General features: G+C 66.5%; 56 protein-coding genes (2 of these 56 running past the window's edge). 21 read left to right on the top strand and 35 right to left on the bottom strand.

Annotation, left to right across the window (positions count from 1 at the left end; translation table 11 throughout):
* On the top strand, positions 1–1,187 hold the 3' portion of the coding sequence (locus GGR13_RS14400; RefSeq protein WP_183214283.1) for a UbiH/UbiF/VisC/COQ6 family ubiquinone biosynthesis hydroxylase. It extends 67 nt beyond the left edge of the window; only the last 1,187 of its 1,254 coding nucleotides appear in the window; the start codon falls outside the window, past its left edge; its stop codon occupies positions 1,185–1,187.
* On the opposite strand, the gene GGR13_RS14395 is transcribed toward GGR13_RS14400, so the two are convergent.
* Genes GGR13_RS14395 through trxA form a run of 3 tightly spaced genes read right to left on the bottom strand, consistent with a single transcriptional unit; the run spans position 1,184 to position 2,956 of the window.
* On the bottom strand, positions 1,184–1,378 hold the full coding sequence (locus GGR13_RS14395) for a Trm112 family protein (protein WP_183214282.1): 195 nt from the start codon (positions 1,376–1,378) through the stop codon (positions 1,184–1,186). The two genes, GGR13_RS14400 and GGR13_RS14395, sit on opposite strands and share 4 nt — an antisense overlap.
* 10 nt (positions 1,379–1,388) lie before the next feature.
* A complete protein-coding gene (locus GGR13_RS14390; protein WP_183214281.1) occupies positions 1,389–2,045 on the bottom strand; it encodes an LON peptidase substrate-binding domain-containing protein in 657 nt (218 codons plus the stop codon).
* A 14-nt stretch (positions 2,046–2,059) separates the two neighbouring features.
* Entirely contained in the window at positions 2,060–2,956 is an 897-nt protein-coding gene (gene trxA, locus GGR13_RS14385) for a thioredoxin (protein ID WP_183214280.1), read from the bottom strand.
* Positions 2,957–3,233: 277 nt separating this feature from the next.
* Here trxA and GGR13_RS14380 point away from each other — a divergent pair, with 277 nt between their 5' ends.
* The gene (locus GGR13_RS14380; protein ID WP_183214279.1) at positions 3,234–4,523 is read left to right on the top strand and encodes a hypothetical protein; all 1,290 of its coding nucleotides are present in this window, start codon (positions 3,234–3,236) and stop codon (positions 4,521–4,523) included.
* A gap of 22 nt (positions 4,524–4,545) precedes the next feature.
* Here GGR13_RS14380 and pyrF read toward each other — a convergent pair whose 3' ends face one another.
* On the bottom strand, positions 4,546–5,262 hold the full coding sequence (gene pyrF, locus GGR13_RS14375) for an orotidine-5'-phosphate decarboxylase (RefSeq protein ID WP_246347910.1): 717 nt from the start codon (positions 5,260–5,262) through the stop codon (positions 4,546–4,548).
* Positions 5,263–5,358: 96 nt separating this feature from the next.
* Between pyrF and GGR13_RS14370 the strand changes: the two genes are divergently transcribed.
* Positions 5,359–6,057 carry a MarC family protein gene (locus tag GGR13_RS14370; RefSeq protein WP_183214277.1) on the top strand — a complete coding sequence of 233 codons (699 nt, stop codon included), beginning with the start codon at positions 5,359–5,361 and terminating at the stop codon, positions 6,055–6,057.
* A 9-nt stretch (positions 6,058–6,066) separates the two neighbouring features.
* Here GGR13_RS14370 and GGR13_RS14365 read toward each other — a convergent pair whose 3' ends face one another.
* Both GGR13_RS14365 and GGR13_RS14360 read right to left on the bottom strand, forming a co-directional pair.
* The gene (locus tag GGR13_RS14365) at positions 6,067–6,864 is read right to left on the bottom strand and encodes an SDR family NAD(P)-dependent oxidoreductase (RefSeq protein ID WP_183214276.1); all 798 of its coding nucleotides are present in this window, start codon (positions 6,862–6,864) and stop codon (positions 6,067–6,069) included.
* A complete protein-coding gene (locus GGR13_RS14360; RefSeq protein ID WP_183214275.1) occupies positions 6,861–7,355 on the bottom strand; it encodes an Rrf2 family transcriptional regulator in 495 nt (164 codons plus the stop codon). Before GGR13_RS14360 ends, GGR13_RS14365 begins: the two co-directional genes overlap by 4 nt.
* Positions 7,356–7,545: 190 nt before the next feature.
* Here GGR13_RS14360 and GGR13_RS14355 point away from each other — a divergent pair, with 190 nt between their 5' ends.
* Together GGR13_RS14355 and GGR13_RS14350 are read left to right on the top strand one after the other, a co-directional pair.
* Positions 7,546–9,495: a potassium transporter Kup gene (locus GGR13_RS14355; RefSeq protein ID WP_183214274.1), complete on the top strand. Its 1,950-nt coding sequence runs from the start codon at positions 7,546–7,548 to the stop codon at positions 9,493–9,495.
* A 71-nt stretch (positions 9,496–9,566) separates the two neighbouring features.
* The gene (locus tag GGR13_RS14350) at positions 9,567–10,913 is read left to right on the top strand and encodes an RsmB/NOP family class I SAM-dependent RNA methyltransferase (protein ID WP_183214273.1); all 1,347 of its coding nucleotides are present in this window, start codon (positions 9,567–9,569) and stop codon (positions 10,911–10,913) included.
* A 98-nt stretch (positions 10,914–11,011) separates the two neighbouring features.
* On the opposite strand, the gene GGR13_RS14345 is transcribed toward GGR13_RS14350, so the two are convergent.
* Entirely contained in the window at positions 11,012–14,194 is a 3,183-nt protein-coding gene (locus GGR13_RS14345; RefSeq protein WP_183214272.1) for a DUF4214 domain-containing protein, read from the bottom strand.
* A 234-nt stretch (positions 14,195–14,428) separates the two neighbouring features.
* Positions 14,429–15,202 carry a YebC/PmpR family DNA-binding transcriptional regulator gene (locus GGR13_RS14340; RefSeq protein ID WP_183214271.1) on the bottom strand — a complete coding sequence of 258 codons (774 nt, stop codon included), beginning with the start codon at positions 15,200–15,202 and terminating at the stop codon, positions 14,429–14,431.
* Positions 15,203–15,334: 132 nt separating this feature from the next.
* On the opposite strand from GGR13_RS14340, the gene GGR13_RS14335 reads away from it, so the two are divergent.
* The gene (locus tag GGR13_RS14335; RefSeq protein WP_183214270.1) at positions 15,335–15,520 is read left to right on the top strand and encodes a hypothetical protein; all 186 of its coding nucleotides are present in this window, start codon (positions 15,335–15,337) and stop codon (positions 15,518–15,520) included.
* Here the strand turns inward: GGR13_RS14335 and GGR13_RS14330 are convergent.
* Positions 15,517–15,957, bottom strand: coding sequence for an acyl-CoA thioesterase (locus GGR13_RS14330; protein ID WP_183214269.1), 441 nt, complete (start codon positions 15,955–15,957; stop codon positions 15,517–15,519). The two genes, GGR13_RS14335 and GGR13_RS14330, sit on opposite strands and share 4 nt — an antisense overlap.
* 89 nt (positions 15,958–16,046) lie before the next feature.
* Between GGR13_RS14330 and GGR13_RS14325 the strand changes: the two genes are divergently transcribed.
* Entirely contained in the window at positions 16,047–17,177 is a 1,131-nt protein-coding gene (locus GGR13_RS14325) for a zinc-dependent alcohol dehydrogenase family protein (protein ID WP_183214268.1), read from the top strand.
* Here the strand turns inward: GGR13_RS14325 and GGR13_RS14320 are convergent.
* The 4 genes from GGR13_RS14320 to GGR13_RS16890 form a co-directional block, all read right to left on the bottom strand.
* Entirely contained in the window at positions 17,116–18,507 is a 1,392-nt protein-coding gene (locus GGR13_RS14320; RefSeq protein WP_183214267.1) for an FAD/NAD(P)-binding protein, read from the bottom strand. The genes GGR13_RS14325 and GGR13_RS14320 overlap by 62 nt on opposite strands.
* 123 nt (positions 18,508–18,630) lie before the next feature.
* Entirely contained in the window at positions 18,631–19,458 is an 828-nt protein-coding gene (locus GGR13_RS14315; RefSeq protein ID WP_183214266.1) for a TIGR02186 family protein, read from the bottom strand.
* Positions 19,455–20,381: a sulfite exporter TauE/SafE family protein gene (locus GGR13_RS14310; RefSeq protein ID WP_183214265.1), complete on the bottom strand. Its 927-nt coding sequence runs from the start codon at positions 20,379–20,381 to the stop codon at positions 19,455–19,457. The genes GGR13_RS14315 and GGR13_RS14310 overlap by 4 nt, the downstream gene beginning before the upstream one ends.
* Positions 20,382–20,525: 144 nt before the next feature.
* Entirely contained in the window at positions 20,526–23,396 is a 2,871-nt protein-coding gene (locus tag GGR13_RS16890; RefSeq protein WP_343060426.1) for a hypothetical protein, read from the bottom strand.
* A 235-nt stretch (positions 23,397–23,631) separates the two neighbouring features.
* On the opposite strand from GGR13_RS16890, the gene GGR13_RS14300 reads away from it, so the two are divergent.
* The 5 genes from GGR13_RS14300 (at position 23,632) to GGR13_RS14280 (ending at position 27,111) form a co-directional block, all read left to right on the top strand.
* On the top strand, positions 23,632–23,829 hold the full coding sequence (locus tag GGR13_RS14300; protein ID WP_343060425.1) for a hypothetical protein: 198 nt from the start codon (positions 23,632–23,634) through the stop codon (positions 23,827–23,829).
* Between the two features lie 65 nt (positions 23,830–23,894).
* Positions 23,895–24,395: a pyridoxamine 5'-phosphate oxidase family protein gene (locus GGR13_RS14295; protein WP_183214263.1), complete on the top strand. Its 501-nt coding sequence runs from the start codon at positions 23,895–23,897 to the stop codon at positions 24,393–24,395.
* 125 nt (positions 24,396–24,520) lie between these two features.
* The gene (locus tag GGR13_RS14290; RefSeq protein ID WP_183214262.1) at positions 24,521–25,702 is read left to right on the top strand and encodes an acyl-CoA dehydrogenase family protein; all 1,182 of its coding nucleotides are present in this window, start codon (positions 24,521–24,523) and stop codon (positions 25,700–25,702) included.
* A 3-nt stretch (positions 25,703–25,705) separates the two neighbouring features.
* A complete protein-coding gene (locus tag GGR13_RS14285) occupies positions 25,706–25,990 on the top strand; it encodes a hypothetical protein (RefSeq protein WP_183214261.1) in 285 nt (94 codons plus the stop codon).
* Positions 25,990–27,111 (top strand): acyl-CoA dehydrogenase family protein, encoded by a 1,122-nt coding sequence (locus GGR13_RS14280; RefSeq protein WP_183214260.1) that lies wholly within the window; start codon positions 25,990–25,992, stop codon positions 27,109–27,111. The genes GGR13_RS14285 and GGR13_RS14280 overlap by 1 nt, the downstream gene beginning before the upstream one ends.
* A gap of 154 nt (positions 27,112–27,265) precedes the next feature.
* Here GGR13_RS14280 and GGR13_RS14275 read toward each other — a convergent pair whose 3' ends face one another.
* From GGR13_RS14275 to GGR13_RS14250, 6 genes are all read right to left on the bottom strand, one after another.
* A complete protein-coding gene (locus GGR13_RS14275) occupies positions 27,266–28,156 on the bottom strand; it encodes a M28 family metallopeptidase (protein WP_246347891.1) in 891 nt (296 codons plus the stop codon).
* A gap of 67 nt (positions 28,157–28,223) precedes the next feature.
* The gene (locus GGR13_RS14270; protein ID WP_183214259.1) at positions 28,224–28,874 is read right to left on the bottom strand and encodes a 3-oxoacid CoA-transferase subunit B; all 651 of its coding nucleotides are present in this window, start codon (positions 28,872–28,874) and stop codon (positions 28,224–28,226) included.
* Complete coding sequence (locus tag GGR13_RS14265) at positions 28,874–29,272, bottom strand: VOC family protein (RefSeq protein WP_183214258.1); 399 nt, start codon at positions 29,270–29,272, stop codon at positions 28,874–28,876. The genes GGR13_RS14270 and GGR13_RS14265 overlap by 1 nt, the downstream gene beginning before the upstream one ends.
* A 3-nt stretch (positions 29,273–29,275) precedes the next feature.
* On the bottom strand, positions 29,276–29,986 hold the full coding sequence (locus tag GGR13_RS14260; RefSeq protein ID WP_183214257.1) for a CoA transferase subunit A: 711 nt from the start codon (positions 29,984–29,986) through the stop codon (positions 29,276–29,278).
* A gap of 205 nt (positions 29,987–30,191) precedes the next feature.
* Positions 30,192–30,998 (bottom strand): DUF1365 domain-containing protein, encoded by an 807-nt coding sequence (locus GGR13_RS14255; protein WP_183214256.1) that lies wholly within the window; start codon positions 30,996–30,998, stop codon positions 30,192–30,194.
* Positions 30,995–32,350 (bottom strand): NAD(P)/FAD-dependent oxidoreductase, encoded by a 1,356-nt coding sequence (locus tag GGR13_RS14250; RefSeq protein ID WP_183214255.1) that lies wholly within the window; start codon positions 32,348–32,350, stop codon positions 30,995–30,997. Before GGR13_RS14250 ends, GGR13_RS14255 begins: the two co-directional genes overlap by 4 nt.
* Positions 32,351–32,514: 164 nt before the next feature.
* Between GGR13_RS14250 and GGR13_RS14245 the strand changes: the two genes are divergently transcribed.
* Positions 32,515–33,546, top strand: a complete 1,032-nt coding sequence (locus GGR13_RS14245) for an SAM-dependent methyltransferase (protein WP_183214254.1) — start codon at positions 32,515–32,517, stop codon at positions 33,544–33,546.
* 19 nt (positions 33,547–33,565) lie between these two features.
* The gene (locus tag GGR13_RS14240) at positions 33,566–33,979 is read left to right on the top strand and encodes a DUF2177 family protein (RefSeq protein WP_183214253.1); all 414 of its coding nucleotides are present in this window, start codon (positions 33,566–33,568) and stop codon (positions 33,977–33,979) included.
* Positions 33,980–33,983: 4 nt separating this feature from the next.
* Here the strand turns inward: GGR13_RS14240 and GGR13_RS14235 are convergent, their stop codons facing one another.
* Positions 33,984–34,814, bottom strand: a complete 831-nt coding sequence (locus tag GGR13_RS14235; protein WP_183214450.1) for an ABC transporter permease — start codon at positions 34,812–34,814, stop codon at positions 33,984–33,986.
* Positions 34,815–35,015: 201 nt separating this feature from the next.
* On the opposite strand from GGR13_RS14235, the gene gcrA reads away from it, so the two are divergent.
* Positions 35,016–35,537, top strand: coding sequence for a cell cycle sigma 70 cofactor GcrA (gene gcrA / locus GGR13_RS14230; protein WP_183214252.1), 522 nt, complete (start codon positions 35,016–35,018; stop codon positions 35,535–35,537).
* A 183-nt stretch (positions 35,538–35,720) separates the two neighbouring features.
* Here the strand turns inward: gcrA and apaG are convergent, their stop codons facing one another.
* Entirely contained in the window at positions 35,721–36,128 is a 408-nt protein-coding gene (gene apaG, locus GGR13_RS14225) for a Co2+/Mg2+ efflux protein ApaG (RefSeq protein ID WP_183214251.1), read from the bottom strand.
* A gap of 104 nt (positions 36,129–36,232) precedes the next feature.
* On the opposite strand from apaG, the gene GGR13_RS14220 reads away from it, so the two are divergent.
* Positions 36,233–37,255, top strand: a complete 1,023-nt coding sequence (locus GGR13_RS14220; protein ID WP_183214250.1) for a 2'-deoxycytidine 5'-triphosphate deaminase — start codon at positions 36,233–36,235, stop codon at positions 37,253–37,255.
* A 176-nt stretch (positions 37,256–37,431) separates the two neighbouring features.
* Here GGR13_RS14220 and GGR13_RS14215 read toward each other — a convergent pair whose 3' ends face one another.
* Complete coding sequence (locus GGR13_RS14215) at positions 37,432–38,727, bottom strand: MFS transporter (RefSeq protein WP_183214249.1); 1,296 nt, start codon at positions 38,725–38,727, stop codon at positions 37,432–37,434.
* Between the two features lie 63 nt (positions 38,728–38,790).
* On the opposite strand from GGR13_RS14215, the gene dapE reads away from it, so the two are divergent.
* Entirely contained in the window at positions 38,791–39,978 is a 1,188-nt protein-coding gene (gene dapE / locus GGR13_RS14210) for a succinyl-diaminopimelate desuccinylase (RefSeq protein WP_183214248.1), read from the top strand.
* Between the two features lie 66 nt (positions 39,979–40,044).
* Positions 40,045–40,479 (top strand): SRPBCC domain-containing protein, encoded by a 435-nt coding sequence (locus GGR13_RS14205; RefSeq protein ID WP_183214247.1) that lies wholly within the window; start codon positions 40,045–40,047, stop codon positions 40,477–40,479.
* A 15-nt stretch (positions 40,480–40,494) separates the two neighbouring features.
* Here GGR13_RS14205 and GGR13_RS14200 read toward each other — a convergent pair whose 3' ends face one another.
* The 10 genes from GGR13_RS14200 to GGR13_RS14155 all read right to left on the bottom strand — a co-directional run bounded on the left by GGR13_RS14200 (position 40,495) and on the right by GGR13_RS14155 (position 50,122).
* On the bottom strand, positions 40,495–41,463 hold the full coding sequence (locus GGR13_RS14200; protein WP_183214246.1) for a type II secretion system F family protein: 969 nt from the start codon (positions 41,461–41,463) through the stop codon (positions 40,495–40,497).
* 13 nt (positions 41,464–41,476) lie between these two features.
* Positions 41,477–42,451, bottom strand: coding sequence for a type II secretion system F family protein (locus tag GGR13_RS14195; protein ID WP_183214245.1), 975 nt, complete (start codon positions 42,449–42,451; stop codon positions 41,477–41,479).
* Positions 42,452–42,456: 5 nt separating this feature from the next.
* Positions 42,457–43,956 carry a TadA family conjugal transfer-associated ATPase gene (locus tag GGR13_RS14190; RefSeq protein ID WP_425486104.1) on the bottom strand — a complete coding sequence of 500 codons (1,500 nt, stop codon included), beginning with the start codon at positions 43,954–43,956 and terminating at the stop codon, positions 42,457–42,459.
* Positions 43,957–44,067: 111 nt separating this feature from the next.
* The gene (locus GGR13_RS14185; RefSeq protein ID WP_183214244.1) at positions 44,068–45,669 is read right to left on the bottom strand and encodes a CpaE/TadZ family protein; all 1,602 of its coding nucleotides are present in this window, start codon (positions 45,667–45,669) and stop codon (positions 44,068–44,070) included.
* Between the two features lie 6 nt (positions 45,670–45,675).
* Positions 45,676–46,353: a CpaD family pilus assembly protein gene (locus GGR13_RS14180; protein WP_246347890.1), complete on the bottom strand. Its 678-nt coding sequence runs from the start codon at positions 46,351–46,353 to the stop codon at positions 45,676–45,678.
* A gap of 5 nt (positions 46,354–46,358) precedes the next feature.
* Positions 46,359–47,900 carry a type II and III secretion system protein family protein gene (locus GGR13_RS14175; protein WP_246347889.1) on the bottom strand — a complete coding sequence of 514 codons (1,542 nt, stop codon included), beginning with the start codon at positions 47,898–47,900 and terminating at the stop codon, positions 46,359–46,361.
* Positions 47,901–47,911: 11 nt separating this feature from the next.
* On the bottom strand, positions 47,912–48,847 hold the full coding sequence (cpaB, locus tag GGR13_RS14170) for a Flp pilus assembly protein CpaB (protein WP_183214242.1): 936 nt from the start codon (positions 48,845–48,847) through the stop codon (positions 47,912–47,914).
* A 141-nt stretch (positions 48,848–48,988) separates the two neighbouring features.
* Positions 48,989–49,507: an A24 family peptidase gene (locus GGR13_RS14165; protein ID WP_246347888.1), complete on the bottom strand. Its 519-nt coding sequence runs from the start codon at positions 49,505–49,507 to the stop codon at positions 48,989–48,991.
* Positions 49,508–49,642: 135 nt separating this feature from the next.
* Entirely contained in the window at positions 49,643–49,822 is a 180-nt protein-coding gene (locus GGR13_RS14160) for a Flp family type IVb pilin (RefSeq protein ID WP_183214241.1), read from the bottom strand.
* 120 nt (positions 49,823–49,942) lie between these two features.
* A complete protein-coding gene (locus GGR13_RS14155) occupies positions 49,943–50,122 on the bottom strand; it encodes a Flp family type IVb pilin (protein ID WP_183214240.1) in 180 nt (59 codons plus the stop codon).
* A 285-nt stretch (positions 50,123–50,407) separates the two neighbouring features.
* On the opposite strand from GGR13_RS14155, the gene GGR13_RS14150 reads away from it, so the two are divergent.
* From GGR13_RS14150 to GGR13_RS14140, 3 genes are read left to right on the top strand one after another with little or no spacing between them, the layout of a single operon-like run.
* On the top strand, positions 50,408–50,830 hold the full coding sequence (locus tag GGR13_RS14150) for a pilus assembly protein N-terminal domain-containing protein (RefSeq protein ID WP_183214239.1): 423 nt from the start codon (positions 50,408–50,410) through the stop codon (positions 50,828–50,830).
* A gap of 3 nt (positions 50,831–50,833) precedes the next feature.
* The gene (locus tag GGR13_RS14145) at positions 50,834–51,355 is read left to right on the top strand and encodes a TadE/TadG family type IV pilus assembly protein (protein ID WP_183214238.1); all 522 of its coding nucleotides are present in this window, start codon (positions 50,834–50,836) and stop codon (positions 51,353–51,355) included.
* Entirely contained in the window at positions 51,355–51,906 is a 552-nt protein-coding gene (locus GGR13_RS14140; protein ID WP_183214237.1) for a TadE/TadG family type IV pilus assembly protein, read from the top strand. Before GGR13_RS14145 ends, GGR13_RS14140 begins: the two co-directional genes overlap by 1 nt.
* 20 nt (positions 51,907–51,926) lie before the next feature.
* Here the strand turns inward: GGR13_RS14140 and GGR13_RS14135 are convergent, their stop codons facing one another.
* The 3 genes from GGR13_RS14135 to GGR13_RS14125 form a co-directional block, all read right to left on the bottom strand.
* The gene (locus tag GGR13_RS14135) at positions 51,927–52,778 is read right to left on the bottom strand and encodes a ribokinase (RefSeq protein ID WP_183214236.1); all 852 of its coding nucleotides are present in this window, start codon (positions 52,776–52,778) and stop codon (positions 51,927–51,929) included.
* On the bottom strand, positions 52,775–53,722 hold the full coding sequence (locus GGR13_RS14130; RefSeq protein WP_183214235.1) for a nucleoside hydrolase: 948 nt from the start codon (positions 53,720–53,722) through the stop codon (positions 52,775–52,777). Before GGR13_RS14130 ends, GGR13_RS14135 begins: the two co-directional genes overlap by 4 nt.
* Before the next feature lie 92 nt (positions 53,723–53,814).
* Positions 53,815–55,021, bottom strand: partial view of a PhoX family protein gene (locus GGR13_RS14125; RefSeq protein WP_183214234.1) — the 3' portion only. The gene runs 1,253 nt beyond the window's last position; 1,207 of the gene's 2,460 nt are visible here — the last part of the coding sequence; its start codon lies off the right edge, out of view; the stop codon is at positions 53,815–53,817.

The raw sequence follows: 55,021 nt of genomic DNA, 5'->3' as shown, positions 1-55,021 counted from the left end.
TCGCGGCCGCCCAGGCCGGGCTGAAGGCGGTGCTGATCGATCCCCAGCCTTTTTCCGAACAGCTGGCTCCGACCTTCGACGGGCGTTCGACGGCGGTGGCCTTCTCGACGTTCCGGATGCTGGATGCTCTCGGTGTTGGCGAGGGTCTGCGGGCCCATGCCTGCCGCATGGACCATATCCTCGTTACCGATGGCCGCCGCCCGGGGGCCGCGTCCAAGCCCGCCTCGCCGGCCTATCTCCGGTTCGATGCTGCCGAGATCGGCGACCGGAACGGTGGAGAGCCACTCGGCTACATGGTCGAGAACCGCCACATCCGTGCTGCCCTCGCCCAGGCCGTGACGGCCGCCGGGATCGAGGTCCGGGCCCCGGCCGCCGTGGTCACGGTCACGGCAGACACTGCCGCTGCGTCCGTGACCCTGGCCGATGGTGCCATCCTGACGGCCCCCCTCGTCATCGGGGCCGAGGGACGCGGGTCGACGGTGCGGGATGCCGCCGGCATCGATACCGTGGGCTGGGACTACGGCCAGTCAGGCGTCGTTGCTACCGTGCGTCTCGGCCGGGACCATGGCGGGGTTGCCCACGAGTATTTCCTGCCGCGTGGCCCGTTCGCCATCCTGCCCCTGACCGATCGGCGGGCCAGCCTGGTCTGGACCGAGACCACCCGCGCTGCCGACGCCCTGGGCAAGGCGTCGGACGAGGCTTTCCAGTCGCACCTGATGCGCCGGTTCGGGGACTTCCTGGACGGGGCGACGGTCGAGGGGCCCCGGTTCGTCTATCCGCTGGGGCTGAAGCTGGCGACCCGACTGACGGCTCAGCGCATCGCCCTGATCGGCGATGCCGCCCACGGGGTCCACCCGGTCGCGGGACAGGGGCTGAACATGGGCCTGAAGGACGCAGCAGCCCTTGCCGAAGTTTTGGCCGACGCCGTCCGGCTGGGCGAGGATATCGGCTCGGAGCTGGTGCTCGACCGCTATGCGCGCTGGCGGCGGTTCGACAATGCGGCCCTGGCGGCCGGTTTCGACGGGTTCGTGCGGCTGTTCTCGACCGACCATGCACCGGTTCGGCTGGCGCGCGATCTGGGCATGGCCGTGGTCAATCGCGTCGGGCCCCTGCGTCGGGCCTTCATGCAGGAGGCCGGCGGCGCGACCGGCGACCTGCCGCGTCTTTTGCGGGGCGAGCCGGTCTAGTCGAGGACCCGCGCCTCGTCCGGCAGCATGATCGGCACGCCGTCACGGATCGGATAGGCCAGTTTTGCGCTCTTTGAGACCAGTTCATTGGCCGCCCGGTCATAGTCCAGCCGTCCACGTGTCACGGGACAGACCAGCACTTCCAGCAGGCGAGGGTCGACTGTCGAGGGGGTATTGAAGCTGTCGGTCATGGTGATCCGCTTACTGCATCGCCGTCGGCGTGTCGCCGTCGCCCGTCTCGGCGGCATCGATCCGCATCAGGGCCGTCAGGACGGCTGACCGGTTTTCAAGCGTCACGGCTTCCAGCAGCGCCTGTTTCTCCGGACCTTCGAACGGCAGGGCCATCGACAGGCTGTTGACCAGCGCCTCCTGGGGCGCGGCCTCGGCCGTGTCCCAGTCGATCTCGAGTTGCCGGCGCTCCAGATACGCCCGCAGGGCGTCGAGGAAGGTCTCGCGATCGAAGTCGACCCCGGTCGGGGCGATCAGGTCGCTCTCGAAACTGGCGAAGGCCGCGCGGACCTGACGATAGGGGGTCTGTGACGGCATTTCCGCCGTGACCCGGAACCGGCAGACGCCCGTCAGGGTGATCAGGTATCGGCCGTCCGATGTCTCGGCGAAACTGGTGATCCGCCCGGCACAGCCGACGGCTGCCAGGCTGGGCAGCTGGCGCGGACCGCCCGGCGACTGGATCAGGCCCAGAATCCTGTCCCCGGCCATCGCATCGTCGATCATGTTCAGATAGCGCGGCTCGAAGATGTTGAGCGGCAACTGCCCGCGGGGCAGCAGGATAGTCCCCGAAAGGGGGAACACCGGGATCACCTGGGGCAGGTCCGCTGCCTTTACATACCCTTGCGCCATAGCTGTTGTTCCTATCAGGCGAACAGGATCGAGGACAGGCGACGGCGCCCATCCTTCGCCACGTCGCTGGTGGCCCCGGCCGCTTCGAAGACGACAAGGAGCTGTTTGCGCGCAGCCTGCTCGTTCCACTCCCGATCGGCCTGGACGATGGTCAGAAGGGAGGTGACGGCCCCTTTCAGGTCCCCCGACGCGGCCTGGGCCAGCGACAGGTCATAGCGGGCCCGATGGTCGCCCGGATTGGCGGCAACCTGAGCCTCAAGTTCCGTCGTCCCGCCCGCGGGCGCTGTGGCGGCCAGCGCCAGCTGGGCCCGGACAGACTGCACCGCAGGCTCGGTTGAATCCGCAGGGGCCATGGCGATGGTCTGGGCAGCCTGTTCGGCGTCGCCGTCGGCCAGATAGACCCGCGCCATGCCGGCGATGGCCTTCTGGTTGTCGGGCTCCATCTGCAGGATCTGGGCAAAGGCCTGGGCCGCGCCGCCAAGGTCGTCCAGAGACAGGGATTCCTCGCCCAGCGACAGCAGCTGAACGACGTCCGCATTGACGCCCTCGCCACCGGTCAGCTTGTCGATGAAGGCATTCAGCTGGCTGTCGGGCAGGGCGCCCATGAACCGGTCGACGGGGCGGCCATCGACGAAAGCATAGACCGTCGGGATCGACTGGACCTGAAGCTGCTGCGCATAGGCCGGGTTCTTGTCGACATCAATCTTGACCAGCTTGATCTTGCCGCCCTGCGCCCGCACCGCCTTCTCGAGGGCCGGGGTCAGCTGACGGCAAGGCCCGCACCAGGTCGCCCAGAAATCGACCAGCACAGGAACCGACCGCGACGCCTCGACCACGTCGATCATGAAACTGGCGTCCGAACCGTCCTTGATCAGGTCGTTCGGTGCGGTGGTCGGGTCGGCAAAGGTCATGGTTGGGTCCCTGTAACGCAAATCCTCGTCGAGGAATGGATCAGATGGTCGCGGACGGGCAAGGGGACAAGTCACGCACCCTTCAACATTCGGCTGTCAGGCGAGCGTGTCGCGTCGCCTTGCTCCCCGGGTTAACCATCCGGGTCCTTGCAGAACAACATCCGTGCCTCAGCCGCCCGCCCAGCGCCGGTTCGGAAGCCCCAGATCGGGGTCTTTGGTTTTCCCCAGCGGGTTGCAACCTTAACAAAACCTTTCCGGATGGCGCTATCGGTCTGCCATGGCTGGAGAAATGACTGTGAAACAGGTTCTGATTCTGACGCTCGGCGCGGCTCTGGCCGTCGCCGGAACGGCAACGGCTGGCGAGCACGGTGGCAACCGTGGCGGCGGCGGACATCCCGGTGGCGGATACCAGGGCTGCGGCGGTGGTTGTGGCGGCGGCGGCGGACACCCGGGTGGCGGTGGAAACTATGGCCGCAACGTCAATGTGAACGTCAGCAATCACGTCAACGCCTCGTCCCATGCCTATGCCTCGTCCTCGGCCAGCGCCTACGGATCGGCCAGATCGTTCAGCACGGCCAGCGCCGTCGGCCGGTACGGTGGCGGCGGAACCAGCTACCGCGGCGTCGGCGGCTACTATGGCAACGGCATCAACACCTATGCCGGCGACTATGGTTCGGCCTATGCAGTCGGCGTCCCGGTCCAGTATGCGGGCGGCGGCGTCACGGCCATCGGCTGGAACCGCGCTCCGGTCAGCGCCCCCTTCGGCTATGAGGTCCGTGGGTTCGGTCGCGACTATCACGGCAGCCGCCGCTCGGAAGCGCGCTATGAGGAGCGCTACGAGGCTCCGATCCGCGAAGAACGCTATGAGGAACGCTACATCGAACATGAGGCTCCGGTCGTCGAGCGCCGCGTGGAGCGTCACGTCCAGTACAGCGCCCCGGTGATCGAGGAGCGCTACGAAGAGCATCACGACCGTGGGGGTCGTTACGGCTACAGCGAGCAGCGCTTCTACGAACAGGGTCATGAAGCCGCTCCGGTCCATGCCTATGGCCCGGCTGCCAACATCCACTATGAGGCTGCCCGTCCACAGCCCCGCCCACAGCCGATCGTGGTGCGCGGCGCGCCCGTGCGCGTCTCCCAGGCTCCGGTCTACATCGACAGCCCGCCCGTCTATGTCGACGCGCCGCCGGTCTATGTCGATAGCCCGCCGGTCTATGTCGAGGCACCCCCGGTCTATGTCGATCCGGCCCGCATCCGCGTGCGGCCGTCCGACGTCCACGTTCGCCCGTCGGACGTCCACGTCCGCGCTCCCGAGGTCCACGTCCGGCCGTCACAGGTCCATGTCGCCCCGGCCGAGGTCGAGGTGAGCCAGGCAGAAGTTCATGTGGCCGCACCGAATGTGCACCAGGAAGAATACCGGGCTCCCGCGACGCCGAACGAGTTCTACGGCATCGACGAGGCGACACCCCCGCCGCCGCCGCCGCCCGCGCCGCAGGCCCGCCCGCATCACCCGCGCCCGTCGACCGAGCGTCCCTATGAGCGGGACGCCCACGGGGAACGCGGCTAGCGCCTGTCCCGGTCGCGGTCTGTTACGACCGGACCTCGCTCATCTCGCCCGCGATCCGGCCGGCGGCCATGACGGGGTCGGGATCTCCGATCACGGGGCGAGCCACCACCAGGTGGGTCGCTCCGGCCTGAAGGGCGGCCTGCGGCGTGGCAACACGCTGCTGGTCGCCCTTTTCGCTTCCGACCGGTCGTACGCCCGGGGTCACGATCAGGAAGTCGGGTCGACCGGCCGCAAGGGCGATGGCCCGCACCCGCGCGGCTTCCAGCGGGCTCGAGACCACGCCGTCGATGCCGCAATCCAGCGCCTGCCGGACCCGCTGCGCGACCAGATCCGCCGCCGTCGCGCCATAGCCGATGGCCGCCAGATCCGCCTCCGACAGGCTGGTCAGGACGGTGACGCCCAGAATTTTCGTGTCCGTCCCCGCTGCGTCGCGCCCGCGCACCGCGCCTGACATGACCTGGGGCTCGGCATGCACCGTCAGCAGGTCACAGCCCCCCTCGGCAACCGCCCGGGCAGCCCCTTCCACCTGGGCGCCGATGTCGTGGAGCTTCCAGTCCTGGAACACGGCCTTCCCGCGTGCGCGCAGTTCATGGGCAAGTTCGACCCCGCCCGGCCGCGCCAGCAGCGTCAGCCCGATCTTGTAGAAACTGACCCCCTCGCCGATGCGGTCGACCATCGCCTTCGCGGCCTCGATCGAGGGCAGGTCCAGCCCCACGATCAGTCGCGGGTCATTCAGCAGCGGTGAGGTCATCGACGGGCTCCGGCGAACCGGCTAGAGCGGGACGCGAACACGTCGGCGTCGGGCCGGTAGGGATTTCAGGCTGAGGGGGCTGGCATGGACGCCGTCGATCTGGGGGTCAACCTCTTCGTGGCGCTGTTCGCCCTGGTCGATCCGATCGGCAACATCCCGATCTTTGCCGCCGCCACCGCCGGAGCCAGTGCGCGCCAGCGGATTTCGGTCTCGGCCCTGATCTGCCTGTTCATCGTGGCCTTCCTGGCCTTCTTCTTCTTCACGGGGCTGGGGCTGCTGCAGTTCTTCGGCATCTCGCTGGCCGCCTTCCGGATCGCGGGCGGCATCCTGCTGCTGCTGCTGGGCCTGGACATGACCCGCGAGGACTTCCTGACCATGTTCGCCGATGCCGATGCGGCCAATGACGCCAAGGACGTTCGCGGCTATGCCAGCCGCCGCTTCAAACGTCTGATCGTGCCCTTCGCCATGCCGCTGCTGATCGGGCCGGGAGCCATCTCGACCATCATCATCCAGGCCGGAGAGGCGAGCAAGATCGGCTATGAAGGCACCGTCGCGGGCCTGGTGGCCATTGCCGCCGCCGGGGCCGCCACCTTCGCCTGTTTCGCCCTGACCGGCCCCATCAGCCGGCTTCTGGGCGATGTCGGCATGGCCATCATCGTGCGGGTCCTGGGGCTTATCCTCTGTGCGCTGGCGATCCAGTTCATCCTTGCGGGACTCGGCGAAGCCATTCCCGGGATGTTCGCCGGGGCCGTGACGTCCCCCTACCCTGACAGCGGTCACTAGGCGGATAGGCTAGAGGCGCTTCAGCCGCCGCGCGTGCCCTGCAATGATGCTCAGCGCCACACCATTGGGCAGCAGCTTCGGGATGATCGACAGCAACCGGTTTCGCCAGCCGGGAATGACGCGCGGCCGGTTGGCCTCGACCGCGTCGTAACCCGCGCGCGCCACCGCCTCGGCCGTCATCCACATCCAGGCGGGGTAGGCGGATGTGACGTCCGCACGCGAGCCGTTGATGTCATGGAATTCGGTGAAAGTGTAGCCGGGACACAGGGCCGTGACGTGGACCCCCGTGCCCTGCATTTCCAGGCGAAGCCCCTGTGAGGCCTTGATCAGGAAGCTCTTGATCGGTCCGTACAGCGTATCGCCCCCGGTTGCCGGCATAAGGCCCGCGATCGAGGCGACATTGAGGATCCGTCCGAACCGCCTCCCGACCATGCCCGGCAGCAGCAGCCGGCTCAGTTCGACGGGCGCGGTCAGCATGACCCGGATCGAGCCTGCGTGCTGTTCGGGCTTCGTGGCCAGAAACCCCGTCGTCAGGCTGAATCCGGCATTGTTGACCAGCCCGTCGACGGTCAGTCCCCGCGCCGTGATCTGGGCCACCAGCGCTTCCGGAGCGCCTGGTTCGGCAAGGTCTGCGGTCAGGACAGTGACGTTGGCTCCGATCCTCCGCGTCTCGTCGGCAAGGGCATCCAGCGCCGCCTCGCGCCGGGCCGTCAGGATCAGGTCCCAGCCCTCGGCCGCATAGACCCGCGCCATCGCCGCGCCGATTCCGGCGGAGGCCCCCGTGATCAGGACCGTTCGACGGCTCAAGCGGCCACGGCGCTCGCGCGACGAATGACCTCGGTGCACATCGGGTGCGGCTCAAGTCCCGCCAGAGAGTCCGGCTGACCAGCCAGCAGGTCGGCGATGCTGATCTTCGACAGGGCGGCCGAAGCAGCATTGTCAGCCGCCGTCAGGGCCTTGGCCACCTGGCGCGGGATATGCTGGCCAACGGGACAGCCTTTGGCTCCGGCTGGCGGCGAGCCCAGATGCGCACAGCCATTGACTGCACGCAGGACCACATCCAGCTGGATATCCTCGGGTTTCGCGAGCAACCAGGCCCCGCCCGACGCGCCGGGGCGGGTGGCGATCAGCCCGGCCTTGGCCAGCAGGGCTGTCACGCGACGGATCACCACGGGGTTCGTCGGCACCGACGCGGCCAGGATCGCACTCGGTACGGCCTGGGCAGCGGCAAAGGCACCCTTGTGGGCCAGATAGGCCAGGGCATGGGCGGCGACGGGAAAGCGTTGGCTGTCTGACATTTTTGGTTCGGGTCCGGACTTCAAGGTAGGCGCTCGCGCCCGGATTCACAAATAGCGGGTGCAAGGTGAACGGGGGCCGTCTGCACGACCATTGAATTCGTTTTGGGTGTGCGCGATTGAACCGGAAGCGGAATGAGCCTAAGGCCACGCCGCTTTGATGGGCCGCCGACGCGATGCCCGGAGGATATTCATGGCCGGGGACACACCCCAGGACGACAGCGCTCCCCTCGCCGCGTCCGCTACTGCCCCGTCTCCCGGCCCCGTCGCACATGCGGCGAAGAAGGCCGGATTCTGGGGTTTGACGATTGGCGCCATCGGCGTGGTCTTCGGCGACATCGGCACCAGCCCGCTCTATGCGCTGCGCGAGGCGATCGACCATGCGCGCGACGGCGTGGGTGGCGATCTGGCCGTCATCGGCGTCGTATCCCTGGCCTTCTGGGCGCTGATGATCGTCGTGACGTTCAAATACGTCTTCTTCCTGATGCGTGCGGACAACAAGGGCGAGGGCGGGACCCTGGCGCTCATGGCTCTGGCCCAGAATGCCGTCGGCCGCCGCAGTGCCTGGATCTTCATCCTGGGCGTCTGCGGTGCGGCGCTCTTCTATGGCGACGGCATCATCACCCCGGCGATTTCCGTCCTGTCGGCCGTCGAAGGCGTCAAGGATGCCCCCGGTATCGGTGGCGCACTGGATTCGTTCATCGTGCCGATCTGCGCCGGCATCCTGATCGCCCTGTTTCTTGTCCAGTCCAAGGGCACGGCGGGTCTCGCCAAATTCTTCGGCCCGATCACGGCCGTCTGGTTCCTGTGCCTGGGCGGGCTGGGCGTCTATCACATCTTCGACGACATCAGCGTGCTGCGGGCCCTGTCACCCCACTACGGCGTCCTCCTGCTGATCAACGACGGGTTTCTCGGCTTCATCATTCTGGGGAGCGTGTTCCTCGCCGTCACCGGCGCGGAGGCCCTGTATGCCGACATGGGGCATTTCGGGAAGGCTCCGATCCGCATGGGCTGGCTGACCTTCGTCCTGCCCTGCCTGACGCTGAACTATCTGGGCCAGGGAGCCCTGATCCTGTCCGACCCCTCGACCGCGGCCAATCCGTTCTGGGAAATGGTGCCAGAAGTTGCCTACTGGCCGATGCTGGGACTGGCCACCGCGGCGACGGTCATCGCTTCGCAGGCCGTCATCACCGGAGCCTTCTCGGTCACGCAGCAGGCTGTCCAGCTCGGGCTCCTGCCACGCATCGACATCAAATTCACCTCCGAAACCCAGGCAGGCCAGATCTTCGTCCCGGCCGTGAATACCCTGCTGCTGATCGGTGTCCTCGTGCTGCTGGTGGTCTTCCAGAGCTCGTCCAACCTCACGGCTGCCTATGGCGTGGCGGTGACCGGCACCATGCTGGTGAATACGATGATGGCGTATTTCGTCATCACCAAGAAGTGGAAGTGGCCCCTTTGGGCGGCGCTGGCGACCCTGATCCCGTTCGGCTTCATCGACATCGTGTTCCTGACCTCCAACCTGCTCAAGATCCCGGATGGAGCCTGGATGCCTCTGGTCCTCGGGGCCGGGCTGGTTCTGATCATGTGGACCTGGACCCGGGGCTCGCAGATCCTGACGACCAAGGCCAAGAAGGACAGCCTGCCGCTGACGGACCTGATCGAGATGCTGAGGGCCCGCCCCCCGCATCGCGCGCCCGGCACCGCCGTCTTCCTGACCAGCGATCCCGACGTCGCCCCCGTCGCCCTGATGCACAATCTCAAGCACAACAAGGTGCTGCACGAGAAGAACATCATCCTGACGGTCCGCACGACCGACCGTCCGCGGGTGCCCGACAGCGACCGGATCCTGATGGAAGTCATCAATGACGACTTCAAGAAGATCACCCTCCACTATGGCTTCATGGAAAGTCCGGTGATCCCGCGCGCGCTCGGCCTGTGCCGCAAACAGGGGCTGAAGTTCGACATCATGTCGACCAGCTTCTTCCTGGGTCGCCGCTCGGTCGTGCCGTCGGCGGCGCGGGGTATGCCCCTGTGGCAGGACAAGCTGTATATCTTCCTGATGCGAAACGCCGCCAACCCCACCGACTTTTTCCACATTCCCCCCGGCCGCGTGGTCGAACTCGGCACCCAGGTGGCGGTTTGAAGCCCGGTGGCCGGGCCGGCGGCCCCGGTGGCGGTGGAGGCGGCAAGAGCTCCGATGCCCGGGGTCGGCGCATGGCCGACAAGGCGCGCGGTCCGCGCCGTGAACCCAAGCCGCAGGAAGAGCGGGTCCACGACGAGACTGCCGACATCGGTGTGGAAGCCCGCGTGGCCGCCGGCGTCCTGCTGAATGCCGCGCTGATCCGGCGCGGCGGCCTCGACGAGGCCCTGGCCCTGCCGGCCGTGACGGCTCTGCCCGGACCGGACCGGGCCTTTGCCCGCGCGGTGGCCATGGCTGCGTTGCGTCGTCTCGGCGAGATCGACCAGATCCTGGACCGCCGCCTGCAGAAGCGCCCGCCCGAAGCCATCCGGACCATCATGCGGGTCTCGCTGGCCCAGACCCTGGTGCTCGGCACCCCGGCGTTCGCAGCCGTCTCGACCGCGGTGAAGCTGGCCGAACGCGAGGTCAAGACGCGGCCCTACAAGGCCCTCGTCAATGCCGTGCTGCGCGGGATCGAGCGCGAGGGTCCCGGCCCCACCGACGCCGTCGGCAATCTGCCCGACTGGATCGCTGCCCGCTGGAAACAGACCTATGGCGATGCGGCCCTGCAGGGCCTCGCACAGGCGGCCACAGAGGAACCGGCCACCGACCTCAGCCTGAAGCCGGGAGAAGACCCTGAGGCCCTGGCCGCCCTCGTCGAGGGCGAGGTCCTGCCGGGCGGGACGGTCCGTACCGGCATGCGCGGCGACGTCGCCACCTGGCCTGGCTATGAGGACGGCATCTGGTGGGTCCAGGACGCCGCCGCCGCCGTGCCGGTGCGCCTGCTGGCTCCGCAGGCCGGCGAGACAGCGCTGGATATGTGCGCCGCACCCGGCGGCAAGACGCTTCAGATCGCTGCTTCGGGAGCCTCGGTCGCCGCTCTCGACCGTTCCGATGCCCGGCTGAACCGGTTGCGCCAGAACCTCGGACGCACCGGCCTGGCTGCCGAGATCGCCGTCATGCCGGCCGAGGAGTGGCTGGACAGCCGTACCTTCGACGCCGTGCTGCTGGACGCCCCCTGCACGGCCACCGGCACCTTCCGTCGGAATCCAGAAGTCCTGCGCACCACCAAGCCGGCCGAGGTCGGCAAGCTGGCGGACGTCCAGCATCGCCTGCTGGATGCCGCAGCCGAGCGCGTCGCTCCCGGTGGGCGGCTTGTCTATTGCGTCTGTTCCCTGGAGCGCGAGGAAGGCGAGACCCAGATCATCGCCTTCCTGCGCCGCAACCCCGCCTTCCGCACAGCCCCGGCCGATCCCGGGGCTGTGGGCGCACCGTCGGAAGCCCTGACGCCGGAGGGGTGGCTCCGCATTCTGCCCTCGATGTGGGCCGACAAGGGCGGGGTCGACGGCTTCTTCGCTGCCCGGCTTGATCGGGTCGGCTAGAGACAGACGTCCAGAAAGGCCTTCAGGGACGCCGCGACCGTACCGCCTCGCCTCTGGCCCTCTTTGCGGAAGGACAGAGGCAGGACGCAGGGCCGACCCTAGTGCAGCATCCAGCCGTCCTCGCCGGCGGTGCGGTGCCATGGAAACGGGTCCGACAGGGCACCATCGTTGTTCACCGGAAGGGTCACCATCCAGTCGTCCGTAGGACTGGCAAAACCGCCGAACGGCATCGGCAGCCCGCCCTCGACGTCCGGCAGGACGAGCGGCTCCAGCGCGTCCTGTGCCGGCAGGACAAAGGCGTCATCGTCGATCTTGAAGGCGATCACGACATCGGCCGGATCTTCGCCCGCAGGTCCGGGCTGGACCTGCGGGTCCGGATCCATCCCCGTCTTCCCCTCGAACGGGGTGCCGTCGATACCCGTGTCATCCTCCGCCACCAGAACCAGCGGCTGTCCATCGAGCGCCTTCTGACCAGCGCTCTCCTCGACAGCGCCTGAGAAGGCAGCATCGATCGTGCGGATCCCGCCGGACCAGAGGGGTGCCGTCAAGGCCACATGCTCGGGGCTTTCGGAGAAGGCCAGCAGCAGGGCTGCGCGGCTGGTTCCGGTGTTCAGCGCATTGACCTGGACAGCGATCCCCGCCGCATCGCCTTCGCGGTCGAGGCAGAACCGGTAGAGCTGTTCGACGAAGGCCTGGTTGGACAGGGCACCGTAACGCGCCTGGAATTCCGGCGAGGCGGCAAAATTCGCGGCCAGGGTCAGCAGCGATGTCCCGGCGTTCAGGGCCGCGAGCTGACCGGCCAGTCCAGCGGCATCCGGCAGCCGGTCGAACGTCGCATCATAGAGTCGCGCGATCTGCAGGGCCTTTTCGTCGGGCACCCAGAGGCCGGCGTTCAGGACGGACTGGGTCTGAACCCGGTGTTCGCCGCTTTCGGAGAAATTGACCAGAAGCTGGGCCCGGCTGGTGCCCGTGTTCAGGGCCGCCGCCTGGAAGGTGATCTCCGCTGCGGTCGCGTCGCGATCCAGTGCAAAGCGATAAAGCTGGCCCACGAACTGCTCGTTTGACAGGGTGCCGTAGCGGTCCACGAACTCCGGCGAGGCCGTGAACGCGCTGGCCAGGGCCAGCAGGGTGGTCGAACCGCTGGCGAGAGCCCGGACCTGGACATCCAGACCGGCCTGGTCCGGCTGGCGGTCCAGGATGGTGTCGTACAACCGCATCACCTGGGCCGGGATGCCGTTGACGTCGAAACTCATCACGCCGTCGACAAAGCGGCACTGCTCGACGTCAACGAGCGTGTCCGTACCGCCCTCGGGGCCCCCGCTGACGGTAGACCGGGTCACGAAGGGCGTGACCGGCCCACTGGCGGCCGACACGCCGTACTGGCGCCGAACCCCGCTGTAGAGGGCCGCGTCGACACCGAAATCCCCATCGATCAGATCGGACCCGGCACCCCCGATCAGGGTGTCGATCCCGGCGCCACCTCGCAGGCTGTCATTGCCATCGCCACCATCCAGGGTCGCGCCAAGCGGATTGGTCGTGGGCGCAGCGGTAATCAGGATGTCGTTTCCGCCGCCGCCCCTCAGGATATCGACACCTCCATTGCCCTCGATCCTGTTCGCCTGGTCGTCTCCGATCAGCACGTCATTGAACGCTCCGCCGCGGATGTGCTCGAACCCGGTCAGGGTGTCGCTACCCTCTGCGCCCGTCGCGAGACCGGTCACCAGGCTGACCTGAACGCTGCCGCTCGCCCCGGAATAGTCGGCAACGTCGGATCCCGTACCGCCATCGAGCGTGTCATTGCCCAGCCCGCCGGTGACGATGTCATCGCCATTCCCGCCTGCGATCGTGTCATTGCCGGATCCGCCGTTCAGGCTGTCATTCCCCCCCAGGCCGGTGAGGGTGTCGTTGCCCCCAAGGCCCGACAGCGTGTCGTCGAAACCCGTTCCATCCATCAGATTGTTGAGGATATCGCCGGTAACCATCAGCCCGCCCAGCGTCACCGTCGGGATTGTCTGATCCGAAAAGCGCAGGAACTCGATGTTCCTCAGCGCGTCTGTGCCCTCGGTCGGATGGGAGACCAGCACCATCTGTCCCTCGACCGTGATGGTGTATTCCGACCGCGGGAACCGGAACACGGCCGTATCGGTCCCAAGGCCGCCATCGATTGTGTCCTGTCCCGCATTGCCGGTCAGGACATTGTCGCCGGAGTTGCCGGTGATCCGGTCGTTTCCGGACCCGCCGACGGCGTTCTCGATCGCAGCCCCCAGGGCGATCGCGACATTCCCGGTCAGCCCGCCCACGCTCGAGAAGCTGGTCTGGCGCAGGTCGATGGTCTGCTCGACGGCATAGCCCGAGAAATCGAGCGTATCGACGCCCCCGGCATCCCAGACGGCAAAGATCAGGGGACTGGTGCTGCTGCGGGCCGAGAACCAGGGCTGGCTGGCGGTGGAATTGAACCCGTAGACGGTATCTCCGGTCCGGGTCGTCATGTTCGCGCCGTACAGCCGCTGGATCGCCGCGATGTCGTCCAGCATGGGCGCTGCGCTGTAGCGCGCGCCATAGATGCCGCCGGTTGCGCCCTCGGTGAACGCACTCATCACCGAATATTGCTGGCTGTCCTCGAAATAGGCTGTCTCCGCTCTTTGCAGTCCGAGCGCCTGACCGATCGCAAAGGTGAGGTACCGCTGGCCATTTTCGAGCACGACGGGATTGGCCATGACGCCCCGGGCACTGTTGGTCCAGACATCACCCGCGCCTGACGCACTGTCACGGCTCCCCGGCGAGGCACCAAAGGCATAGACTTCCTGAGGCACGTTCGAGAAATTGCCGAACAGCATGGAGGCATTGTTCGTGTAGGCCTCTTCGCCAGCCGCGCCGCTGACGCGCTGGAAGGTGATGTTGGCCACATCCGACCAGGCGGACAGCGCCAGCAGGGTCGCGGCAATCTGGGCATCCGTGAAGCGGGAGAAGCCGCCGTAGCCATTCGGAATCGAGTCCGGTGCGGTGCTGCGGAAGGCAAAGGTAACGGTGACCGCCTGACCAACGGCTCCCGCGCCGTCCCAGTGCAGATTGCCCCGGGTGAGATGGGCGCCGGCTTCGCTGGTCCCCAGCGAGACCCGGCCATTCGGCCTCAGCCCGCCCCGATCCTCCGTGCTGGCGAAATACTGCGGGTTGGGATCAAGACCGTTGAAGCCCGAAAGAGCGCCGCCCAACCCCGCAAAATGAGCAAAACCGAACTCGGACTGTGTACCAGAACTGTCCAGATACCGGCTAGCAGGCATGATCGTCCCTCTCCTTCGCTCTTAGGCCCCTTGACCACCGTAGCGAGAGATCTGGAAACGGCAACCGCTGTTATATCAATTTCTCGATAAAAGAGCGTTGCTGACATCTTAAGCTATCCCCTAGAGAATAGTTCAATGTTGACAATCTTCTAGTCACTAAGCACTGCCATCTTCGGCAATCAGGGCGTGCGCTGAAACATCGCGGTTTGAGGATGACATTCCCTCAATCGTTGATTAGCCGCCGAAGGCCGCCATGTCCTCGTCGGAGATATCCTCGTTGGAATAGACGTTCTGCACGTCATCCTCGGCATCCAGCGCGTCCAGCAGCTTCATCAGGGTCCCGACAGCCTCGCCGGTCACCGGCACCTCGGACTGCGGCTTCCAGACGATGCCGGTGGACCGGGCGTCGCCCAGGATCTTGGACAGGGCCTCCGCCACCTCGTTCAGATCCTCGAAGGCGGTCCAGATCGTGTGGCCGGGTGCGTCCTCATAGATGTCCGGCTTGACCAGATCGCTCTCGACGTCCTGTGCTCCGGCCTCGATGGCGGCTTCCATGACGGCATCCTCGGACCCGGCTTCTGCGGGATAGCGGATCATGCCGACCCGGTCCCACATGAAGGCGACCGAATTCATCTCGCCCAGGGCCCCGCCATTCTTCTTGAAGGCCGTGCCGATGTTGGAGGCCGCGCGGTTGCGGTTATCGGTCAGGGCCTCGACGATGATGCCGACGCCACCGGGACCCCGCCCCTCGTAGCGGACCTCTTCCATCGTATCGACGTCACCGCCTGCAGCCTTGTTGATGGCGCGGGTGATCACATCCTTGGGCAGGCTTTCGGCCTTGGCGTTGTTGATGGCCAGCCGCAGGCGCGGGTTCAGGGCCGGGTCGGCCATGCCCGACTTGGCCGCGACCGTGATGTCGCGCGACAGTTTCGAGAACAGTTTCGAACGCTGGGCGTCGGCGCGCCCCTTGCGGTGCATGATGTTCTTGAATTTGGAATGGCCAGCCATGGAGTGTTCGGATCTGCTCGCAAAAAGAGAGCCGCGTCTAACCGATCGAAATGCCCCTGTCACGGCCAGGCGATGGCGCGGAACAGGTGGCCATGCCAAGGATTGAACCAAGACACCGATCAGGAGCCGATCATGACCGCCGAAGACACCGCCTATGACGACGACGATCTGGACGAAGCCGACATTGTCGAATGGTACGAGGCCCGACCGATCGCCGTCTCGACGGCCGTCGCCACCGGTTCGATCATCGGGGCGTTTGCCCTGGGCGTGCTGACCGCCGTCGGGGCCCTCGCCCTGCTCGGTTATATGGACGACTAGGCCGCCCGCAGGGTTTCCAGAAACCTGCGTATCGCATCGCCCGTGGGCACAGGCCTCCGGGTGATGCGATCGACCTGGACATGGACGAAATGGCCCTGGGCTGCGGCCTCGTCCTCGTCGTTCCGGAAGAGGCCGATCTCGTAGCGGACGCTGGACGTCCCCAGATGCGCGACCCGTACCCCGGCGGCGATGACATCCGGAAAGGCCGTCGAGGCGAAATACCGGCACCCTGTCTCGACCACCACCCCGATCGTTGCACTATCCGTGATGTCCAGCAGGCCCTCGTGGATCAGCATCCGGTTCACGGCCGTGTCGAACCACGAATAATAGACGACATTGTTCACATGGCCGTAGACGTCGTTGTCCATCCAGCGCGTCTCGATCCGCTCGAAATGCCGGTAATCCGCGCGCCGGGTCCGGTCCGCATCCCTCGCCATTCAGGCCTCCATCCAGACAATCAGGGTTTCGCTTGGCCGACGCGGCGTCAAGCGCCTACCGATAGACGAAGCTGATTGGCGGAGGCCCCATGACGATCACCACACGCGCTGCCATCCTGCGCCGAAGCGGTGCCAGCCACCCTTATGCCGACAGTCGCCCCCTCACGATCGAGACCGTGTCCCTCGATCCGCCGGGTCCCGGCGAGGTGCTGGTCGCGATCAAGGCAGCAGGTCTGTGCCACTCCGACCTCAGCGTCATCAACGGCGATCGCCCGCGACCCCTGCCGATGGCGCTCGGGCACGAGGCGGCCGGAATCGTCGAGGCTCTGGGCGATGGCGTGACCGATCTGGCCATCGGTGATCACGTCGTCATGGTCTTCATGCCGTCGTGCGGCCATTGCGATCCCTGCGCCGGTGGCCGGCCGGCCCTGTGCGAGCCGGGGGCGGCGGCGAATGGAGCGGGCGCGCTTCTGGCCGGGGGACGGCGGATCCATGCCGGTTCCGAGGTCATCAACCACCACCTCGGCTGTTCCGCCTTCGCCGAGCACGCCGTCGTGTCGCGCCGGTCGCTGGTCAGGATCGATCCCGCCCTGTCGTTCGAGGAGGCAGCCCTGTTCGGGTGCGCCGTGCTGACCGGTGTCGGGGCCGTCGTGAACACCGCGGCGGTCAAGGCCGGCCAGAGCGTCGTCGTCATCGGTCTTGGGGGTGTCGGTTTGGCCAGCGTGCTCGGGGCCCTGGCCAGCGGAGCCTCGCCGGTCGTGGCCGTTGATCTGTCGGAGGACAAACTGGCCCTGGCCCGCACCCTGGGTCCCGTGCAGACGGTCAATGCTTCGGACCCCGGCGCCGTCGCCCGGGTCCGGGCCCTGACCGACGGGGGGGCCGATGTGGCCTTCGAGATGGCAGGATCGCTCCGCGCCCTGGAAAGCGCCTGGGCCATGACCCGCCGCGGCGGGTTGACCGTCACCGCCGGACTGCCGCCCGCAGATGCCGCACTGGCGGTGAACGTCGTGTCGCTGGTAGCCGAGGAACGGACCCTGAAAGGCTCCTACATCGGAACCTGCGTCCCCAGTCGAGACGTCCCCCGCTACGTCGCCCTGTATCGCGACGGTCGTCTGCCGGTCGATCGTCTGATGAGCGGGACCATTGCCCTCGACGACATCAACGCCGGCTTTGACCGTCTGCACTCGAGTGAAGTTGTGCGGCTGGTGGTAAGGCTCTGAGGGCCAGTCCGGCCTGGAGTGCGCTCCCGTCCAGGACCGCCCTTGCGACACCCAGCGCCTGTTCCCGGATGTCGGGCACCGAGGTGATTTCCCAGAAGGCCCCGCGCGTCAGGGGGCCGACAGCATGCACGCCCGTGAGCGGCTGGTTGCGCCAGTCCACGAGGCGACATCGGTCGTCGATCCGCGCCCCCAGCCCGGAAGGGTCGGGGGTCAGCAGCCCACGCCGCCTCAGGCTCGAAATCAGCGGGTTCGCTGCGTGATCGACCGCTCCGTTCGGACCGGTGCAGTTGACCACCGCATCGACGCGAAACTGCCGGGCACGCCGCTCGCCGCGTCTGCGCCACGTCACGACAATGCCGCGCGCGTCGCGCTTCAGCGACACCGTCCGCCCCGCCACCACGCTGACCTCGCCCAGGTCGATCAGGGCGTCCAGCCGCTCCTTCACGGCGGGAGCCAGCCGGTGGCGATGGACATCCCACCAGGGACGCAGGTGACGCAGGAACTGTCGGCGCTGGACCGGGGTCCAGTCTCGCCAGAGGGTACTGGCCTGACTGCGCAGACCGTCCATCACCATCCGCCAGTCGCGCGCCTTCGCCTGATCGCGGACAGCCCGCAGCAGGGCAACCGGCGACAGACTGTCGGGGGCCTCCCAGATCGCCGGGCCGACCAGGCCATGCCCGCGGGGCGTCAACCCGCGCCGCGACAGGGCGGTGAACCGTCGACCCGGTCGTGCCAGACCGATCGCCACATCCACCATCGTCAGACCGCTGCCGACCAGCAGGACATGCTCGGCCGCATCCGACAGTCCGCCCGATTGGCCCCAGGGGTTCGCGAGATAGGCGGACGAAGCCAGCAGATCGGACGCGATCCCGACCGGCGGCGTCGGCTCCATGACGCCCAGAGCCAGCACCACCGCATCGGCCAGCATCGGGCGCTGGTCCGACAGCCTGAGGCGCCAACGGACCCCGACCCGTTCGATATCCTCGACCTCCGCGGCAAGCTGGGTCAGACGCCCACACGTGCGTGCGCCGTCCAGGATCGAGCGCAGATAGCGGCCATACAGACCCCGGGTGATGAACTGGCTGGTGGCGCTCCAGCCGCTCTGCTCGGTCAGCCACTCGGCCAGATGATGCGGCTCGTCCGAAAAGGCGCTCATGTTGGTCAGACGCACGTTCAGCACATGGTCCGGATTGGTCGTGGCATAGGCTGTACCGGGACCGAACACGCCACTCCGTTCGATCAGCACCACCCGGGCCTCGGGCGACAATCTGAGCACATGCACAGCGGTCAGAAGTCCGCTGAACCCAGCACCGACGACAGCGACCTTCATGCCGGTATCCCGTGTTGCGCCGGACCGATCGGTCGCTGGCCTCCGGACAGGCTAACCCCGACGACGGAGGTTCCCCGACTCACATTTTCTGGAAGAGTCGTTGAGGGACTCTCGGCCTTCAGATCAGAAACGCCGGAACAGCCGCGACGCCAGATAGCCGGTCATGGCGGCCAGCAGCACGCACATCAGGCCGTAAAGCCACGGCTGGCGATGGGCGAACTCGTACACATTCCGTTCGAAGCCGACCTTCTCGACCGTCAGGGTCAGGTTCGAGACCGAGACCGGATCCCCGTCCTGGAACAGCCAGACTTCGGCATTGTAGATGCCCGTCGGGGCGGTGGTGGGCAGTTCGACCTCGGCGCGGAACAGGCCCCGGTCGACGAAACTGACGCCCGCCGGATCGGTGTTATACAGGGCCGCGGCCTCGCGCAGCCGGATCACGGCCCGGCGCCAGTCCAGATAGTCCTCGCCCAGCCGGCTGACCACGACGTCGCGCACGCCGTAGCGGGTCACGGTCCGGGTCTCTTCCGGTGCATCGATCCGCAGATGGTCGACGCCGACGCCCAGCCGGCGCAACTGGCCGAAATCCGCGATGTCGCTCAGCGGCCGGGTCGAGGCCGTCATGTAGAAGCCGGGAGCCCCTTCGAACAGCACGGGACGACTGTTCAGCCATACGCCCATGTTGCGGGTCTTCTTGACCAGTCGGACGGGCGCATCGGGCCCCCGCACCACGACCACCACATCAGTTGGCTGGTCGCCCGGATTGAACACCGCGCCGTACAGGACGATCGTTGCCCCGCTGAACCCGGAATCGACCCGCACCCGCGCATCGGTCAGCGCCGCCGCGATCCGCAGATCCGAGGCCGTGTCGACCGAGCGTTCAGGCGCAGCGACCCGGGGCTCGACCGCGGGCGCGATGATGGCGGGCGGAGGGGGCGGGATCGGGATCATCCGTCGGATATCCCGGGCGCGAACAGGAACAGATCCGAAGGCCGCACGAACAGGTCCAGCCCCATCTGCATGCCCACCAGCAGGACAATCAGTCCCAGCGCAGCACGAAGCTCCTCGGCCCGGAATTTGCCGGCGAACCGCGCGCCGATCTGGGCCCCGACCACGCCCCCGACGACCAGGATCATGGACAGGACGATGTCGACGGTCTGGTTCCGGCCGGCCTGGAGAACTGTGGTGATCGCCGTGGTGATGATGATCTGAAACAGGCTGGTCCCGACCACGACCCCGGCCTTCATCCTGAGGACGTACAGCATGGCGGGCACAAGGATGAAGCCACCCCCCACCCCCATGATGGCAGACAGAACGCCCACCAGGATACCAAGCCCGATCGGTGGAATGACGCTGATGTAGAGGCCGGATCGGGGGAACCGCAGCTTGAACGGCAGGCCGTACAGCCACATCGGCCGTCGCCGGTCCTTGCGGGTCTGGGGTTCGCCACGCCGCTGCCGCAGGATCTCCGTCAGGCTCTCGTACAGCATCAGACAGCCGATCGAGCCGAGGAACAGCAGATAGCTGAGGGCCACCACAAGGTCGGCCTGGCCGAGCAGCCTCAGCCAGCGGAACACCTCGACCCCGGCGAAGGCGCCGATGGCCCCGCCTACCGCCATGATGCCGCCCATGCGATAGTCGACCGCGCCCTGACCGGAATAGCGGATGACGCCGGACGTGGAAGAGGCAACGACATGGCTGGCCTGACTGGCAACAGCGACCGTCGGGGGAATGCCCAGAAACACCAGGACCGGTGCCATCAGGAAACCGCCGCCGATCCCGAACAGGCCGGACACGAATCCGACCAGCGCCCCCAGCATCACCAGGACCGCCCAGTTCACCGAAACCTCGGCGATCGGGAGATAGATATCCAAAGGACGCGCCTTCGGCTGAAGGAAAAAGTCAGGCGCCGGACAGGCGTCGTCGCGGTCTTAGCGAGACAGGAGGCCCCCGGCCACCCGCCCCGCCGGAAAGTCACGGGCCGTCACCAAAACGCCTCAGCGCCGAATGGCAGGCCCCTAGCCGAGCGCCTCGGCGCTGAAGGCATCAGCCTCGGTGCGGGCTCTAGCGAGATCCTCGGCGGACACGGTCGAAGCCAGCCGGTCCACCGCCACCTCGGCCTGGGCGTCCCCCCCCCGGGCAGCAATCATGTACCAGGTCAGGGCCTTGGCCGGATCAGCGGCAATGCCCTCGTCGCCAGCCTCATAGATCTTAGCGGCATTGAACTGGCTGTCGATCAGACCGCGATCGGCGGCTCGGATGAGCCAGGTCAGGGCTTCGGACCGGCTCTGGTCGCCACCGACGCCATCGTACAGATACATTCCATAGGCGTGCATGCCCCGGGGATCGCCGCCTTCAGCGGCCTTGCGGGCCCACAGGCGGCTCTCGGCCTCGTCCTGAGGCACGCCGGCCTCGCCGGTCTGGTAGAGACCGACCAGTTTCAGCTGCGCCGGCGCATAGCCAAGATTGCCAGCCTCGATCAGGGGGGCGAGGCCGGCCGCGTCACCCGCGTCCAGCAGTTCCAGCCCTGTCTCGTAAAGCTCGATCGTCTCGGGCGAAGTCACGGCCGGGGTCGAGCCGAGCGTCGGGCTCAGGGCCATGGCCGCCATCGGCAGGGGACTGTCTTCCCCCGTCAGGCTGTCCAGCGAGAATTCCAGGCCCGTCAGCCGCATGGTGGAGATACCTGCCGCCACCAGGGCTGCGCTGGTGACCGAGGCCAGCAAGGCCTTGCGCACCGTCGAATTGCTGCGCGACGCCTGCTTGTCGAGGCGTTCCTGCAGCTTGGACTTGCCGCCTCGCATGAGGCTGCGCTTGGCTGCCGGGGACGCTTCGGGCGCGGCATTCATCGCCGCGCGCGCAGCCTCGATCGTCGTGCGTGTCGAAGCGGCCCGGCCCGCAGCTGCGGCGCTGGCCATCGACGCCCGCAGGATGCGCTCATCCACGAACTCGGTATCGGCCCCGAACATGTCATCGGGGTCCTGGAGCAGGGCATCGGAGACGTCGGCTCCCCCAAAGCCGCCAAAGGCATTGGCCTTGCCGAAGGTCGGCGCAGCCTCGCGCGGCTCGCGGGACTTCATCTGAGGCACGACGACTTCCGGGGCCGGCTCGATCGCCTGAAAAGCCTCGACCTCAGCGTCTGCCGAAGGTCCGTCTTCAATCGAGTCCGGCTCGGAAGGCGCATCCGCCTCGACGAAAGGGGGCGAGGGCAGCGGGGCCTGGGTCCAGCCATCATCCTCCTGGCCGAAGCTTTCGGACGGGAAGGCTGCCGCACGCCAGTCGCTCTCGACCGCAGCAGGGAAGGCCGCCACCGGAGCCGCAGCAACGACGATGGGATCGGCTGCGGGCGTGACCACAGGCGCAGACTCCGCCTCACGCCTGGCCTGACGCTCACGCGCCTCGCCCAGCAGCCGGGCCGTACGCTCCTCGCTGAGGCGCATCCGCTCGGCCATCTCGCCCGACGCCCGCTCGAACCGCTGGTCGGAGCGCTCTGCACTCTCTTCCAGACGACGGGCGATATCGTCGACCGCCTGGGCCGAACGTCGCTCGGACTGGATGATCCGATCCGCGAGACGATCCGAGATCCGGGTGATCTCCCCGCCCAGCTTCTCGAGGGCCAGGGCATTCTGATCGTCGGACCGGGTCAGCCGCTGTTCGATGACCTGGGCAAAGCGGGTCATGTCGCGGTCGACCCGCGTGGTGATGTCGCGTGTGATCGCTTCGGAGTCGAAGGTCGCACTGATCCGCTCGACCGAGCCGATCCGACCGTTCAGGTTCTGCGCGATCCGGACGATCTCGCGGCCCATGGTGTCCACGGCCTCGACCGAGCGCCGCTCGACCCCGTCTGCCCGGGCATCGATGGCGGCCACGGCGCGCTCGATGCGGGCCAGGCGACCATCGGCATCGACGGCATCCATGCGGCGAACGTGATCGGCCTGCTTCTCGTCGACCCGGCTCAGCACCGCATCGCGGCCCTCGCTGACCTGGCGCATGATCTCCTTGCGGCCGTCCTCGACCTGGCGCGTCAGGGTCTCGGCCAGCTTCTCGAACCGGCCCCCTTCCATGGAAATCTGCGCCTCGGCCGTATGCAGACGGTGATCCAGCCCGGCAAAGGTGCGTTCCAGGCCCTTCAGGGCCTCGGTCGTCGAGGCCTGGGCAATATCGAGACGCGCCGAGATCTGCGCCATGGCATCGGCGGACAGCGCGCCGTTCGGCACCTGACCGGCCGCCTTTTCGACGGCATCCATGCGCTGGCGAAGCTCGAGGGCCGCAACCCGCTGGCGCTCCTCGATATCGTAGAGACGGCTGGTGACGGCAGCGATGGATGTCTCGGTCTTGCCGAAGGCCTCGGCCGTACGCGGTCCGACTTCCTTTTCGAAGGCGCGCAGCCGTCGGGTCCCTTCGCGAAGCTCGTCGACGATATCGTCGATTCGCCCGGCCTGGGTGGCGGCATCCTGGTCCTGGGTGTCGATCCGGCGCAGCAGGCCGGCGACGGCCTGATCCACGCCCTGGATCGCCATGGTCGAGCGACGCTCGGCCGCCTCCAGACGGGCTGCGATCGCATCGACGGACGCCGCGACGCGATGCAGGACCTCGTCACGGGCGGGATCCCGGGCCGGCTCTCGATAGGCGGGGCGCTCCGCAGCGCGAGCATAGCGGCCCTCGTCGGCGTCATAGGCGTCGTCGAGACGGCGGGCCCGACCCCGGCGGTCGATGGCTTCGGCAGCATGGGCGCGACGTGGCAGGGGCGTGACGCCGTCATCCTCGTCATCGAGGATCATCGTGTTCAGCCATTCGCCCAGGGTCATCCCCGACCGGCGCGCCAGATCCTTGGCGATCTCGCGGGCCTTGGGCTCAATCCCCTTCACGCTCCATGGCGCCGCTGCGGTCACTGATTCGCCTCCCGAAACACATGCGGACGCTAGCTGTCCATATTCGGGGTGTAAATCTTTGGTTAACCCCCAGATATAGCGGGCAGCTCCGCTTTCTGTGGACATCGCCGCCCGACGCAACCCCGGCGATTCCCTCTTCGCGCCGACGTAGTTAACGGCACATTAAGATTAACCTCCCGGAAAGGAGGTTTGCCTTGCGCCCGACGCCCCTCCCCGCCACCTGCACGCCATGAGCATGACACTGACCCTCGCGCTGTTGGCGCTGGCGATTGGCCTGATGATCTTCGCGGGATGGCGGGGAGGCCGTCCACTGGACCTGACGAAAGGGCCACGCATGATGCCCTGGCGGTTCATCATGCTTCTGTCCGGAGCCCTTGCAGCCCTGCTGCTGATCCATGTCGGTACCTTGCTGGGTGTGATCAGGCCGCAGTAGCGCGCCGGAACCCTCGGCCCGACAAGGGGTTGTTGTGTCCTCCCATGCCCACAAGCGAGGCCACCATGTCCGATACCGTCCTGTCGCCCGAAAAGGCCGAGCAAGAGTTCTGGAAGCATCTGAAGTCATCCCAGACCGGGATGCTCGGTCTGGACCGGCCCGGCTACCACGCCCAGCCCATGACCGCCTTCGGCGAGCCCGAGACCGGAACCCTCTGGATCTTCACGCGCAATGACACGGACCTGGCGGCCGATGTCGCCACGCCGCAGGAGTCGATGTTCACCTACACCTCGAAGGACCAGGAAGTGTTCGCCTGCATCCAGGGCCAGTTGTCGATCGACAATGACCGCGCCCGGATCGAGGAATACTGGAACCCGGTCGTCGCCGCCTGGTATCCCGAGGGCAAGGACGATCCGCACCTGACCCTGCTGCGCTTCGACGGCGGCGACGGCCGGATCTGGGTTTCGAAGAAGGGACCGGTCGGCTTCTTCTACGAAATCGCCAAGGCCAATCTGACGAAGACGACGCCGGACGCGGGCGGGGTCGTGGACGTCAATCTCGGCTGACCCGCCGACACCTTACCTATCCCAGCGCCCGCGTCGGTTCGTCCGGCGCGGGCGTTCGCATTTCCGGTTCCGTTGCCAAACAGGACTGGCTAGTGTTTCCCAAAAGTCGAAATCAGGGAAACGCCATGGACGATCTGGAAGCCTTCCGCGCCGACACCCGCCAGTGGCTCGAGGCGAACTGCCCGTCCGAGTGCCGCGGCCCGATGGAAAACGACGAGGACCGCGTCTGGGGCGGCCGCAACGCCACCTTCCGAACGCCCGCCCACCAACAGTGGATGGAGGTCATGGGCGCGCGTGGCTGGACCGCACCGGAGTGGCCGACAGAATATGGCGGCGGCGGCCTGTCGCGCGAACAGGCCAAGGTGCTGGCGTCCGAGATGCGCCGCATCGATGCCCAGATGCCCCTGTCCAGCTTCGGCATCTGGATGCTGGGCCCGGCCCTGCTGAAATTCGGCACCGAGGCCCAGAAGAAGCGCTTCCTGCCCGAGATCGTCCGCGGCGAGATCCGCTGGTGCCAGGGCTATTCCGAGCCGGGCGCAGGCTCCGACCTCGCCGGCCTCCAGACCCGCGCCGTCGATCATGGCGACCACTGGATCGTCAACGGCCAGAAGGTCTGGACCTCCTATGCCGACAAGGCCGACTGGATCTTCTGCCTGGTGCGCACCGACCCGGATGCCCCCAAACATCTGGGCATCAGCTTTGTCCTGTTCGACATGGCCACGCCGGGTGTCTCCACCCGGCCCATCGAGCTGATCAGCGGCAAGTCGGCCTTCTGCGAGACCTTCTTCGACGATGTCCGGGTCGAGAAGGAAAACCTGATCGGCGAGCTGAACCGGGGCTGGGACGTGGCCAAGAACCTGCTGGCCCACGAACGCACCATGATCGGCGGCATGGGCGAGATCGCCGGCCGTCCGGTGGGCCAGATCGCCGCCGACACGATCGGCACCGATGATCAGGGCCGGCTGGCCGACACCGCCCTGCGGGCCCGACTGTCGGACCTCGAGATCGACGCCGCGGCCTTCCGCCTGTCGATGGAACGGGTCGGCGATCAGGTAAAGGCCCGCCAGGTCAATCCGGCCATCGCCTCGATGCTGAAATACTACGGGTCCGAGCTGAACAAGCGTCGGATGGAACTGGTCATGACCGCCGGCGGGTCTGACGCGCTGGAGTGGGAAAGCGACCGGTCCCAGCACGGCCAGGACGCCCGCGACTGGCTGCGCACCAAGGCCAATTCGATCGAGGGCGGGACCTCCGAGGTCCAGCTCAACATCATCGCCAAACACCTGCTGCAGCTGCCGGGCGCCTAGGTCGTGACACTCCGCATCATGGCACTCTGTCTGATCGTGGCCAGCGTGGTCGTGTCTGTCTTCGTCCTGCTGGCGGTCGCGATGTCCGTTCCGGGCGGCATAACCCGGGTCGTCGATCATCCGGTCGCGAAGATCATGCTCGCCCTTCCGTTCATCGGGGTGTGTGCGCTCGCCGTTTGCGCCTGGCGAGACGCCCGACCGCGAACGATGGCCGCGATTGGCACCCTTCCCCTGCTGGCTCAGGGCCTGACCCTTCTCACCTTCGTTCGCATGGGAACGTTCGCCTGATGCCCCTGATCCTGACCGATGAGCAGACCATGCTCAAGGACGCTGCCGACGGCTTCCTGACCGAGAACGCCCCTATCGCCCACCTGCGCCACCTGCGCGACAGCCGCGACGCCGACGGCCTCTCCCGCGACCTGTGGCGGAGCTTTGGCGAGATGGGTCTGGCGGGCGTGATCATCCCCGAGGCCCATGGCGGTTCGGGCCTCGGCGCGGTCGAGGCCGGCGTCGTGGCCGAGAGCCTCGGCCGCACCCTGACCCCCTCGCCCTTCCTCGGCTCCAGTGTCCTGTCCGCCCGGGTGCTGATCGACGCCGGGTCCGACGCCCAGCAGACCGCCTGGCTGCCCCGGATCGCGGCCGGAGAGGCCATCCTGTCACTGGCGGTCGATGAGGGGGCCAAACACGCCCCGTCGCGCATGACGACCACGGCCGAACGTTCCGGCAACGGCTTCCGGCTGAATGGCGAAAAGGGCTTCGTGCTCGACGGCCACATCGCCGATGCCCTGATCGTGGCCGCGAAGACGGATGGCGGCACCACCCTGTTCCTGATCGATCCCGCCACCGCGGGGATCGAGATCGAGCGCACCGTCATGGTCGATGCTCACAATGCCGCCCGCATCACCCTGAGGGATGTCCAGGTCGACGCCGACTCCGTCATCGACGCGGTCGACGGTGGCGAGGAGACGCTGAACGCCGCCCTGAACCTCGGCCGCGCCTGCGCCGCCGCCTCCCTGACCGGGGCGGGGGATCAGGCCTTCCAGATCACCCTCGACTACATCAAGACCCGCAAACAGTTCGGGAAACTGATCGGCGAGTTCCAGGCCCTGCAGCACCGCTCGGCGCATCTGTTCACCGAGATCGAACTGGCGCGCGCCGCCACCCTGGCCGCACTTCAGGCGCTCGACGCCGGCCGCGCGGATGCCCCCTTTGCGGTCTCTGTCGCCAAGGCCAAGGCCGGCCGGGTCGCCGAACTGGCGGTGCAGGAAGGCGTCCAGATGCACGGCGGGGTCGGCATGACCGATGCCTATGACATCGGCCTGTTCATGAAGCGCGTCCGGGTGCTGAACGAATGGCTCGGCGACCCCGGATTCCATGCCGAGAGCGTGGCCCGCGCGCGCGGGTTCTGACTTCAAAACAGCCGCTCATCCCGGCGAAAGCCGGGACCCAGTGCTTTGGGGCGGGGATGTGAATGGATCTGAGGCGATGGCAATCCTGCGCACTGGATATGCGAAAGAACTGGGTCCCGGCCTTCGCCGGGATGAGCGGAGCTGAATAGGACGGTTACTCCGTCAACTGACGATCCAGCTTCTCGACCAGCGCCGCATAGACCTCGCCGGCCATCCGCACCGTGGCCGGGTCGATCTGGTCCATGTTGTCATTGGCCGTGTGAATCGTCGCGAACACCTTGGGCACGAAGCCCTCGGCCAGGCCGTTCGTCTGCCCGCCATTGAAGGCCAGCCACATCTGGTGGGCCCCGATGTGATCCTGGAAACCCAGTGACACAACCGGCGCAGCGGCCGCCGAGAAGGCCCGGTCGTCCGAGGGCGGATAGACCGGATAGCCGACGCAGTTCATCGCCCGCTCGGCACAGAGCTCGCGCACGGCCCGGGTGATCCCGGCGGACTGGTCGCCATTGTTCTGGCCATACATCAGGGTGTCGCCATAGCCCGCGACGTCGGAGTTCACGACGGCCGCCACATTTGTGAGGCCATGCGCCTCGATCCATTTGCGCGCGCCGATCAGGCCCAGCTCTTCCTGATCCAGCAGGATCAGCCGCACCCGGTGCGTCAGCGTCTTCGTCTTCAGGATCTTGGCCGCCTCGATCATGCCGACGACCGAGGCCGCATTGTCGACCACGCCCGCCGCCATCGTCCCGTCGCGCAGCTTCACGGCGTCATAGTGGGCGGTCATCAGGATCTCGCGGGGCCCGTCGCCGATGGTCACGACCACATTACGGCCCTCCATCGGGCCACTGCGGGCGGTCCCGCCGGTAAAGGTCTCGACGGTCGGCTCGAACCCGGCGGCCCGCAGCTGCTCGACCACGACGGCAGTCCGCGCCTCGTTGGAGGGCTGCACATAGGCCGCGACCTGAGCCTTCAGATCAACGTCCTGGGCCAGGACGGATGGCGCGACCAGCAGGGCCGAGACGACAGCGAGCGAACGAAACAGCATAGGCATCCCCTGAGAGCGATGTGCCATGGCTAGCGCGGGATCACGCCGCGTGCACATTGCTTTTTTGTCAGGCCAGTCCGGGCGCGACAGTATAGGCGGCTTCGGTCTTGGAGGCGACCTCCTCCAGCGTCACCCCGTCCGCCAGTTCGATCAGCTCCAGTCCCGCGCCGTCCGGCTTGACGTCGAACACGGCCAGGTCGGTGATGATCCGGCTGACGACGCCGGTACCGGTCAGCGGCAGGGTGCAGGCCTTCAGGACCTTGGACTGGCCGTGCTTGTTGGCGTGCTCCATGACCACGACGACGCGCTTGACGCCGGCCACCAAATCCATCGCCCCGCCCATCCCCTTCACCAGCTTTCCGGGGATCATCCAGTTGGCAATGTCGCCATTCTCGGCGACCTCCATGGCCCCCAGGATCGACAGGTTGATATGGCCGCCGCGGATCATGGCAAAGCTGTCGGCCGAGCTGAAATAGGCGCTCTCCGGGATCTGGGTGATCGTCTGCTTTCCGGCATTGATCAGATCGGCATCGACGTCCTCGTCGAACGGGAAGGGCCCCATGCCCAGCATGCCGTTCTCGGACTGGAGCGTGACCTCCATGCCGGGTGGAATATGGTTGGCCACCAGGGTCGGGATCCCGATGCCCAGGTTCACATAGAAGCCGTCCTTGAGCTCAAGGGCAGCGCGTTCGGCCAGTTGGTCACGGGTGCGGGGCATCAGATCGGTTCCTTCATGGCCGCAGGGGCGGGCTGGTGGAGGGCCAGTCGGTTGCCCTCGCTATCCTCGATCTCGGCCACGCAGCCGAGGTCTCCAAGGTCTTTCACGGGAAATAGGATGGCGGCCCCCCGATCCGTGGCGACCGCGAGCGCCCGCTGGATATCCGGGACATGATGATAGACGACCGCGCCGTCCCGGGTGGGGCGATAGATATCGCCCATGACCAGAGCGGCCGAGGCCCCTGGATGGCCCTCGTGCGTCGGAAACAGCGCCATGGGATAGCCGTCGACCTCGACGCGCTCGAAATCGTGTCCGAACAGCGCGGCATAGAAGTCGACAGCCCGGTCCAGATCGGTGACCGGGATCTCGACATGGCGGATCGGGTTACCCGGCGTCATGCCTCACGCCTCGGCGGGCTCGCGGGCCGTCACCGTCCGCTGCTCGATCCGCTTCTCGAACGAGCCGACAAACAGGCGGTCGACGTAGATTCCGGGGGTGTGGATGTTGTCCGGGTCCAGCGAGCCTGTCGGCACGAGTTCCTCGACCTCGACGATCGTCAGCTTGCCGGCCGTAGCCATCATGGGATTGAAGTTCCGGGCGGTCTTGCGGAACACCAGATTGCCGCGCTCGTCCGCCTTCCAGGCCTTGACGATCGACAGGTCGGCGACCAGGCCGGTCTCCATCACATACTGGCGGCCGTCGAAGGTGCGGACCTCCTTGCCCTCGGCGACCAGGGTGCCGACGCCGGTGGCGGTGAAGAAGGCCGGGATGCCCGCCCCGCCTGCACGGATCCGCTCGGCCAGGGTGCCCTGGGGATTGAACTCGAGGTCCAGTTCACCGGCCAGGTACTGGCGCTCGAACTCCTTGTTCTCGCCGACGTAGGACGAGATCATCTTGGCGATCTGACGGGTTTCCAGCAGCTGGCCGAGGCCAAACCCGTCCACGCCGGCATTGTTGGAGATGACCGTCAGCCCCTTGACGCCCGTGTCCCGCAAGGCGGCGATCAGGTTTTCGGGGATGCCGCACAGGCCAAAGCCCCCGGACATCACGGTCATTCCGTCGAACGCCACGCCCTCCAGCGCCGTCCTGGCATCTGCATAGACCTTACGCATCGGATCCCTTTTTCACCGCTTGATGAATAACACCTCGTTCTCTCGTCAATAGGACGCGGACGGCAGCCGGGCAAGCTTAGACCGGTCACGCCGCTCGCTGCAGGATGGTCGTCATCTCGAAGAGGTTACGGTGGAGGACCTGAAGCACGGCAAAACGCTTGCGCCCGTCAGTGTCACCGCCGAAATCGGCCGTGTCAGACCGCGTTCAGCGGGCGATGCCCAGGGTCGTCGGATGCGCCGGCGGCCGCCCGCGCTCGCGGTACCGGGCACCCTTGAACATCCCCAGCACGGCCTCCCAGTGGATGCCCCACATGACCTTGAAGGTCAGCAGCGGATGGCTGATCCAGGCCTTCAGCAGCGCCGCATCGGTCAGGGGCTGACGGGTGCCGGCAAAGGTTGCGGTCAGGATCGCCGTGTCGCCCCGGCGCACGGCCACGACCACTGACACGGCCTCGCCGGGCGGCCGGACCGTGAAGTCGTAGGTCAGGTCCATGTCCATGAAGGGCGAGACGAAGAAGGCCTTCTCCGCGCTCTGGCGCACCAGACGGTCGTCGCTCTCTCGCGGCTGGGCGACCAGATAGCTGTGTCGCTCATGGAAGGTGTTGGTCACCTCGTACAGCAGGGCCGCCAGCCGCCCGTCCGGACGGTGACAGAAATAGACGCTCAGCGGATTGAAGCCGTAGCCAAGGATGCGCGGCATGCACAGCAGGCGGATCGGCCCGCCCTCGATATCGATGCCCGCCTCGGCCAGATGATGCTCGACCTGTCCCCGCAGCGGTCGACCCGAGCGGTCGCCGTGGTCGGCGGCCCGGAAACTGAGCAGGCCGAACCGCTTTCCGCCCAGCCAGCGCAGCCGCTTCAGATGGTCGTCCACATGGTCGAGGTCCATCAGCAGCATGAAGATGCGATAGCCCAGCGTGTGGTCGAACCCGTGGGTCCGCCGGTGCGTGACCTGTCCCACATACAGCGCCGACGCGTCGTCCTGCCCCCTCGCAGGGGACGCCGTCATCATGCGGCAAGGCTCTGCGGCACCGCGTGGACCTGGATCCGTCCGCTCTCGTTGGCCACGGACCAGGGACGGCGCACCCCGCCCAGTTGCTCGGCCACGGCCAGTCCGGCCTGCAGCCCGTCCTCATGGAAGCCCGAACCGAACCAGGCCCCAGCGAACCAGACGCTCTGCCGGTTCTGCAGCGTCCAGAGCTCCGCCTGCGCCGCCACGGCAGCCGTATCGAACACCGGGTGCTCATAGTCCCACGCCCCCAGCACTAGCGTCGGGTCGGGCTCGCGCACGGGGTTGAGGCTGACGAACAGCGGCGGCCCCTTCAGCCCCTGCAACTCGTTCATCCAGTAGGTGACCCCGCCCTCGCCGGCACGGTCCGTCAGCCCCTGATGGGTCCAGGCCGCCCAGGCCTTCTTCCGCCTGGGCATCAGGGTCACATCGCGGTGCAGGATGGCCCGGTTGGGACGATAGGCGATGGCCCCCAGCAAACGCTTCTCGTCCTCCGAAGGGGTGTCGAGCAGACGCAGGGCCTGGTCGGAATGGGTGGCCAGAACGACCGCATCGAACCGCTCGCTCCGCCCGTCGGCGAACCGGACTTTCGCCCCGTCCGCGCCGCGGGCGATCCCGGCAATCCCGGCCCCCAGAACCGTCGTGCCGGTGAAGGCCCTGGCCAGACGGCTGACATACTGGCGACTGCCGCCCTCCACCGTGCGCCAGGTGGGCTTGAGCTCATAGGCCAGCAGGTTGTGGTTCATGTAGAACCGGACCAGCGAGGCGGCCGGATAGTTGGCCATCTGGTCCAGGGTCGAGGACCAGATGGCGGCGGCCTGGGGCAGCAGATAGGCGTCCCGGAACATCGTCCCGTAGCCGCCACGCACCAGATAGGCCTCCAGCGTCTCGCCCGACGCCTCCAGCGCCGCCAGATCCTTCGGGGCCTGTTTCTGGAACCGCAGGATGTCGGTGATCATCCGCCAGAATTTCGGACTGGCGTAATTGCGCTTCTGGGCGAACAGGGCTCCGAGCCCGTGGCTCGAATACTCCAGCGCCCCGTCATCCATCGAAACCGCAAACGACATATGCGCCGGCCGCGTCGGCACCTTCAGGTGATCGAACAGCGCCACCAGGTTGGGATAGTTGGCCTCGTTGTAGACGATGAACCCCGTATCGACGGCCACCGGTGCCGAGGGACTGGGGGCGTCGACCGTGTTCGAATGCCCGCCCAGCCGGTCGTCGGCCTCGTAGAGCGTGACATCATGCGCCTGCGACAGCAGCCACGCACAGGACAGGCCGGTGATGCCTGAGCCGACCACGGCGATACGCTGCCGGGTGGCGTCACGGTCGGGGGCGACCAGGGTGGGACTCATGTCAACTCCGGCATTGCGGTCGGCTCAAGCTACGGTGATACGACATCATCGGATGAGGGTCATCCGTACGCAACGCGTCACCGTAGCTGTATGCACAGTCAAGCGGAGCCTTTACGCCTCCCGCCTTCAACCGCCATAAACGCTAACGAGCCAAGGAAACCCCGATGAACCTTGCCAATGTCGCCATTCGGCAGCTTCAGGACGCCCCCTTTCCCGACTTCGTCACGCGCCCGGCGATCCGGAGCCTGGTGACCGAGGCGCGAAAGCGGCTTGATCGCGAGGCCCCGCACAACCCCGCCGCCTTCGCGCGCGCCATGGCCGAGCGCCCCATCGCCGAACACGCCGATGCCGCCAACGATCAGCACTACGAACTGCCTCCCGAGTTCTTCCAGATCTGCCTCGGCAAGCGCCTGAAATACTCCTGCTGCCTGTATGATCGCGACGCCGAAACCCTCGACCGGGCCGAGGAGAAGGCCCTGGCCGAGAGCTGTGCCCATGCCGGTCTGGTCGACGGACAGTCGATCCTCGAACTGGGCTGCGGCTGGGGCTCGCTCAGCCTCTGGATGGCCGAACACTATCCCGCAAGCCGCATCACCGCCGTCTCGAACAGCCACGGCCAGCGCGGCCATATCGAGGCCCAGGCCGCTGCGCGCGGCCTGACCAACCTGACCGTCATCACCTGCGACATGAATGATTTCGAGGCCCCGGAGCCCGGCAGCTACGACCGCATTGTCTCGGTGGAAATGTTCGAGCACATGGCCAACTGGCGCGGCCTGCTGACCCGGGCGAAACGCTGGCTCAAGGCGGACGGCCGGATGTTCATCCACATCTTCACCCATCGCGATGCGCCCTACCGGTTCGATCACACCGATTCCGGCGACTTCATCGCCCAGCATTTCTTCACCGGCGGCGTGATGCCCAGCCATGGACTGATCCGCGAATTCTCCGACCTGTTCACGGTCGAACAGGAATGGATGTGGAACGGCAAACACTATGCCCGCACCGCCGAGGACTGGCTGGCGAACATGGATCGCAACGAAGCGCGCATCTTCGAGTTGATGCAGGCAACCTATGGCGATCAGGCCCGGTTGTGGGTGCGGCGCTGGCGCAGATTCTATCTCGCCACGGCCGGGCTGTTCGGAAACGACGACGGCCGCACCTGGGCGGTCAGCCACTACAGACTGATGCCGACCTGACGGACGGCAGGGGACCAAGATGATCAAATATGTGTTCGCCTATCTGGGCGCGGGCCTTACCTTTGCCGTCATCGATGCGGTCTGGCTGACAACCATGGTCAACCGGCTGTATCGCCCCGTCATCGGGCCGATCATGGCCGACAAGCCGGACATGACGGCGGCCGTGATCTTCTATCTCATCTCGATCGCCGGCACCGTCTTCCTGGCCATCGATCCCGCGTTGCGTGAAGGGTCATGGACCCGCGCGGCCCTGAACGGGGCCGTGCTGGGCTTCATCGCCTATGCCACCTATGACCTGACCAACCAGGCGACCCTGAACGTCTGGTCCTGGAAGCTGACCATTACCGACATCATCTGGGGCACGACCCTGACGGGGCTGTCGGCGACCGGTGGCTATTTCGCCGCGCGCTGGGCCGAAGGGAAGTTCGGCTGAGCGATCAGCTCTTCAGCCGCCAGCCCGACCGGAACACCAGCCAGCAGGCGGCCGCCATGGCGACCGTCAGCACGGCGCTCATGATCACGCCGATCATCAGATTGCCCTCGGCCTGACCGATGAATCCATAACGGAACCCGTCGATCAGATAGAAGAACGGATTCCAGTGGCTGATGGTGGCGAACGGCTCGGGCAGGTTCTCGACCAGATAGAAGGTCCCCGACAGGAAGGTCATCGGCATGACCACGAAATTCTGCACCGCCGACAGGTGGTCGAATTTCTCGGACCAGAGGCCGGCCAGAACGCCCACCATTCCCATGAACAGGGAGGCGATCAGGCCGAACCAGGCGATGGCCGCCAGATTGGCAATGCCCATTCGCGCGAACGGCAGCACGCAGATCGCGGTCACCAGCCCGACCGCCAGGCCCCGTGTGGCCGCGCCGAGGGAAAACCCGATCGTCAGTTCCAGCGGGGACAGGGGCGGGGTCAGGAAGTCGGTGGACGTCCCCATGATCTTGGCCTGGATCAGGCTCGATGAGGCGTTGGCGAAGGCATTGTTCAGCATCGCCATCATGATCAGGCCCGGTGCCACGAACTCGGCAAAGGGCGTGCCGTGCAGCGGCGGCCGCGCGCCCTGCAGGGCCACAACAAAGACCAGCATATACAACAGGGTTGTCACGACCGGTGCCGCGACCGTCTGGGCTCCCACCTTCCAGAACCTGCGCACTTCCCGCAGGTAGAGGGTCTGCACACCCACCCAGTTGATGCCGTCATAGCGACGCGGCATCGGCAGGCCCGTCGGTCGGGTCGAGGCGAGGGTCGTGGGCTCGGTCATGCCCGCCAGATGCGCCCCGAATCCCCGTTTCGCAAGCATCCGGGCTTCATCGAACGCCGATTCAATATCTTGATTTCTGTGGACGCTTGATTCGCACATCTTGCGTCTCTTAACGCCTCGTTTACGACTGGTTGTGGGTCAGCGGCATCGACGGCGTCCGCAGGCACCAGATATTGAATCTGCTTTTCGCTGGAGGGCGACATGACACCAGGCTGGACAGAAGACCGCGTCGGTGCGTTGAAGAAGCTGTGGCTGGAAGGCCAGTCGGCCTCGCAGATCGCCAAACAGCTGGGCGGCGGCGTCACCCGCAACGCCGTGATCGGCAAGGTGCATCGCCTCGGCCTGTCCGGCCGCGCGACGCCGTCGCAGCCGGCCCGGACCGCCACCACCTTCCGCCCGGCCAAGACGCGCACCACGCCGCCGGTCCAGCCGTCGGCGCCCCGGCGCATCGAGGCCGTTGCCCCGGCCCCCCGCCCCAACCTGCCGGTCGCCCCGACGCCGGAGCGTGCCCCCGACATGGTCGGCACGGCCACGGTGATGACCCTGGGAGCCCACATGTGCAAATGGCCGATCGGCGATCCGTCGTCGTCGGAGTTCAGCTTCTGCGGCCGCCGGGCCTCCGAAGGCGTCTATTGCGTCGAGCATGCCCGCGTCGCCTACCAGCCCGCCTTGAAGAAGAATGGCTCGACCGAGCTGGCGCGGTCGCTGCGTCGCTACATCTGATTTCGGCCGCACGGGGCGGCGGGGCCGGGCACGATTTCGCCCATCTCCGCCGCCTTCGTCATTCCGCCGTCACGGTTGCTCCCTAGAGGGCTCGCTCCACCCGCCGGGTCCGCCCGCGGGATCGGGGGCGGGGCTGCGGTTATCCGGGTTGACGCAGCCCCCGACCCTCTCCCCTGGCAAATGTCAGTTCAGCACGCGCCGGTCGCCCGGGATGTCGAGGCTGAAGGCCGGAATTGCAGCCTCGAAGGCGCGGCCCGACGGGTCGACCATCTGGTACAGCCCTTCCATCACGCCCGACGGCGTCGTCAGCGGACAGCCCGAGGCATAGGCATAGCGTTCGCCCGGTGCGATCACCGGCTGCTGTCCCACGACCCCCGGCCCCTGCACCTCTTCCTCGACACCCCGCCCGTCGGTGATGCGCCAGAAGCGTGACATCAGCTGCACAGGCGCCGGACCGTGGTTCTCGATCTCGACCTGATAGGCCCAGACCCAGCGCCCGCCTTCCGGATCGGATTGCCCGGCCAGATAGCTGGGCCGGACACGGACGACGATGTCGCCGGTGCGGGCTTCATAAGCGGGACTGTCATTCATGGTCGGTGGCCTGTCGGATATCGCACGCCCATCGTTGCGCCACAGACCGGGGGATTCAATGTCAAAGGCAAGACAGACGACAAATTCCCCCTTAGACCGGGGGCATGAGCGCCTTCATCACAGCCACGCCCGGCATCCTGCCCTGCCAGTCCATCGAGAGCCTGATCGCCACGGGCGCGATCCGATCGCAGACCCCGTTCGACGCCGATCAGGTCCAGCCTGCCTCGCTGGACCTGCGTCTGTCCGACACCTGCTGGCGGGTGCGGGCCTCCTTCCTGCCCGGCTCGCGCAAGGTCGAGGACCGGATCGCCGATGTCGTGATGCACACGCTCGACCTGTCCGGCGGCGAGGTTCTTGAAAAAGGCTGCGTCTATATCGCCCGGCTGCAGGAAAGCCTGACCCTGCCAAAGGGGCTGATCGCCCGCGCCAACCCGAAGAGCTCCACCGGCCGGGTCGATGTCTTCGTGCGCCTGCTGACCGATCAGGGGGCGTCCTTCGACGACGTGGCCGAAGGCTATGAGGGGCCGCTGTATCTGGAGATCGCGCCCCAGACCTTTTCCATCCTCGTCCGACCCGGCACCCGGCTGAACCAGCTGCGGCTGAAGGCCGGCGAGCCTCCGCGTCTCGAGACCCGCAGCGTCGGCGTCGATCTGCAGGGCGGCGACATCGTCGGCTTCCGCGGTCGCCGCCACGCCGGCGTCATCGATCTGGACCGGATCGACGGCCATGATCCCCGCGACTTCTGGGAGCCGCTGAACGTGCGTCGGGGCGAGCTTCTGCTGGACCCGGGCGAGTTCTACATCCTGGCCTCCAGCGATGCGGTCGAGATCCCGGTCGACCAGGCCGCCGAGATGACCCCGATCGACCCCAGCGTCGGCGAGTTCCGCGTCCACTACGCCGGCTTCTTCGACCCCGGCTTCGGCACCGACGAAGCACACGGGGCCGGCTCGAAGGGCGTGCTGGAAGTCCGCACCCACGACACCCCCTTCCTGCTGGAACACGGCCAGATCGTCGCCCGGCTGGTCTATGAACCCCTGACCGAACGACCCTCCCGCCTCTATGGCGAGGGCGGCAGCCACTACCAGCGGCAGGGGCTGAAGCTCAGCAAGCATTTCAGGTCCTGGTAATCTCCTCCCCATCGCGAGGCGATGGGGAGGTGGCGCGGTGCACAGCACCGTGACGGAGGGGCTGCCGGACACGGACTCTGTCTGATTTTCAAGGCACCATCAGTGCAGCGGGCGAAGCCCCTCCACCCCGCTTCGCACGGTCCCCCTCCTCGTCGCAGGGCGACAGGGAGGATATCTCAGCTCAGCCGATCCGCCTTCCGCAGCGAAGGGAAGACCCTGGCCCAGATTCCGGTGGCGGCCAGCGCCCCCACCCCGCCGAACACTGCGGCACCGATCGGGGACAGCAGCCGGACCATGACCCCGGAGTAGGCCTCGCCCAGTTCATTCGAGGCCCCGATGAACAGCATGGACACCGACGACACCCGCCCGCGCATGTGATCGGGCGTCGACAGCTGGATAAGGGTCTGGCGAATGTTGACGCTGATCATGTCGGCCGCGCCCCCGATCAGCAGGGCGATGGCGCTGATCCAGGCGATCTTCGACAGGCCGAAAATGATGGTGCAGACGCCAAACACCGCCACGGCCCCGAACATCCACAGGCCCCCGCGCCGCACGATCGGATAGCGCGACAGATAGACCGCCATCCCCAGGGCCCCGACCCCGAAGGCGGCGCGCAGAAGCCCGAACCCGGCCGCCCCGACATGCAGGATGTCCCGCGCAAAGATCGGCGTCAGCAGGGCCACGCCGGCGAACAGCACCACGATCAGATCCAGCGAAATCGCCCCCAGCACGATCTTGGTGTCCCAGACGTATTTCAGGCCCTCCTTGACCGCATCCCAGCGCCCCGTCCCGTCCTCGACCGGTTCCGGCTTGCCGCTGGTCCGGATCAGCAGGAAGGCGCTCAGGCCCACCAGGAACATGCCGAGCGCCACGGCATAGGCCAGCGGAACCGAGAGGCCGACGATGACCCCGCCCAGGGCCGGGCCGGCGATGGCACCGGTCTGGAAGGCGATCGACTGGGCCGCGATGGCGCGCGGCAGGCCGGCACGACCGACCACCATCGGCAGGAAGGCCTGGCTGGCCGGTGCCAGGAAGGCCCGGCAGGCCCCGAACAGACAGGCCACGGCCAGCAGCCCCCAGAGCGGCGGCGAGCCATGCAGGGCCATGGCGAGGAAGGCGATCGCGCACAGCCCCTCCACGGCGATCGACAGGGCGACCGTGACTTTGCGATCGCGCCGGTCCGCCATCTCGCCCGCAGGCAGGGTGAAGGCCAGCAGCGGAATGAACTGCACCAGCCCGACCAGCCCCAGATACAGGCTGGCCTGTTCGATCGGGTGATCCCGCCGCGCGATCTCGTAGACCTGCCACAACAGGGCCGAGGACTGGATCTGGATCGCCAGCACCGCCGCGACACGCCCAAGCCACAGCAGCCGGAAATCCCGGATCGCCCAGGGGTTATCGCCCCGGTCCACATCGCCGCCGAGTCTCTTCTCGGGCGCCGGGGGTTCAGGGGTGTCAGAAGGGTCGGTCATGGTGTCTCAGCCTGGCAGGCGAACTCTTTTCGCGACCGCACAACGCCCGTAAAGCATAGGTCCATGACCGGCGCACCCCTTCCCCTCATCGATCCTGTCGAACTGACGCGCGATCTCATCCGTCGCCCGTCCGTGACCCCCGCCGATGCGGGAGCCATGGATACCCTGCAGCGGGTGCTGACCGACCTCGGATTCACCTGCCGGCGCATGGCCTTCGAAGGCCCGTCGGGCACCGGCTCCGACGCCCGGATCGAGAACCTGTACGCCCGGCGCGGAACCGCCTCGCCCAATCTCTGCTTCGCCGGCCACACCGATGTCGTGCCGACCGGCAATACCGAGGCCTGGTCCTCGGCCCCCTTTGAAGCCGAGGTCCGCGACGGACTGCTCTATGGGCGGGGGGCCGTCGACATGAAGGGCGGGATCGCCGCCTGGGTCGCCGCCGTGTCCGAGGTGCTGGCGGCCGCAGAGCCCGACGGTTCGCTGTCCTTCCTGATCACCGGCGACGAGGAAGGCCCGGCCCTGCATGGCACCAAGCGGGTGGTCGAAGCGCTGATGGCCGAGGGCGAGATCATCGACGCCTGTGTCGTCGGCGAACCCTCGTCCCAGCATCAGCTGGGCGACATGATCAAGATCGGTCGCCGTGGCTCGCTAAACACCTGGATCACCGTCCATGGCAAGCAGGGCCACGTTGCCTATCCGGCCCGGGCCGCCAATCCGGCCCCGGTCCTGGTGCGGCTGCTGGCCGCCCTCGATGCCTGGGTGATCGATGAGGGCTATGAGGCCTTTCAACCCTCGAACCTCGAGATCACCACCATCGACATCGGCAACGGGGCGACCAATGTCATCCCATCCGAGGCCCGGGCGCGCCTGAACATCCGCTTCAACCCGGCCCAGAGCGGCGACGGGCTGATGGCCGAGCTCAACAGGCTGGCCGGTCAGGCCCAGGCCGACAGCGGGCTGCAGATCACGCTTGAGCATCTGTGCTCCGGCGAGGCCTTCCTGACGCCCCATGGACCGTTCGTGACGGCGGTCCAGGATGCCGTAGAGGCCGGGACTGGCATTCGCCCGGAAGCCTCGACCACGGGCGGGACGTCCGACGCCCGGTTCCTGCGTGCGATGTGTCCGGTGCTGGAACTGGGTCTGGTCGGCCAGACCATGCACCAGATCGACGAACGGGTGCCGGTCGCCGAGCTTCAGGCCCTGACCGGTGTCTATCGCCGGGTCATTGAATCGGTTCTGGTCAGGAACTGACGCCATGACCGTCTTGGGCCCCTTCGCTGCCTTGCGCCTGCCCGGAAGTCTTGCCAGATCACCAGAATGAATTTCCGCATCGAAAAACGCATCGGCATCCAGGCCCCGGCCGAACGCATCTGGGACACCTTGTCCGATCTCGCCTTCTGGAGCCGGTGGAACCCGGTCGAGACCGACGCTTCGGGCGTCATCGGCTTCGGCGGCGAGATCCGCCTGACCGAGACCCTGCCCGGCCATCCCGCCCGACCGGTCATTGCCCGCGTCGGTGACTGGCAGCCCCTGGCGCAGCTGGTCTGGTCCGAAAAGCGCGGCATGATGTTCAACGTCGTCCGCTATTTCGAGATCGACGAGCTCGAGCCAGGCAGCTGTATCGCCGCCAACGGCTATATCTTCTCGGGCCTGCGCGGCGAGCTGTTCCACGACAAGCACAAATTCGCGCTGCGGCAGGCCTGCGAGCAGGTGGCCGAGTCGCTGAAGGCCGCGGCCGAACGACCGGTCTGATCCGCGGACCGCGGCCTATTTGGCCATCGTGTCCTGGATGTTGATGATCGCGGGTCCGAGGATCACGACGAACAGCACGGGCAGGAAGAAGATGATCATCGGCACGGTCAGCTTGGCTGGCAGGGCCGCCGCCTTCTTTTCGGCTGCCGACAGGCGCAGGTCTCGGTTTTCCTTGGCCATGGTGCGTAGGGCGACACCCAGGGGTGTGCCGTACTGTTCCGCCTGGATCATGGCCGTGGTCACGGCGCGGACGCCGGGATGGTTGGTCCGTCTCGCCAGGCCTTCATAGGCATGGCGACGCTCGGGCAGGTAGCTGAGCTCGGCCGTCAGCAGGCTGAGCTCCTCGGCCAGTTCGATCGAGGATGTGCTGATTTCCTGGCTCACCTTCTGGATCGCCGCCTCGATCGACATACCGGCCTCGACGCAGATCAGCAGCAGGTCCAGCGTGTCCGGAAACGCCTGCATGATCGAGGTCTGGCGCTTGGCGATCAGGTTCGAGAGATAGATGTTCGGGGCATAGTAGCCGGCCAGGGCCGCCGCCACGGTGGCCGTGACGCGGTTCATGGTCGGCAGTCCGAAATCGTTGAACCCGAACAGATAGAAGCCGACAGCTGCCATGAAGACGAACGGCATGGCCATCCGGAAGAAGTAGAAGGTCGTGATGGGCTTGGGCCCGCGGAAGCCCGCCTGGGCCATCTTGTCGACGACCTTGGGGTCCTCCAGCCGCTTGCTGAGGTCCAGCATGTCGACGATCTGTTTCTTGAAGCCGTCGTCGGTGTGGCGCAGCGCCGAGGCCGAACCCGAGACCATGGCCTGACGCGACCGGCGCCGCAGTTCGTCGCGACGGACCGCGACAGCCTTCATGCGCGTTTCGAGCTGCGCCCCGCCCGTCATGGAGGCGACGACGGTGAAGATCGCCGCAAAGGCGCAGATGCCGACGCCGATGCTCATCAGGTTCAGGGGGTTGGTCAGAAACGCGATCATGGTCCGTCAGTCCCTAGAATTTGAACGCGATCATCTTCTTCATCACGAAGACGCCGGCGGACATCCAGATCGCGGCTCCCAGCAGCATCACCTGTCCACGGGGGTCGGTGAAGAGCAGCCCCATGTAGGCGGGGGTCGTGATGAAGACGAGGGTCATGACCACGGGCGGCAGCGCGCCGATGATCCCGGCCGATGCCATGGCTTCCGATGACAGCGCCTTGATCTTTTCGGCCATCATCCGGCGCGCCCGCAGGACGGTGGTCAGGTTCGACAGGGCCTCGCCCAGGTTGCCGCCGGTCTTCTGCTGGATCGCGATGACGATGGTGAAGAATTTCAGTTCCGGCGTCGGCATCCGCTCGTACATCTTGTCCAGCGACTGCGGCAGCGTCAGGCCCACACTCATGTTCTCGACCAGGCGGCGGAACTCCGGTCCCAGGGGCGCCGGGGCTTCCTTGCCGATGATCTTGAAACAGTCGTGGACCGGCAGGCCGGACCGGATGCCGCGCACGATCACATCGACGGCGTTGGCGAACTCGCTCGAGAATTTCTTCATCCGCCGCTTGCCGATGAAGCCGACCACCCAGCGGGGCAGGCCGAGTCCGAAGACGATCGAGATCCCGGCCGCGAGAAGCAGGTTCAGCCCGAACACCAGGGGGATCAGGAAGGCGAGCGTGCCGAGGACACCGCTGATGATCCAGAAGGTCCGGATCTTCATCGCGAGGCCGGCATGCTTCAGCTTGGCCGCCATGGTCATCCGGGCCTTGCGTTCCCGGCGCTCCGCTTCCTTGAGCTGAAGCTCGATCACCTTGCGGCGGGCTTCGGGTGTGTTGGCCTGCGCAGCGGTCTTGCGGGTGGAGATGTTGCGTCCGACGCCCATGCCCTCGGCGCGCTTGAGGGCCTGTGTCGAGGAATCCTCGCCGCCGACGAAGACCCAGCCGAGGCTGGCAATGATGATGAAGCCCAGAACGCCCGCGAGGATTTCCAGCATCCGCCCTACTCCGCTGCGTCGAGGGCTTCCGCCAGCTCGCGCTCCAGCCCGTAGTAGCGCGCCCGGTCCCAGAAGCGCGGACGAGCGATGCCGGTCGAGCGGTGGCGGCCGATGATCTTGCCGTTCTCGTCCTCGCCCGTGATCTCGTAGACGAACAGGTCCTGGGTCACGATCACATCGCCCTCGAGGCCCACGACCTCGGTGATGTGGGTGATGCGGCGCGAGCCGTCCCTCAGACGCGCCGCCTGAATGATGACGTCGACCGAGCCCGTGATCATCTCGCGGATGGTCTTGGAGGGCAGTCCATAGCCCCCCATGGTGATCATGGATTCCATCCGGCTGATGGCTTCGCGCGGGCTGTTGGCGTGCAGCGTGCCCATCGAGCCATCGTGGCCGGTGTTCATGGCCTGCAGCAGGTCGAAGGCCTCGGGTCCGCGCACCTCGCCGACGATGATCCGCTCGGGACGCATCCGCAGACAGTTCTTCACCAGGTCGCGCATCGAGATGGTGCCCTGCCCCTCGAGGTTGGGCGGACGCGTTTCGAGGCGCACGACGTGCGGCTGCTGCAGCTGCAGTTCGGCCGCATCCTCGCAGGTGATGACCCGCTCGGTCGGATCGATGAAGGCCGTCAGGGTGTTCAGGAGCGTGGTCTTGCCCGACCCCGTACCACCCGAGATGACGATGTTGCAGCGGCAGGCGCCGATCACGCCCAGAACCCTAGCCCCTTCGGGACTGATGGAGGCGAACTCCACCAGGTTCTTCATCGTCAGCTTGTCTTTCTTGAACTTCCGGATCGTCAGGGTCGCGCCATCGATCGCCAGCGGCGGTGCGATGACGTTGACGCGGCTGCCGTCGGGAAGGCGGGCGTCGCAGATCGGGCTGCTTTCGTCCACGCGACGGCCGACCTGGGACACGATCCGCTGGCAGATGTTCATCAGCTGGGTGTTGTCGCGGAAGCGGACATTGGTCAGCTGGACCTTGCCGCCGACCTCGATGAAGACCCGGCCCGCGCCATTGACCATGATGTCGGCGATGTCGTCTCGCGCCAGAAGCGGCTCCAGCGGACCATAGCCCAGCACATCATTGACGATGTCCTGAACCAGATGCTCCTGCTCGGCCACCGACATCGAGACGTTCTTGATCGCGACCAGTTCGGCAACGATGTCGCGGATTTCCTCGGACGCCGCCTTGGTATCGAGCTGGGCCAGCTGTGCCAGATCGATGGTGTTCATCAGGGCGTTGAAGATCGTCGTCTTGGTCGCGTGGTAGTAGTCGCTCTGCTCGCGGACGATCTCGGTGACCGCCTGCGCCTTCTTCAGCTGCTCCAGTCCGGCCGTTGGCTTGGGTCCAGGCCCCTTGGCCGCCGGGGCCGCGGCTGCGGCCTTGGGCCGCGCGGCGAGCGCATCCAGCCGATCCGCAGGCGGCGCGCCCGTCGTGGTCGTCGAGGGCGGGAAATCGCCCTCGAGGTCATCGAACGACTCATCGCCATACCGAACGACGGGCATGGGGGAATCAGCAGCCGGGGTCGGCGCAGCCTGCGCATGGCCTGCGACACGCGCCTCCAGCGTCGCGGTACCGGTCGTTCCTGTGCGTTTACCGAACACTCGCGGTTCCCGTCAGCGCTTCTTGAACAGGTTGGCGAACAGCGACTTGCTCTCCGACGGAGGCTTGGTCTCTTTCGCGGCTTTCGGGGCCTTCGGCGCTTTCTGGGCCTTCGGAGCCGCACCGGGTTTGGCAGGCTTGCCCTTGGGCCCGGCCAGCACAGGCAGCTCACGGCGCGACACGATCTGCGCCAGTGTCTGGAAGGCCTCCGCCGACTTGGACTTGGCGCCGGCATCCAGGATCATCTGGCCGTTGTTGGCCGCAGCCCCGAACAGTTTCGGTTCGAAGGGGATGATCAGGCTGGGCAGGATTCCAAGCGCGTTGCCGAAATCCTTGACCGGGATCTCGGGCCGTCCGGGGACCCCCACCTGGTTGAGCACGAGCCGTGGCGGGGCATCGTTGGGGCGACCCTGCCGGATCAGATCGATCATGTTCTTGGCGTTGCGAAGGCTGGCGAGATCCGGCGTCGCAACGACGACCACTTCATCGGCCGCGATCAGCGTCTGGCGCATCCAGCCTGACCAGAGATGCGGGAGGTCCAGCACAACGAATGGCGCCGTCGAACGAATGCGGCTGGTAACCTCCTCGAAGGCCTCCGGACTGATGTCCCAGTCGGCATCCAGGGTCGCCGGCGCCGCAAACAGGCTCAGCTTGTCCGTGCAGCGGACCATCATCCGGTCCATCAGCACCGAGTCGAGGCGGTCCGGCTGGCCAAGCGCGTCGGCGACGCCGTTCAGCGGATCCTGGTTGAAGTCCAGCCCCGCGGTCCCGAACGGCAGATCGTAGTCGACGATGACAGTGTTGGCTCCGATCCGTTCGGAAATCGCATAGGCCGTGTTGTGGGCCACGGAGGAGGCGCCGGCACCGCCTCGTGCGCCGACGAAGGCAATGGAGCGACCGACGAACGGCTGGGCCGGATCCGAGAAGAGGCCCCCGATGGCCGCGATCAGCTGCAGCGGCTGCACGGGCGCGACCAGATATTCACTGACGCCGCGCCGCATCAGCTCGCGGAACAGCAGGATGTCGTTCGACAGGCCGATCACGACCACCTTGGTGCCCGCGTCGCAGCACTCGGCCAGCTGGTCGATCTGGGCGAGCAGGGCGTTGGGGTCCTCGAGGCATTCCACCACGATCAGGGGCGGTGTCGGTTCGTTCAGATAGGTCGAAATCGCCGCAGGAATCCCGCCGACCCGGATCTGGGTCGTCGCGCGGGACATGCGCCGATCCTGTCCGGCGCGCTCGGCCGAGGTCAGGGTATCCTGACGTTCGGCAAAGACATGGATGGCGATGCGCGGCACGGCGACTTCGGCGTGAAGACCGGTCGGCACGATGGCGGCCGAGGTATTGGCCACCAGATCGCCAACCGGATTGAAGGCGCTGACGTCCGGCGTCGCAGCGACCGTCGGGCTGGGGGCCGCGGGAGCCAGCGGGACGACCGTCGGTGTGGCCGACGGCGCGTCTTCGGCTGTCGGTGCCACAAAATGGAGAGGCTCGCGCGGATTGATGTCGGCCTCGGGCGGCTTCGCACCGATGATGGCATCCGGCTCGAAAGCGATGTCGAGGTCGAACTCTTCCTCGAAGGCATCGAAACTACGGGGGGCGATGGCTTGGGTCATGTTACGCTATTCCACCGCATTCGAGACTTGCTGGTTCGTGACCAGTTCTTCCCGCACACCTGCGGTCGGCTCGCCCTTGCGATATTTGTCGAACACCACGCTCCGGCGCGCCCCATCCGCCGGGGTCATCGCGCGCGGCGCCACGATATCGCGAGGATCGGCGATCTGGGCCGCCAGGTTAGCCGTGACCGCACAGCCGAAGTTTGCCGATGACTGGTTGTTGGCCGTCCGCGTCAGACTGCCCCACGCCTGGCCGCACTGGGGCACGCGGGCACGCAGGGATTCATAGCCGACCAGGACCGGCGCGCGGGGATCCGGCGCATTGTAGGCGACCACCTGAACCTGGTGCGCCGGGATACCGATCTGCTCCAGCAAGCCCTTGACCCGCCAGGCGAGGGCACTGGCGACCACATCCTGACCCGACGGGGCCTCGACGATGATGCTGGCGGCACCCTCCTGACCGAACCGGCGCGCCACATCGAGGACGGCATTCTGCTGGTTTGCAGACAGGCCTTCGTCATGCACCGCCAGAGCGATCCGCTCGATGCCGGGTTCGACCTGCAGGGTGAATCGCTGGGTCGGGGTCAGCGGAACCGGACCCAGACCTTCGGCCGGTGCACCCATGCAGCCCGCCAGAAGGGCACTGGCGGCCAAAGAGATCAGAAGCGTCTGACGGATCATCATGGTCCTCACTCGATCACATAGCCCACAGGTCCCTGCCATCCGCCGCCCTGGGCGGTGGGGGCCGGGGAGCCGTAGGCCTGGTTCAACTGGCCGAACAAAGTGGTCTGGATATCGGTCGGGATGCGCAGCCCGTCAGCGGGTGTCTGCAGCCGGCCCGGTGCGACAGGCGTGACGATATAGGGCTCGACGATCACGACCAGTTCGGTTTCTCCGGCGAGATAATCCCGCGACCGGAACAGCGTGCCGAGGACCGGCAGTCCGGTCATGCCCGGCAGGCCATCGATCTGCTGCCGGACCGTGTCCTGCAGCAGGCCTGCGATCATCATGGATCCGCCGGACGGAATCTCGACGGTGTTCTCGACACGTCGGACATTCACGCCGGCGATGCTGACGGCCGAAGACGTGCCGGCCCCCAGGGTCAGGCCGCCGTTGTTTGTCAGCTCGGAGACCTCGACCGAGATCTGCAGCGAGATCCGTCCTTCCGACAGCACGATGGGCCGGAAAGACAGGTTCACGCCGTACTTCTTGTACTCGATCGTGACGTTGCCATCGCGGTCGCGTCCGGTGGGGACGGGGAATTCACCCCCGGCAAGGAAACTCGCGCTCTCGCCGTTGACCGATGTCAGGTTCGGCTCTGCGAGAGCCCGGATCAGGCCGACACGCTCAAAGGCCTTGATGGTGGCTTCACCCCGGTTCAGGCCATCGCTGCCAGGCCCGGTCCCACGCTGGGCTGTGTCGAAATTGCTTGAGTCCTGGAAACTTTCGACCACAACCGGGCAGAGGGAGCCTGCTGGAAAGCCGCCGCCGCAGGGCTGCTGCTGCTGGAAATTGGTGGTCGTATCGTCAAGATAGCCGCCGGTGAGCCCGCCGAGGAGCCCGCCGTTGACACCGAAGGTCGCCGCCTGCCCCAGCAGGAACTGCGCTCCGTCGATCCGGCCGAGAATGGCATTGGTGTCGAACCCGAGCTGCTTGATCGCGGTGCGCTGCACCTCGACCACCCGCACCTTCAGCGTCACCTGATCCGAGCCGGCGACGCTGAGCATGTTCAGCACCTTTTCCGGAGTCGAGACGAAGGCACGGGCGACGGCTGCGACCCGCTCGCTTTCAGCGACGCTGGTCACAAGCCCCGTCAAGATGATGCTGTCATTGACCGCCTCCGCCCGCACCTGCGAACCCGGGGCGACGCGGCTGAGCGTGTCCTGAAGGGCGCTGACACCGGCATCGACCCGGACCCTCAGGGTCAGGATCGAGCGGCCCGCTGCATCCAGAAAGACGGCGTCCGTTTCGCCGGGCGCCAGGCCGATGACGGTGATGCGCCGCTGGCTGTGCAGCATGGCCTCGGCCACGGCCGGGTTGGACACGATGACATCGCGGGCATCGGCCGGCAGCTCGACCGCGAAGGACGTTCCGCGCGGAAGATTGACCAGTTGCGGTTCGGCTCCCATGGCGACCGAGCGTGGGCCTGGGTCTTCCGCCATGGCGGAGACCGGCACCATCGCCGTCGTGGTCATCAGGAGAGCGGCAGCGAGGGCAGAAAATCGGGACATGTTCGGGTGCCTCATTGGACCACCACCGTCTGGGGTTCATTGCCGCGGAACACGCGGACGGTCCGGGATTCCTGTGTCGCCTTGGGCGCGACACGGCCGCTCGGGCCGGCGGTATCGGCATAGGATCGCAGAACCAGCGACAGCTCGCCCTCGGACTTCGCGAGGGCCAGGGCTTCGGCGTCGCCCGGGCGAACTTCCAGGGTCGCAGTCGCACCGACCACGGCCTGTTCATCCTCTCCGGCACGGGTCGACTGGTCGATGGCCAGGACCTTGACGTTCTGCATCACGGTGGAGGATGCGAATTTGCTGCCTTCGGCATTGGTCATGTTTTCGAGCTTGGTTTCGCGCGTCAGCAGCACGTCCACCCGGTCGCCCGGCAGGATGAACCCGCCCGCAGCCGTCTCGACGGTGACCCGGATGGCCATCGCGCGGTAACCCGGCTCCAGGTAGGCCGCCATGTAGCCGCTATCGCCTGCGCGCACGATCTTGCGCGACACGATCGGCTCCCCGGCCAGGATGGGTTCGCGGACCACCGAACCGTAATAATCGGTTTCGCTGCCCCCCGTGGCGGCGACCGTCGCCTGGCGGGCAACCGTCGCGACGGCACCGGCCGGCGTTGCAGGCTCCGCGGCGTCCTTGTCTTCCGCCCTGGCGTCCTTGTCGTCCTCATCCCCGGGCAGTGCGACCGATCCGTCGGTGATGAAGGCTGGATTCACCTCGTCGACGGCCCAGTCCTTCCAGGCCAGATCCCCGTTGGCGAGGCGCTGACCCGGCTGCAGATCACGCGCGGCGACCAGAACCTTTGCCATCGGCCGCTCGGGCACGACGGCAGCGGCAGCGGTCGTCGTTGCGCCCCCGTCGGATGACCCGAGCGTGCGCACGACGATCGCAAGACCTATGGCAGCGACGGCAGCGATACAGATGACGGCGATACGGGCGGGCTTCATCGACGATCTCCGGCAGGCCGTGTTCGACGCGTGAGTCGGTCGATGGGCCGTTGTCTCGCGGAAACATGAACTGCCCGGGTTAACGCGTCCCTAAGGCCTGTCATTGCTGCCAATTTCAGGCTGTTAACCCTGAACGACCCCTCAGAGGGCGGCCATCATTCCGCTTGCCGGAAAGGCGATCAGGGCCCCGGCGGCGATCGCCACGCCATAGGGAATATCACCCTTGGGCTCCATCAGGCTCTGGAACCAGGCCGGGGTGCTGAGGAGGTAGGGCCTGGCATGGAAACGCGCGAACAGCAGGGCGAGGCAGAACAGACCGCCCATCACACCGGTCCACAACAGGAACATGCCGGAGCCTGTCACGCCCAGCCACAGGCAGGCCGAGGCCATGAATTTGGCGTCTCCGCCTCCGACCCAGCGCAGTGCAAACATGCCCATGCCGACAATCAGGGCCGCAAAGGCGACAGCGACATGGGCCGCCACGGTCTGCAGCGGCAGCCCGACGACGAAGGCTGTCGGAAAGAAGCCCAGGATCAGCAGACCGGATATCCAGTTCGGAATGGTCATGCTGGTCAGGTCCTTCAACCCGGCAACAATGGCGAGGGCCGGCAGCAGGCTGAGCAGGGCGAGCGCAAAGATGTCCATGATCCTGTCTCCCATGACGTCGGTTAAGGTCAGGTTGAAATCGGGGCCCCGCTGTTTCGCCGGGCCTTGATACGGTCAGCCAGCCAGAAAAAAGGGGTCGGAGCATTCCTGCCCCGACCCCTTCAGTTCGACTTGCGTCGGTGCGCTGTTTTAGGCGCCGGCTGTACCGCCCATGGCGACGGCCACATCGTTGAACTTGGTCTTCATCGACGTGCCCATTGCGGTGACAGCGGAGATGATGACGACAGCAATCAGGGCTGCGATCAGGCCGTATTCGATGGCCGTGGCGCCCGACTCGTCCTTGACGAACTGGGTAATGAACTTGGTCATGTAGATTTCCCTCACAAAGAAGCAGCGCACTAGGACGCCAGGTACTGAAACCGGGTCACCCCGGAAGCGGAGGGCTGGAACACATCCAGCCCTCCTTTACGCTACTGGATTGAGAACGACTTAGGCGCCGGCGGTTCCGCCCATGGCGACGGCCACGGAGTTGAACTTGGCCTTCATCGAGGTGCCCATTGCGGTCACGGCCGAAATGATAACCACGGCGATCAGGGCAGCGATCAGGCCGTATTCGATTGCCGTTGCACCCGACTCGTCTTTGACAAACTTGGTGATGAACTTGGTCATGGCTTATTCCTTTGAGTGAAGCAGTTGTAATAGTGAAGCGGTCTAACTTGGCCGGAGGGCGCCGGTTACCCGCTTCACCCCCAAACACAGGAGCATAATCACCCAGACCGGTTAAGGCTGAGTAGGCGGGGATGGTTACCGGCATTTTTACCTAAAAAAGTTCGGATAACAGAGGTTTGCCCTCTTGGCCTGAGTGTTCAGGATGGCGTTTCAGACTTTCTTGAGGTTTCGCAGCGACCTTGCGCACAGGCGTTCTCGCGCGCCCGCATCTTCAAGGTAGCCGCAATGATCCGTCGCAAACTCGCCGCCGCAGCATTCATCCTGCCTCTTCTCCTGTCTGGAGCCATGCCCGCGCATGCCCAGGAGGGAGGTCGTCTGTCGGTTCAGATCGACAGCATCCAGCGCGTCCAGCTCGGAGGCGCCGCGAGCGCCGTCATCGTCGGCAATCCCGCGATCGCCGACGTGACCGTGGTCGACCAGAACACCCTGTTCGTTACGGGCAAGGGCTATGGCGTCACCGAGGTCGTCGCTGTCGATGCGATCGGGCGCACGATCTTCCAGCGACAGATCATCGTGACCGGCGGATCAACCGGGGCCGTGCGTGTCTGGCGGGGAGCCCGCGCCACGGAAATGGCCTGTGCAGGCTCCTGCGAAACCAGCATCCGGGCCTCGGCTGATGCCGGGCCTGCCAACAGCCCCGTTCCCTGAACCATGACCCGGCGCCCCTCGAACAGGAAAGCTCAGCGCGACGGCCAGGCAGCCGTAGAGTTTGCCATGGTCGCCGCCCCCTTCTTCTTCATGCTTTTCGCCATCCTTGAGCTGGGTCTGGTGTTTGTGACCGACTCCACGATGGAGAATGCGGTGCAGGAAACCGGTCGTCTGGTCCGCACGGGCCAGGCCCAGGCGAGCGCCATGTCGGCCCAGACCTTCAAGGACGAGGTTTGCGAGCGGATGAGCCTGCTGGCGAACGACTGCACAAATCGCACGACCATCGACGTCCGCGTCATCGATCAGTTCCGCGACGTCAATCCGCCGGATCCCATGGCGGACGGAGAGACGTTCGACGACAGCGAACTCGTTTTCCAGACCGGACAGCCCGGCAGTCTGATCCTGGTGCGCGTCTGGTATGAACAGCCCCTCATCACGCCCTTCCTGAGCGAGGGCCTTTCGCGGCTCGGCAATGGCGAAATGGTCATGACCGCGACGACGACATTCCGGAACGAGCCCTACTGATGCGCCTCTTCGGACGTAAAGATCCCCTGCGTCGACTGATGGACGACCAGCGCGGCGTCTCCGCGGTGGAATTCGCCCTGATCGCGCCGATCATGATCTTCTTCTATTTTGGCCTGGCGGAGTTCTGCCAGGGCTATATGGCGCAGAAACGCATGGGCCATGCTGCCGCCATGGTGGGGGACCTCGTGTCCCAGTCGACGACCGATGTGACATCGGAACAGGTCGATGACATGTTCGCCATCGGCAACCTCATCCTGAAGCCGTTCGCGGCGGACAGCCTGGATCTGCGGATCACCAGCGTCACCCGCAACGTCAATGACACCATCACGGTGGACTGGAGCAAGGGCCGCGGCATGAGCCCGCTCGCAGAGGGCGCGACCGTGACCATTCCCCCGGACCTCATCGAGGATGGGGAAAGCCTCGTCATCAGTGAGGCCATCTATGAATATGACTCCCCCGTGGACTACCTCGTGCCGGCAGGGATCACGTTCAACCAGAAACATTACCTGCGCCCGCGCGCGGTCCAGAAGGTGAACTGCCCCGACTGCTGAGCGCGCGTCGTCGTCTGCGATCAGGGCTGACCGGCCAGGATCGCCTCGACGTCGGCCCGGCTGGGCAGCGAGGGCTGGGCACCCGCTCGGGTTGCCGCCAGAGCGCCCGCGGCACAGGCAAAGCGAAGCGCGGCCTCTCCGGACATCCCCTCCAGCAAGGCCACGGTGATGGCCCCGACAAAGGCATCCCCCGCCCCGGTCGCATCGACCGCCTCGACCGCTGGCGGCTCTGCTACCGCGATGACGCCGCCTCTGCGATAGAGGGCCGCGCCCCTGGCACCCCGGGTTATGGCCACCCACCCGCCCCCGTGATGGAGCAGGTCTCCATAGAAGGCCGCTTCGGTCTCGTTGACGACGATCAGGTCGGCCCGTCGAAGCAGTTGATCCGATACCGGAGCCGCCGGAGCCAGGTTGGCGCAGACAAACCCCGTCGACCGTCCCACCGCCGCCTCCACCGTCGCGACGGGCAGTTCCAGCTGGACGATCAGCGGCGCATCGATCCTTGCCGGCAGGTCTTCCAGCGTCACCTCATGATTGGCTCCGGGGGCCACGACGATCTGGTTCTCGCCCGCTGGATCGACAGCGATCAGGGCCACGCCGGTGGGTGCGGCCTTGTCGGTGATGACGCCGGACAGATCGACGCCGAATTCCTCCAGCAGAGCCAGGGCCTCGTCGGCCATGACATCGTCCCCGACCCGGCCCGCCAGACAGACCTCGGCCCCCAGCCTTGCGGCGGCCAGCGCCTGATTGGCACCCTTGCCGCCCGGATGGCGCGACAGGGTTGCGCCGCTGACCGTTTCACCGGGTCCGGGCAGGTGCGATGCCACCGCCACCAGATCAAGATTGATGGACCCCACGACCGTCAGTCTCATGCCAGCGACGGTCCCTGTTGCAGACGGTCTGTGATCAGTGAGAAGACCCCCTCGGCGTCCGCCGATGTTGCCCAGCGATGGCGCGCCGTGGCCGGGTCGACGCGAAATTCCACGGACGTATGCCCCCGTGTCAGCTCGGAGCCTGTCTCGACCTCGATCCGGCAGGGTCTGAGATTGAACAGGCCCGGATCCATCAACCATGCCACCGGACAAGGATCATGAACGGGCGGTGCGTCGCCACCCACGATCCGGCGTTCGACATCCTGCGAAAACCTCAGCATCGCAGCGGCCACATCGCCTGCCGGAGTCCCCAGCCGCGCCAGGGCTGCGATATGATCCTCGCTTGCGCGGACCTGATGGGTGGCATCCAGACCGATCATCACGACGTCGCAGGCACTTCTCAGCACCTCGTCGGCGGCCTCGGGGTCGGCCCAGACATTGTACTCGGCCGAGGCGGTGATGTTGCCGCCTTCCGACCGCGCCCCACCCATGACCACCACTGGCCCAAGCCTGGCCGCGATCATCGGAGCCTTCCGGAGCGCCATGGCCAGATTGGTCATCGGGCCAAGGACAACCAGGGCGACCGACTGCTCGGGCCGGGCCATGACCCGGTCGATGATCGCGTCAACGCCATGGCCGTCGGCGACACCCTTCGCTGCGGCGAAGGCGGCCATATAGCCCAGCCCCTCCTCACCATGGAATTCGCTGGCACCGGACGGCTTGCGACGGAGCGGCCGATCCACGCCCGGCACGACCGGCACATCCTCGCGACCCGCGATCTGGCGCAGCATCAGGGCGTTGCGCGTCGTCTTCTTCAGCGGCGCATTTCCCGCCACCGTGGTGATGGCCAGGACATCCAGTTCCGGCGCAGCGAGGGCCAGAAGCAGGGCCACGGCATCGTCCACGCCCGGGTCGCAATCGATAATCACACACTGACGCATCATTCGCGTCTTATCGACGGCAATACGCGGATCGCGCAAACGAAAACGCCCGGACCTGCGGGGTCCGGGCGTCGTCGGCAAAGCGGCAACCTGATCTAGAGCCCGATCACGCCGCCATCGTTCTTGGTGATGACGATCGTCGCCGAGCGGGGGCGCGAGGTCGGGGCCGGGCCGGTCTGCGACGCCGGCCAGTTGGACTGGAACGTCGCCGGGATGGTCGCGCCAACGTTTTCGCCCGGATGCTGGATGTTGACGAACATGGTCCGGCCGTCCGGCGTGGTGTCGACGCCGGTGATCTCGCAGCCGTTCGGCCCGACGAGGAAGCGACGCAGCTGCATCCCCGGCGCACGACCGACCGGCGTGGCCTGGGTGCGCGTGGCACCCGTTGCGTCCGTGTTGGTGATGGTCTTGACCGCGCCGTCGCCGACCACGCCCGGCATGGCGGCCAGCATCTGGTTGTTGGTCACGTCGGTGAAGGAGCCATCATCGGTCTGGATCCAGAGCAGGGGATTGACCAGCCCCGTGGCATTCGAGGCCCGGCCGAACCACAGACCATCCGGGCTGGAGAAGTCGTTGGAGGCATCGAGGCCCGACAGGTTGATGTTGGTCGCGTCGAGCGTCGAATCCGATCCGAACACATAGTTGTCCCAGACGAAGGTCGTCGCATCGGCCCGGTTGCCGGTCTCGCGCAGGCGGATGATGTGTCCGTTCGGATTGCCGCGCTGGGCCGTACCGTTGGTCCGCGGGTCGTTGTAGTGACGCGGGTTGGCGGCATCGGTCGCGCTGAGCGGACGCTGGGCTGCGGCGGTGTTGGTCAGGGTCAGATAGACCTCGCCGTTCACCGGGTTCACTGCAGCCCATTCCGGACGGTCCATCCGCGTGGCACCGACGGCATCGGCAGCTCCGCGGGTGTTGATCAGGACTTCCGCCTGGCTGGTGAAGGGATAGGCCACATTGGCGGCGGTCAGCGGACCCTGGCCGAAGACAAGCGGCAGCCAGGCTCCCGTCCCGTTGGCATCGAAGCGCGCCACATAGAGGGTACCGTTGTCCAGATACTTGTCGCCGATCGCCAGACGATCCGTGGCCTGGGCGTCTGCCGGGTTCCAGGCCGTGGCCGAGACGAATTTGTAGAAATACTCGTTGCGGCTGTCGTCGCCCATGTAGAACACCGGCGGTTGACCGGCCACGAAGTTCGAGGGCCAGGCGCCTTCATGCCCCATCCGGCCCAGGGCCGTGCGCTTGCGCGGCGTCGAGGCCGGGTTGAACGGGTCGATCTCGACGACCCAGCCATACTGGTTGGCT

The sequence above is a fragment of the Brevundimonas variabilis genome (assembly GCF_014199945.1).
Classification (GTDB): domain Bacteria; phylum Pseudomonadota; class Alphaproteobacteria; order Caulobacterales; family Caulobacteraceae; genus Brevundimonas; species Brevundimonas variabilis.
This window is presented reverse-complemented; position numbering and strand designations above follow the sequence as displayed.

What these genes read in the sequence shown, in the direction of transcription:
- GGR13_RS14290 (WP_183214262.1), top strand. Translation starts at nt 24,521, where the DNA reads ATGGACGATCTGGAAGCCTTCCGCGCCGACACCCGCCAGTGGCTCGAG.
- GGR13_RS14260 (WP_183214257.1), bottom strand. Translation starts at nt 29,986, where the DNA reads ATGCGTAAGGTCTATGCAGATGCCAGGACGGCGCTGGAGGGCGTGGCG.
- GGR13_RS14295 (WP_183214263.1), top strand. Translation starts at nt 23,895, where the DNA reads ATGTCCGATACCGTCCTGTCGCCCGAAAAGGCCGAGCAAGAGTTCTGG.
- GGR13_RS14215 (WP_183214249.1), bottom strand. Translation starts at nt 38,727, where the DNA reads ATGACCGACCCTTCTGACACCCCTGAACCCCCGGCGCCCGAGAAGAGA.
- GGR13_RS14140 (WP_183214237.1), top strand. Translation starts at nt 51,355, where the DNA reads ATGCGCCTCTTCGGACGTAAAGATCCCCTGCGTCGACTGATGGACGAC.
- dapE (WP_183214248.1), top strand. Translation starts at nt 38,791, where the DNA reads ATGACCGGCGCACCCCTTCCCCTCATCGATCCTGTCGAACTGACGCGC.
- GGR13_RS14280 (WP_183214260.1), top strand. Translation starts at nt 25,990, where the DNA reads ATGCCCCTGATCCTGACCGATGAGCAGACCATGCTCAAGGACGCTGCC.
- GGR13_RS14165 (WP_246347888.1), bottom strand. Translation starts at nt 49,507, where the DNA reads ATGGGAGACAGGATCATGGACATCTTTGCGCTCGCCCTGCTCAGCCTG.
- GGR13_RS14275 (WP_246347891.1), bottom strand. Translation starts at nt 28,156, where the DNA reads ATGCTGTTTCGTTCGCTCGCTGTCGTCTCGGCCCTGCTGGTCGCGCCA.
- GGR13_RS14145 (WP_183214238.1), top strand. Translation starts at nt 50,834, where the DNA reads ATGACCCGGCGCCCCTCGAACAGGAAAGCTCAGCGCGACGGCCAGGCA.
- GGR13_RS14205 (WP_183214247.1), top strand. Translation starts at nt 40,045, where the DNA reads ATGAATTTCCGCATCGAAAAACGCATCGGCATCCAGGCCCCGGCCGAA.
- GGR13_RS14245 (WP_183214254.1), top strand. Translation starts at nt 32,515, where the DNA reads ATGAACCTTGCCAATGTCGCCATTCGGCAGCTTCAGGACGCCCCCTTT.
- GGR13_RS14270 (WP_183214259.1), bottom strand. Translation starts at nt 28,874, where the DNA reads ATGCCCCGCACCCGTGACCAACTGGCCGAACGCGCTGCCCTTGAGCTC.
- GGR13_RS14330 (WP_183214269.1), bottom strand. Translation starts at nt 15,957, where the DNA reads ATGGCGAGGGATGCGGACCGGACCCGGCGCGCGGATTACCGGCATTTC.
- GGR13_RS14190 (WP_425486104.1), bottom strand. Translation starts at nt 43,956, where the DNA reads ATGCCCGTCGTTCGGTATGGCGATGAGTCGTTCGATGACCTCGAGGGC.
- GGR13_RS14180 (WP_246347890.1), bottom strand. Translation starts at nt 46,353, where the DNA reads ATGATGATCCGTCAGACGCTTCTGATCTCTTTGGCCGCCAGTGCCCTT.
- GGR13_RS14340 (WP_183214271.1), bottom strand. Translation starts at nt 15,202, where the DNA reads ATGGCTGGCCATTCCAAATTCAAGAACATCATGCACCGCAAGGGGCGC.
- GGR13_RS14150 (WP_183214239.1), top strand. Translation starts at nt 50,408, where the DNA reads ATGATCCGTCGCAAACTCGCCGCCGCAGCATTCATCCTGCCTCTTCTC.
- trxA (WP_183214280.1), bottom strand. Translation starts at nt 2,956, where the DNA reads ATGACCTTTGCCGACCCGACCACCGCACCGAACGACCTGATCAAGGAC.
- GGR13_RS14335 (WP_183214270.1), top strand. Translation starts at nt 15,335, where the DNA reads ATGACCGCCGAAGACACCGCCTATGACGACGACGATCTGGACGAAGCC.
- GGR13_RS14395 (WP_183214282.1), bottom strand. Translation starts at nt 1,378, where the DNA reads ATGACCGACAGCTTCAATACCCCCTCGACAGTCGACCCTCGCCTGCTG.
- GGR13_RS14350 (WP_183214273.1), top strand. Translation starts at nt 9,567, where the DNA reads ATGGCCGACAAGGCGCGCGGTCCGCGCCGTGAACCCAAGCCGCAGGAA.
- GGR13_RS14265 (WP_183214258.1), bottom strand. Translation starts at nt 29,272, where the DNA reads ATGACGCCGGGTAACCCGATCCGCCATGTCGAGATCCCGGTCACCGAT.
- GGR13_RS14195 (WP_183214245.1), bottom strand. Translation starts at nt 42,451, where the DNA reads ATGCTGGAAATCCTCGCGGGCGTTCTGGGCTTCATCATCATTGCCAGC.
- GGR13_RS14135 (WP_183214236.1), bottom strand. Translation starts at nt 52,778, where the DNA reads ATGAGACTGACGGTCGTGGGGTCCATCAATCTTGATCTGGTGGCGGTG.
- GGR13_RS14200 (WP_183214246.1), bottom strand. Translation starts at nt 41,463, where the DNA reads ATGATCGCGTTTCTGACCAACCCCCTGAACCTGATGAGCATCGGCGTC.
- GGR13_RS14235 (WP_183214450.1), bottom strand. Translation starts at nt 34,814, where the DNA reads ATGACCGAGCCCACGACCCTCGCCTCGACCCGACCGACGGGCCTGCCG.
- GGR13_RS14240 (WP_183214253.1), top strand. Translation starts at nt 33,566, where the DNA reads ATGATCAAATATGTGTTCGCCTATCTGGGCGCGGGCCTTACCTTTGCC.
- GGR13_RS14130 (WP_183214235.1), bottom strand. Translation starts at nt 53,722, where the DNA reads ATGATGCGTCAGTGTGTGATTATCGATTGCGACCCGGGCGTGGACGAT.
- GGR13_RS14175 (WP_246347889.1), bottom strand. Translation starts at nt 47,900, where the DNA reads ATGTCCCGATTTTCTGCCCTCGCTGCCGCTCTCCTGATGACCACGACG.
- gcrA (WP_183214252.1), top strand. Translation starts at nt 35,016, where the DNA reads ATGACACCAGGCTGGACAGAAGACCGCGTCGGTGCGTTGAAGAAGCTG.
- GGR13_RS14300 (WP_343060425.1), top strand. Translation starts at nt 23,632, where the DNA reads ATGACACTGACCCTCGCGCTGTTGGCGCTGGCGATTGGCCTGATGATC.
- GGR13_RS14325 (WP_183214268.1), top strand. Translation starts at nt 16,047, where the DNA reads ATGACGATCACCACACGCGCTGCCATCCTGCGCCGAAGCGGTGCCAGC.
- GGR13_RS14155 (WP_183214240.1), bottom strand. Translation starts at nt 50,122, where the DNA reads ATGACCAAGTTCATCACCAAGTTTGTCAAAGACGAGTCGGGTGCAACG.
- GGR13_RS14250 (WP_183214255.1), bottom strand. Translation starts at nt 32,350, where the DNA reads ATGAGTCCCACCCTGGTCGCCCCCGACCGTGACGCCACCCGGCAGCGT.
- GGR13_RS14185 (WP_183214244.1), bottom strand. Translation starts at nt 45,669, where the DNA reads ATGACCCAAGCCATCGCCCCCCGTAGTTTCGATGCCTTCGAGGAAGAG.
- GGR13_RS14255 (WP_183214256.1), bottom strand. Translation starts at nt 30,998, where the DNA reads ATGATGACGGCGTCCCCTGCGAGGGGGCAGGACGACGCGTCGGCGCTG.
- GGR13_RS14220 (WP_183214250.1), top strand. Translation starts at nt 36,233, where the DNA reads ATGAGCGCCTTCATCACAGCCACGCCCGGCATCCTGCCCTGCCAGTCC.
- GGR13_RS14370 (WP_183214277.1), top strand. Translation starts at nt 5,359, where the DNA reads ATGGACGCCGTCGATCTGGGGGTCAACCTCTTCGTGGCGCTGTTCGCC.
- GGR13_RS14345 (WP_183214272.1), bottom strand. Translation starts at nt 14,194, where the DNA reads ATGCCTGCTAGCCGGTATCTGGACAGTTCTGGTACACAGTCCGAGTTC.
- GGR13_RS14315 (WP_183214266.1), bottom strand. Translation starts at nt 19,458, where the DNA reads ATGATCCCGATCCCGCCCCCTCCGCCCGCCATCATCGCGCCCGCGGTC.
- cpaB (WP_183214242.1), bottom strand. Translation starts at nt 48,847, where the DNA reads ATGAAGCCCGCCCGTATCGCCGTCATCTGTATCGCTGCCGTCGCTGCC.
- GGR13_RS14360 (WP_183214275.1), bottom strand. Translation starts at nt 7,355, where the DNA reads ATGTCAGACAGCCAACGCTTTCCCGTCGCCGCCCATGCCCTGGCCTAT.
- GGR13_RS14160 (WP_183214241.1), bottom strand. Translation starts at nt 49,822, where the DNA reads ATGACCAAGTTCATTACCCAGTTCGTCAAGGACGAGTCGGGCGCCACG.
- GGR13_RS14380 (WP_183214279.1), top strand. Translation starts at nt 3,234, where the DNA reads ATGGCTGGAGAAATGACTGTGAAACAGGTTCTGATTCTGACGCTCGGC.
- apaG (WP_183214251.1), bottom strand. Translation starts at nt 36,128, where the DNA reads ATGAATGACAGTCCCGCTTATGAAGCCCGCACCGGCGACATCGTCGTC.
- GGR13_RS14320 (WP_183214267.1), bottom strand. Translation starts at nt 18,507, where the DNA reads ATGAAGGTCGCTGTCGTCGGTGCTGGGTTCAGCGGACTTCTGACCGCT.
- GGR13_RS14355 (WP_183214274.1), top strand. Translation starts at nt 7,546, where the DNA reads ATGGCCGGGGACACACCCCAGGACGACAGCGCTCCCCTCGCCGCGTCC.
- GGR13_RS14390 (WP_183214281.1), bottom strand. Translation starts at nt 2,045, where the DNA reads ATGGCGCAAGGGTATGTAAAGGCAGCGGACCTGCCCCAGGTGATCCCG.